Annotated in this window: 53 protein-coding genes (2 of these 53 running past the window's edge); 32 read left to right on the top strand and 21 right to left on the bottom strand. The window is 66.9% G+C overall.

Annotation, left to right across the window (positions count from 1 at the left end):
- Nucleotides 1–295: the start of a DNA mismatch repair endonuclease MutL gene (gene mutL / locus FOB47_RS22045; protein ID WP_174782128.1), read on the bottom strand. 1,703 nt of this gene lie to the left of the window's left edge; only the first 295 of its 1,998 coding nucleotides appear in the window; the start codon lies at nt 293–295; the stop codon falls past the left edge of the window.
- Nucleotides 296–468: 173 nt separating this feature from the next.
- Here mutL and FOB47_RS22040 point away from each other — a divergent pair, with 173 nt between their 5' ends.
- The gene (locus FOB47_RS22040) at nt 469–1,116 is read left to right on the top strand and encodes a VTT domain-containing protein (protein ID WP_170265880.1); all 648 of its coding nucleotides are present in this window, start codon (nt 469–471) and stop codon (nt 1,114–1,116) included.
- A gap of 93 nt (nt 1,117–1,209) precedes the next feature.
- Here the strand turns inward: FOB47_RS22040 and FOB47_RS22035 are convergent, their stop codons facing one another.
- Entirely contained in the window at nt 1,210–2,058 is an 849-nt protein-coding gene (locus FOB47_RS22035) for a SirB1 family protein (RefSeq protein ID WP_023263957.1), read from the bottom strand.
- Nucleotides 2,059–2,091: 33 nt separating this feature from the next.
- Nucleotides 2,092–3,642 (bottom strand): murein biosynthesis integral membrane protein MurJ, encoded by a 1,551-nt coding sequence (gene murJ / locus FOB47_RS22030; protein ID WP_053822458.1) that lies wholly within the window; start codon nt 3,640–3,642, stop codon nt 2,092–2,094.
- Between the two features lie 330 nt (nt 3,643–3,972).
- On the opposite strand from murJ, the gene rpsT reads away from it, so the two are divergent.
- Nucleotides 3,973–4,239, top strand: coding sequence for a 30S ribosomal protein S20 (gene rpsT / locus FOB47_RS22025; protein WP_006579059.1), 267 nt, complete (start codon nt 3,973–3,975; stop codon nt 4,237–4,239).
- Between the two features lie 106 nt (nt 4,240–4,345).
- Here the strand turns inward: rpsT and FOB47_RS22020 are convergent, their stop codons facing one another.
- Entirely contained in the window at nt 4,346–4,645 is a 300-nt protein-coding gene (locus tag FOB47_RS22020; RefSeq protein WP_006579060.1) for a DUF3579 domain-containing protein, read from the bottom strand.
- Between the two features lie 404 nt (nt 4,646–5,049).
- Here FOB47_RS22020 and argF point away from each other — a divergent pair, with 404 nt between their 5' ends.
- From argF to FOB47_RS22000, 4 genes are all read left to right on the top strand, one after another.
- Nucleotides 5,050–5,973: an ornithine carbamoyltransferase gene (gene argF / locus FOB47_RS22015; RefSeq protein ID WP_053822457.1), complete on the top strand. Its 924-nt coding sequence runs from the start codon at nt 5,050–5,052 to the stop codon at nt 5,971–5,973.
- Between the two features lie 163 nt (nt 5,974–6,136).
- Nucleotides 6,137–7,366 (top strand): argininosuccinate synthase, encoded by a 1,230-nt coding sequence (locus FOB47_RS22010; protein WP_174782127.1) that lies wholly within the window; start codon nt 6,137–6,139, stop codon nt 7,364–7,366.
- A gap of 156 nt (nt 7,367–7,522) precedes the next feature.
- Entirely contained in the window at nt 7,523–7,834 is a 312-nt protein-coding gene (ppnP, locus tag FOB47_RS22005) for a pyrimidine/purine nucleoside phosphorylase (protein WP_053822455.1), read from the top strand.
- A 76-nt stretch (nt 7,835–7,910) separates the two neighbouring features.
- Complete coding sequence (locus tag FOB47_RS22000; protein ID WP_174782126.1) at nt 7,911–8,951, top strand: patatin-like phospholipase family protein; 1,041 nt, start codon at nt 7,911–7,913, stop codon at nt 8,949–8,951.
- Nucleotides 8,952–9,000: 49 nt separating this feature from the next.
- Here FOB47_RS22000 and murB read toward each other — a convergent pair whose 3' ends face one another.
- Nucleotides 9,001–10,011, bottom strand: a complete 1,011-nt coding sequence (murB, locus tag FOB47_RS21995; protein ID WP_174782125.1) for a UDP-N-acetylmuramate dehydrogenase — start codon at nt 10,009–10,011, stop codon at nt 9,001–9,003.
- A gap of 169 nt (nt 10,012–10,180) precedes the next feature.
- Between murB and FOB47_RS21990 the strand changes: the two genes are divergently transcribed.
- Nucleotides 10,181–10,666: a YajQ family cyclic di-GMP-binding protein gene (locus tag FOB47_RS21990; RefSeq protein ID WP_053822452.1), complete on the top strand. Its 486-nt coding sequence runs from the start codon at nt 10,181–10,183 to the stop codon at nt 10,664–10,666.
- An 83-nt stretch (nt 10,667–10,749) separates the two neighbouring features.
- Here the strand turns inward: FOB47_RS21990 and FOB47_RS21985 are convergent, their stop codons facing one another.
- The gene (locus FOB47_RS21985; protein ID WP_174782539.1) at nt 10,750–11,247 is read right to left on the bottom strand and encodes a DUF192 domain-containing protein; all 498 of its coding nucleotides are present in this window, start codon (nt 11,245–11,247) and stop codon (nt 10,750–10,752) included.
- A gap of 132 nt (nt 11,248–11,379) precedes the next feature.
- Entirely contained in the window at nt 11,380–12,072 is a 693-nt protein-coding gene (locus FOB47_RS21980) for a pseudouridine synthase (protein WP_174782124.1), read from the bottom strand.
- Between the two features lie 264 nt (nt 12,073–12,336).
- Between FOB47_RS21980 and icd the strand changes: the two genes are divergently transcribed.
- Nucleotides 12,337–13,587: an NADP-dependent isocitrate dehydrogenase gene (icd, locus tag FOB47_RS21975; protein ID WP_023263378.1), complete on the top strand. Its 1,251-nt coding sequence runs from the start codon at nt 12,337–12,339 to the stop codon at nt 13,585–13,587.
- A 281-nt stretch (nt 13,588–13,868) separates the two neighbouring features.
- On the opposite strand, the gene FOB47_RS21970 is transcribed toward icd, so the two are convergent.
- Complete coding sequence (locus FOB47_RS21970) at nt 13,869–14,075, bottom strand: cold-shock protein (protein ID WP_006578050.1); 207 nt, start codon at nt 14,073–14,075, stop codon at nt 13,869–13,871.
- Between the two features lie 469 nt (nt 14,076–14,544).
- On the opposite strand from FOB47_RS21970, the gene clpS reads away from it, so the two are divergent.
- The 4 genes from clpS (at nt 14,545) to FOB47_RS21950 (ending at nt 19,249) form a co-directional block, all read left to right on the top strand.
- On the top strand, nt 14,545–14,871 hold the full coding sequence (gene clpS / locus FOB47_RS21965) for an ATP-dependent Clp protease adapter ClpS (protein ID WP_006578051.1): 327 nt from the start codon (nt 14,545–14,547) through the stop codon (nt 14,869–14,871).
- Nucleotides 14,868–17,165, top strand: a complete 2,298-nt coding sequence (clpA, locus tag FOB47_RS21960) for an ATP-dependent Clp protease ATP-binding subunit ClpA (protein WP_053822451.1) — start codon at nt 14,868–14,870, stop codon at nt 17,163–17,165. The genes clpS and clpA overlap by 4 nt, the downstream gene beginning before the upstream one ends.
- Nucleotides 17,166–17,337: 172 nt before the next feature.
- Complete coding sequence (locus FOB47_RS21955; RefSeq protein WP_232962917.1) at nt 17,338–18,330, top strand: tripartite tricarboxylate transporter substrate-binding protein; 993 nt, start codon at nt 17,338–17,340, stop codon at nt 18,328–18,330.
- Nucleotides 18,331–18,394: 64 nt separating this feature from the next.
- Nucleotides 18,395–19,249 (top strand): VOC family protein, encoded by an 855-nt coding sequence (locus FOB47_RS21950; protein WP_174782122.1) that lies wholly within the window; start codon nt 18,395–18,397, stop codon nt 19,247–19,249.
- 57 nt (nt 19,250–19,306) lie between these two features.
- Here the strand turns inward: FOB47_RS21950 and dut are convergent, their stop codons facing one another.
- The 5 genes from dut to FOB47_RS21925 all read right to left on the bottom strand — a co-directional run bounded on the left by dut (nt 19,307) and on the right by FOB47_RS21925 (nt 25,781).
- Nucleotides 19,307–19,807 (bottom strand): dUTP diphosphatase, encoded by a 501-nt coding sequence (gene dut / locus FOB47_RS21945; protein ID WP_053822449.1) that lies wholly within the window; start codon nt 19,805–19,807, stop codon nt 19,307–19,309.
- Nucleotides 19,808–19,911: 104 nt separating this feature from the next.
- Nucleotides 19,912–21,111, bottom strand: a complete 1,200-nt coding sequence (coaBC, locus tag FOB47_RS21940) for a bifunctional phosphopantothenoylcysteine decarboxylase/phosphopantothenate--cysteine ligase CoaBC (RefSeq protein ID WP_053822448.1) — start codon at nt 21,109–21,111, stop codon at nt 19,912–19,914.
- A gap of 93 nt (nt 21,112–21,204) precedes the next feature.
- Nucleotides 21,205–21,729 carry a signal peptidase II gene (gene lspA / locus FOB47_RS21935; RefSeq protein WP_053822447.1) on the bottom strand — a complete coding sequence of 175 codons (525 nt, stop codon included), beginning with the start codon at nt 21,727–21,729 and terminating at the stop codon, nt 21,205–21,207.
- Entirely contained in the window at nt 21,729–24,647 is a 2,919-nt protein-coding gene (ileS, locus tag FOB47_RS21930; RefSeq protein WP_174782121.1) for an isoleucine--tRNA ligase, read from the bottom strand. The genes lspA and ileS overlap by 1 nt, the downstream gene beginning before the upstream one ends.
- A gap of 117 nt (nt 24,648–24,764) precedes the next feature.
- Nucleotides 24,765–25,781, bottom strand: coding sequence for a bifunctional riboflavin kinase/FAD synthetase (locus FOB47_RS21925; protein ID WP_174782120.1), 1,017 nt, complete (start codon nt 25,779–25,781; stop codon nt 24,765–24,767).
- A gap of 246 nt (nt 25,782–26,027) precedes the next feature.
- Between FOB47_RS21925 and FOB47_RS21920 the strand changes: the two genes are divergently transcribed.
- The gene (locus FOB47_RS21920) at nt 26,028–27,875 is read left to right on the top strand and encodes a hybrid sensor histidine kinase/response regulator (protein WP_390884846.1); all 1,848 of its coding nucleotides are present in this window, start codon (nt 26,028–26,030) and stop codon (nt 27,873–27,875) included.
- A 48-nt stretch (nt 27,876–27,923) separates the two neighbouring features.
- On the opposite strand, the gene FOB47_RS21915 is transcribed toward FOB47_RS21920, so the two are convergent.
- Nucleotides 27,924–28,583, bottom strand: coding sequence for a response regulator (locus FOB47_RS21915; RefSeq protein ID WP_053822445.1), 660 nt, complete (start codon nt 28,581–28,583; stop codon nt 27,924–27,926).
- Nucleotides 28,584–28,780: 197 nt separating this feature from the next.
- Between FOB47_RS21915 and purN the strand changes: the two genes are divergently transcribed.
- From purN to nadC, 6 genes are all read left to right on the top strand, one after another.
- Entirely contained in the window at nt 28,781–29,485 is a 705-nt protein-coding gene (gene purN, locus FOB47_RS21910; RefSeq protein ID WP_174782119.1) for a phosphoribosylglycinamide formyltransferase, read from the top strand.
- Nucleotides 29,482–30,885 carry an RsmB/NOP family class I SAM-dependent RNA methyltransferase gene (locus FOB47_RS21905; protein ID WP_053822443.1) on the top strand — a complete coding sequence of 468 codons (1,404 nt, stop codon included), beginning with the start codon at nt 29,482–29,484 and terminating at the stop codon, nt 30,883–30,885. Before purN ends, FOB47_RS21905 begins: the two co-directional genes overlap by 4 nt.
- A 109-nt stretch (nt 30,886–30,994) precedes the next feature.
- On the top strand, nt 30,995–32,368 hold the full coding sequence (locus tag FOB47_RS21900) for a mechanosensitive ion channel family protein (protein ID WP_053822442.1): 1,374 nt from the start codon (nt 30,995–30,997) through the stop codon (nt 32,366–32,368).
- 353 nt (nt 32,369–32,721) lie between these two features.
- Nucleotides 32,722–33,912, top strand: coding sequence for a DesA family fatty acid desaturase (locus FOB47_RS21895; RefSeq protein WP_151022250.1), 1,191 nt, complete (start codon nt 32,722–32,724; stop codon nt 33,910–33,912).
- Nucleotides 33,913–34,090: 178 nt separating this feature from the next.
- Entirely contained in the window at nt 34,091–35,239 is a 1,149-nt protein-coding gene (gene nadA, locus FOB47_RS21890) for a quinolinate synthase NadA (RefSeq protein WP_174782118.1), read from the top strand.
- Nucleotides 35,236–36,120 (top strand): carboxylating nicotinate-nucleotide diphosphorylase, encoded by an 885-nt coding sequence (gene nadC, locus FOB47_RS21885; protein WP_244959362.1) that lies wholly within the window; start codon nt 35,236–35,238, stop codon nt 36,118–36,120. Before nadA ends, nadC begins: the two co-directional genes overlap by 4 nt.
- Nucleotides 36,121–36,167: 47 nt before the next feature.
- Here nadC and nadB read toward each other — a convergent pair whose 3' ends face one another.
- The 4 genes from nadB to radC form a co-directional block, all read right to left on the bottom strand.
- Nucleotides 36,168–37,766 carry an L-aspartate oxidase gene (nadB, locus tag FOB47_RS21880; RefSeq protein ID WP_053822439.1) on the bottom strand — a complete coding sequence of 533 codons (1,599 nt, stop codon included), beginning with the start codon at nt 37,764–37,766 and terminating at the stop codon, nt 36,168–36,170.
- 218 nt (nt 37,767–37,984) lie between these two features.
- Complete coding sequence (gene rpmG / locus FOB47_RS21875) at nt 37,985–38,155, bottom strand: 50S ribosomal protein L33 (protein WP_006575662.1); 171 nt, start codon at nt 38,153–38,155, stop codon at nt 37,985–37,987.
- Between the two features lie 13 nt (nt 38,156–38,168).
- Complete coding sequence (rpmB, locus tag FOB47_RS21870; protein WP_006575661.1) at nt 38,169–38,402, bottom strand: 50S ribosomal protein L28; 234 nt, start codon at nt 38,400–38,402, stop codon at nt 38,169–38,171.
- A 178-nt stretch (nt 38,403–38,580) separates the two neighbouring features.
- The gene (radC, locus tag FOB47_RS21865) at nt 38,581–39,255 is read right to left on the bottom strand and encodes a RadC family protein (protein WP_174782117.1); all 675 of its coding nucleotides are present in this window, start codon (nt 39,253–39,255) and stop codon (nt 38,581–38,583) included.
- Nucleotides 39,256–39,365: 110 nt separating this feature from the next.
- Here radC and FOB47_RS21860 point away from each other — a divergent pair, with 110 nt between their 5' ends.
- The 7 genes from FOB47_RS21860 to FOB47_RS21830 all read left to right on the top strand — a co-directional run bounded on the left by FOB47_RS21860 (nt 39,366) and on the right by FOB47_RS21830 (nt 46,507).
- Nucleotides 39,366–39,851, top strand: coding sequence for an FKBP-type peptidyl-prolyl cis-trans isomerase (locus FOB47_RS21860; protein ID WP_006575659.1), 486 nt, complete (start codon nt 39,366–39,368; stop codon nt 39,849–39,851).
- A gap of 49 nt (nt 39,852–39,900) precedes the next feature.
- On the top strand, nt 39,901–40,860 hold the full coding sequence (ispH, locus tag FOB47_RS21855; RefSeq protein ID WP_174782116.1) for a 4-hydroxy-3-methylbut-2-enyl diphosphate reductase: 960 nt from the start codon (nt 39,901–39,903) through the stop codon (nt 40,858–40,860).
- 599 nt (nt 40,861–41,459) lie between these two features.
- Entirely contained in the window at nt 41,460–42,656 is a 1,197-nt protein-coding gene (locus tag FOB47_RS21850) for a branched-chain amino acid ABC transporter substrate-binding protein (RefSeq protein ID WP_053822436.1), read from the top strand.
- A gap of 219 nt (nt 42,657–42,875) precedes the next feature.
- Nucleotides 42,876–43,811, top strand: coding sequence for a branched-chain amino acid ABC transporter permease (locus FOB47_RS21845; protein WP_006575657.1), 936 nt, complete (start codon nt 42,876–42,878; stop codon nt 43,809–43,811).
- Nucleotides 43,812–43,824: 13 nt separating this feature from the next.
- The gene (locus tag FOB47_RS21840; RefSeq protein ID WP_064576501.1) at nt 43,825–44,985 is read left to right on the top strand and encodes an ABC transporter permease subunit; all 1,161 of its coding nucleotides are present in this window, start codon (nt 43,825–43,827) and stop codon (nt 44,983–44,985) included.
- A 14-nt stretch (nt 44,986–44,999) separates the two neighbouring features.
- Nucleotides 45,000–45,776, top strand: coding sequence for an ABC transporter ATP-binding protein (locus FOB47_RS21835; protein ID WP_006575655.1), 777 nt, complete (start codon nt 45,000–45,002; stop codon nt 45,774–45,776).
- Nucleotides 45,777–45,790: 14 nt separating this feature from the next.
- Nucleotides 45,791–46,507 (top strand): ABC transporter ATP-binding protein, encoded by a 717-nt coding sequence (locus tag FOB47_RS21830; RefSeq protein WP_006575654.1) that lies wholly within the window; start codon nt 45,791–45,793, stop codon nt 46,505–46,507.
- Nucleotides 46,508–46,721: 214 nt separating this feature from the next.
- On the opposite strand, the gene FOB47_RS21825 is transcribed toward FOB47_RS21830, so the two are convergent.
- The 3 genes from FOB47_RS21825 to FOB47_RS21815 all read right to left on the bottom strand — a co-directional run bounded on the left by FOB47_RS21825 (nt 46,722) and on the right by FOB47_RS21815 (nt 49,963).
- Complete coding sequence (locus FOB47_RS21825; protein WP_174782115.1) at nt 46,722–47,201, bottom strand: nuclear transport factor 2 family protein; 480 nt, start codon at nt 47,199–47,201, stop codon at nt 46,722–46,724.
- Between the two features lie 185 nt (nt 47,202–47,386).
- On the bottom strand, nt 47,387–48,574 hold the full coding sequence (locus tag FOB47_RS21820; RefSeq protein WP_064576500.1) for an acetylornithine transaminase: 1,188 nt from the start codon (nt 48,572–48,574) through the stop codon (nt 47,387–47,389).
- Between the two features lie 333 nt (nt 48,575–48,907).
- Entirely contained in the window at nt 48,908–49,963 is a 1,056-nt protein-coding gene (locus tag FOB47_RS21815) for a CDP-6-deoxy-delta-3,4-glucoseen reductase (RefSeq protein WP_064576499.1), read from the bottom strand.
- 9 nt (nt 49,964–49,972) lie between these two features.
- On the opposite strand from FOB47_RS21815, the gene FOB47_RS21810 reads away from it, so the two are divergent.
- From FOB47_RS21810 to hutH, 6 genes are all read left to right on the top strand, one after another.
- Nucleotides 49,973–50,938, top strand: coding sequence for an NAD-dependent epimerase/dehydratase family protein (locus FOB47_RS21810; protein WP_174782114.1), 966 nt, complete (start codon nt 49,973–49,975; stop codon nt 50,936–50,938).
- A 433-nt stretch (nt 50,939–51,371) separates the two neighbouring features.
- Nucleotides 51,372–52,352 carry an ABC transporter substrate-binding protein gene (locus FOB47_RS21805; RefSeq protein WP_244959361.1) on the top strand — a complete coding sequence of 327 codons (981 nt, stop codon included), beginning with the start codon at nt 51,372–51,374 and terminating at the stop codon, nt 52,350–52,352.
- A gap of 15 nt (nt 52,353–52,367) precedes the next feature.
- A complete protein-coding gene (locus FOB47_RS21800) occupies nt 52,368–53,252 on the top strand; it encodes an ABC transporter permease (RefSeq protein ID WP_390884845.1) in 885 nt (294 codons plus the stop codon).
- Nucleotides 53,249–54,028, top strand: coding sequence for an ABC transporter ATP-binding protein (locus tag FOB47_RS21795; RefSeq protein ID WP_174782113.1), 780 nt, complete (start codon nt 53,249–53,251; stop codon nt 54,026–54,028). Before FOB47_RS21800 ends, FOB47_RS21795 begins: the two co-directional genes overlap by 4 nt.
- An 88-nt stretch (nt 54,029–54,116) precedes the next feature.
- A complete protein-coding gene (hutC, locus tag FOB47_RS21790; protein WP_244959360.1) occupies nt 54,117–54,914 on the top strand; it encodes a histidine utilization repressor in 798 nt (265 codons plus the stop codon).
- A gap of 116 nt (nt 54,915–55,030) precedes the next feature.
- Nucleotides 55,031–55,807, top strand: the 5' end (the start) of a protein-coding gene (gene hutH / locus FOB47_RS21785; RefSeq protein ID WP_064576496.1) for a histidine ammonia-lyase. The gene runs 813 nt beyond the window's last position; the window shows 777 of its 1,590 coding nt (coding positions 1–777); its start codon is at nt 55,031–55,033; the stop codon falls past the right edge of the window.

Here is a 55,807-nt window from a genome sequence, read left to right as displayed (position 1 = left end):
CGACCGCCAGTTCGTCGGCGGGGATGCCGCAGCCGTTGTCGGTGATCACGATGCGGCGTACGCCCCCTTCCTCGAGCCGGATCGACAGCTGTGTCGCGCCGGCATCGAGCGCGTTCTCCAGCAGCTCCTTGACCACCGAGGCCGGGCGCTCGACCACCTCGCCGGCCGCGATCTGGCTGACCAGCTGGTCGGGCAGCGGACGGATCGGCCGGGCCGGCGCCAGGCGGCGCCGGGGGCGTTCGGCCGAAGCGGCGTCGGAGGCTGGAGAGGCGGAGGAGGAGTGCGGCGCGGACATGGCAGCGATTATACGTGCCGGCTTCATTGCGGCCTTCTCATGGTTTCGTGGCTGCCTTGCGTGCGCGAGGTCGCACTCACGGTCCGCAGGCGGCCGTTTCGTCGCCGGTGCGGGCACGTTCGTCTTGTATGATGTCGGGCTGGAAAAAGTTGGGGAACGTCTTGGATATCGTATTGCAGGTGATTGACATGCTGCTGCATGTCGACAAGTACCTCGGCACCGTGATTCAGCAATATGGCGCCTGGGTCTACGCCATTCTGTTCGCGATCGTCTTTGCCGAGACCGGCCTGGTGGTGGCGCCTTTCCTGCCGGGCGATTCGCTGCTCTTCATCGCCGGCGCCTTCTGCGCGACGGGGGCGATGAACGAGTGGGTGCTGATCGGCCTGCTGCTGGTCGCCGCGATCGGCGGCAATACCGTCAACTACTGGGTCGGCAGCTGGATCGGACCCAAGGTGTTCGACCATCAATGGCGCTTCCTGGACCAGCAGGCACTGCGCAAGACCCACGACTTCTACGAGCGCCACGGCGGCAAGACGCTGGTGATCGCCCGTTTCGTGCCCATCGTGCGGACCTTTGCCCCATTCGTGGCCGGCGTGTCGCAGATGACCTTCGCGCGCTTCCAGCTGTTCAATGTGGTCGGCGCCGTCACCTGGGTGGTGGGCCTGGTGTTTGCGGGCTACTTCTTCGGCAACCTGCCGTTCATCAAGCAATACCTGAACCTGATCGTGCTGGTCGGCATCAGCGCGGCGATCGTACCGCTGATCCTCGGCGGGCTGTGGCGCCTGGTGCGGCGAGGCGACAAGCGCCGCCGCGTGTCGTAAGGCGCAGCTTGATGCCAGGCCGGCACCGTTGCGATGCCGGCCTGTCGCTTCCTTCTTCCTTCGTTTCTCGGTGACTTCGTTCCCTGCGGGCGCTCAATTCAGCGACCGGCTCATCATCCGCAGCGCCGGCATGCGGTCGCGGATCTGGGTCGAATCGGCCGCGTCGGGCCGGGCGCTGACATAGGCCTCCAGATCTTCCAGCGCGGGCCGGAAGCATTCCAGATTCGCGTAGGCCAGGCCCCGGTCGCGCACTTCCTCGATCGAATCGGGCAGCAGGATCACCAGCCGGTTCTGCACCGCCAGCAGCCGCTGCCAGCGCGACTCCTGCAGATAGATCGCCTTCAGATTGCGCAGCATCCGCGCGATGATCTCGCGGTGGCTGGCCGTCTGCAGGAACAGGCCCAGCGGCACCGCGTTTGGATCGGCGATGCCCTCGCGCTCGAGGTACGGGTCCAGCATGTCCTGCAGCTGCTCCTTGGACAGCGTCTCGCCGGTCAGCGGATCGAGCACGACCTCGCCCGCCGGAATCGACATCCGCAGCAGGAAGTGGTTGGGGAAGGAGACTCCCTTGAGCGGCAGGCCGATCTGCTGGCCCAGCTCCATGTACAGCACCGCGAGCGAGATCGGAATGCCGCGCCGCTGCCGCAGCACCACGTTCAGATACGAGTTGTCGGGGTCGTAGTAGTCGTTCGCGTTGGGCCCGAAGCCCAGGTCGCGATAGAAGAAATGGTTCAGCAGTCGCAGGCGCTGAATGGCGGGGGTGCCGTCGGCGATCCGGCGTTTGAGCCGCAGCGCCAGCACATCGATGGCGGCCAGTTCGGCCTGCAGGTCCAGGTCAGGGTAGGCGTCCTGTGCGATCGACAGGGCCGTTTCGGTCAGCGGGATGCCGCTGTCGTCCGCCACCAGCGCGGCAAAATAGTCCAGGACTTTGGTCGAGGTCATAGCGGTTCCTGGTTGCGGCCGGCGCCATGGTCTTCAGACAGCTTTGCGCTTGAAGGCGGCATAGCGCAGGCCCGTGAGCCACAGTGTACCGAAGTAGACGACCGCCGCAAGCACCAGGCACGAGGCCATCAGCGCGATCCGCAGCAGCGGCGTGGTACCGAGGGCGACCCAGTCGAAGGTGCGCGCGAACCACAGCAGCACGCCGGCCAGCAGCGTCGCCGCCGCCGACAGCTGCGCGAAGAACAGCCACCAGCCGGGCGCGGGCCGGTAGACGCCGACGCGGCGCAGGCCGATGAACAGCAGCACGGCGTTCAGCGTCGCGCTGACGCTGATCGACAGCGCCAGGCCCGCGTGGCCGATCCACGGCACGAAGGCGAGGTTGGCGAGCTGGGTCATCACCAGCATCGCGATGGCGATCTTGACCGGGGTGCGGATGTCCTGGCGGGCGTAAAAACCCGGCGCAAGAATCTTGACCAGGATCTGGCCCAGCAGGCCGACGCCGTAGGCCATCACCGCCAGCTTTGTCATCTCGACCGCATGGCCGTCGAACTTGCCGTAGTGGAACAGCACCGCGGTCAGCGGCCCGCCGAACACATAGAGGCCGATCGCGCTCGGGATCGCCAGCAGGAAGGTCAGCCGCAGGCCCCAGTCGAGCAGCGCCGAGTATTCGGCGCCGTCCTCGCGCGCGCTGGCCTTGGACAGGCTGGGCAGCAGGATCGTGCCGATCGCCACGCCGAGCAGCGCGGTCGGGAATTCCATCAGGCGGTCGGCATAGGTCAGGAACGACACGCTGCCGGTGGCCAGCCGCGACGCGATATTGGTATTGATGATCAGGCTGATCTGCGCGACCGATACGCCCAGCAGCGCCGGGCCCATCTGCCGCAGGATCCGGCGCACGCCGGGGTCGCGCCAGGCGGCGCGCAGGTTCACGCCGATGCGCGGCAGCATGCCGATGCGCTTGAGCGCCGGGATCTGGATCGCCAGCTGCAGCACGCCGCCGACCAGTACGCCCCAGGCCTGGGCGTAGATCGGCTGCTGCAGATGCGGCGCGACGAACAGCGCCGCGCCGATCAGCGACAGGTTCAGCAGCACCGGCGTGAAGGCCGGCACCGCGAAGTTGCGCCAGGTGTTCAGCACGCCCGAGGCCAGCGCGACCATCGAAATCAGCCCGATGTACGGAAACATTACGCGGGTCATGAAGACGGCCGCGTCGTAGGTCTGGTGGTCGCCGCGAAAACCGGTTGCGACGATCGTCATGATCACCGGGGCCGCCAGCACGCCGATCAGCGACACCGCAGCCAGGGCCCACGCCATCACGGTGGCCACCGCGTCGACCAGCAGCCGGGTCGGCTCGTCGCCGCGCTTGCCGTGGTATTCGCCGAGGATCGGCACGAAGGCCTGCTGGAAGGCGCCCTCGCCGAAGATCCGGCGCAGCATGTTCGGGATGCGGAAGGCGACATTGAACGCGTCGGTCATGTCCGAGGCGCCGAACGCGCGGGCGATCAGGATCTCGCGGATCAGGCCGGTGATGCGCGACAGCATCGTCAGGCCGCTGATGGTGGCGAGCGATTTGAGCAGGTTCAAGGTCGGGGGAGACTGGAAACGGTTGGAGCGCCGCCTCGGGGCGCGTCGCCGGGCGGCAGACCGCAGTCAGACGGCATCCGGACGCCGAAAGTTGCAATCGCACCACACCGGGCGAGCCGGGGCCCGCCAATTGTGGCGCCAATTATACGGATTGGAGTGCGCGGCCCGCCGCCTTCGCCGAGGGGCAGGATCTTCCTTGCGGCGGCTTCGATCTTGTGTGTATAATCGCCGATTCGAGAAGATAGTTGCGTTCCGGATTCGTGTGTCAGTGCATCCCGGGTCGCTCTTGTGCAATCCACGCACGCATCTGAATTCAGGATATTTAACGAAATGGCAAATTCCGCACAAGCTCGCAAGCGCGCGCGTCAAGCCGTCGCCCAGAACGCGCACAACTCCAGCCTGCGCTCGCGTCTGCGCACCGCCGTCAAGGCTGTCCGCAAGGCGATCGATGCTGGCGACAAGGCAGCTGCTGCCGAGATCTTCAAGAACTCGCAAGCCGTGATCGACAGCATCGCCGACAAGAAGATCGTTCACAAGAACAAGGCAGCGCGCCACAAGTCGCGCCTGTCGGCTGCGATCAAGGCCATGGCCGCCTGATTGCCGCGTTCACCGGCCGCGCCTGGCGCGCGGTCGGCGCAGTAAAAAAGCCCGTCCGATGACGGGCTTTTTGCATTTCGGCTTTCCGCTCGGTGCGGCCTTCCGCTCAATCGAGCGAGCAGGCCTCGACCAGCTGCAGATGATTGTCGCGCGCGAAGTTCAGCACGAAGTCCAGCGCCTTGGGCTCGATCTCGCGCAGCCTTGCATCGACCACCACGCACTTGACGCCGCCCGACATCACCGGGCGCACGTAAGGGGAGTAGGTCAGGCGGGGATCGCCGGTATCGCCGGGCGGGCGGAATTGCGCCATCACGCCGCACAGCCGTTCAGCCCAATCGCTCGGACGGAAGGTCTTGCCTTCCTTGGTGATGCCCTGGATGAAGTACTGGCGAACGGTGGAATTCATGGACTGCGGTGAGGCTGGTGACTCGACGGGAAACCCGCAACGGGCGCCCGTTTGACGCGGCGAGCGGCGATGGGTTCGCGCGAATCTGGCCGGAAGGCGGGGCGTCGGGAGTGGCGGGGGCACTTTTGATGCCGGCGGCGGGCGGCGGCAAGGGTATGCCGGGCCCCGCGTGAATCAGCGAGTATTATATCTTATATAAGACTGCCGCATAAGCCGCCGCATGGCCGGGCACAGGGCTTTGCCGGCATGGCCGGGTGCCCGCCCAGGCTCGCCAAAGCAGGAATAATCCCTTATGATTCCTGAACTCACATTGCGCAAGCGACGCGAAAGGCGGCTCCGCGACAGCGTGGTTCCATGACCGTTCATGGCCTCGCGTGTCCCCATCGAGCCGCCTTCTTTGTTTTATGAGCCCAACGCCGATCAAGCACTACCTCCAGTTCAGCGACCTCGATGCGAAGGAGTACGAGTACCTGCTCGACCGCGCCCGGATTCTGAAGACCAAGTTCAAGAACTACGAGACCTGGCATCCGCTGCACGACCGTACGCTGGCGATGATCTTCGAGAAGAACTCGACCCGCACGCGGCTGTCGTTCGAGGCCGGCATCCACCAGCTCGGCGGTCACGCGGTGTTCCTGAACACGCGCGACTCGCAGCTGGGCCGCGGCGAGCCGATCGAGGACGCCGCGCAGGTGATCTCCCGCATGGTGGACATCATCATGATCCGCACGTTCGGCCAGGAGATCATCGACCGTTTCGCGGCCCATTCGCGCGTGCCGGTGATCAATGGGCTGACCAACGAATACCATCCTTGCCAGGTGCTGGCCGACGTCTTCACCTATATCGAGCATCGCGGCAGCATCCGCGGCAAGGTCGTGGCGTGGATCGGCGATGCCAACAACATGGCCTACACGTGGATCCAGGCCGCCGAGCGGCTGGGCTTCACCTTCCATTTCTCGGCGCCGCCGGGGTATCAGCTCGATCCGGCGATGGTGCCGGCCAGCGCCGCGAGCCTGGTCAAGGTCTTCGACGATCCGCTGGCCGCGTGCCAGGGCGCCGATCTGGTGACCACCGACGTCTGGACCAGCATGGGCTTCGAGGCCGAGAACGAGGTCCGCAAGCGCGCCTTCCAGGACTGGATGGTGACCACCGCGATGATGGACCGCGCCAATCCCGACGCGCTGTTCATGCACTGCCTGCCGGCGCACCGCGGCGAGGAAGTCGAGGCGGCCGTGATCGACGGACCGAAGAGCGTGGTCTGGGACGAGGCCGAGAACCGGCTGCACGTGCAGAAGGCGCTGATGGAGTACCTGCTGTGCGGGCGCTATTGAACGGTTGATCCGATCGATCGTCTGGCGCCCGAGCCGCGCCGTCCGGCGATGTGGCGCCCAAGCCCGGGCGGTCATGTCAAAATAGCGGCTTTCCGTTTTCCTTATCCGATGCGCGGGCTGTCTTACCTGCCGGTCCGCGCCTCCTTTGCGCATCGAGTCGAACATGAGCGATATCAAGAAAGTCGTGCTCGCCTACTCCGGCGGGCTGGACACTTCGGTGATCCTGAAGTGGCTGCAAGACACCTACCAATGCGAGGTGGTCACCTTCACGGCCGACATCGGCCAGGGTGAGGAGCTGGAGCCGGCTCGCCAGAAGGCGCTCAAGTTCGGCATCAAGCCCGAGAACATCTTCATCGACGACCTGCGCGAAGAATTCGTGCGCGACTTCGTCTTCCCGATGTTCCGCGCCAATGCCGTCTACGAAGGCGAGTACCTGCTGGGCACGTCGATCGCCCGTCCGCTGATCGCCAAGCGCCAGATCGAGATCCTGCGCAGCACCGGCGCCGACGCCGTGTCGCACGGCGCCACCGGCAAGGGCAACGACCAGGTTCGCTTCGAGCTCGGCTATTACGGCCTGGAGCCGGGCGTCAAGGTCATCGCCCCGTGGCGCGAATGGGACCTGCTGTCGCGCGAGAAGCTGCTGGCCTACGCCGAGAAGGCGGGCATCGAGATCGACATGAAGCACAAGAAGGGCGGCGCCCCGTACTCGATGGACGCCAACCTGCTGCACATCTCGTTCGAAGGCCGCCATCTGGAAGACCCGAAGGCAGAGGCCGAGGAAGACATGTGGCGCTGGACGGTGTCGCCGGAGCAGGCGCCGGACGCGCCCGAGTTCCTCGACATCGAGTTCGAGCGGGGCGACATCGTCGCGCTGAACGGCAAGCGCATGTCGCCCGCCGAAGTGCTGACCGAACTGAACCGCCTGGGCGGCAAGCATGGCATCGGCCGTCTGGACCTGGTCGAGAACCGCTACGTCGGCATGAAGAGCCGCGGCTGCTATGAAACGCCGGGAGGCACGATCCTGCTGCGGGCCCACCGCGCGATCGAATCGATCACGCTGGACCGCGAAGTCGCGCACCTGAAGGACGACCTGATGCCGCGCTACGCCAGCCTGATCTACAACGGCTACTGGTGGAGCCCGGAGCGCCGCGCGCTGCAGGTGCTGATCGACCATACGCAGCAGAACGTCAACGGCTGGGTCCGCGTCAAGCTGTACAAGGGCAACGTCATCGTGCTGGCCCGCGATTCGAAGGACACGCTGTTCGACAAGAACATCGCCACTTTCGACGACGACTTCGGCGCCTACAACCAGGCCGACGCCGGCGGCTTCATCAAGCTGAACGCGCTGCGCATGCGCATCGCCGAGAACGCCCGCCGCCAGCGCGGCAAGTAAGTCGCCAGCGAGCGGCTGTCACGCGCATCGGCAAGGAAGGAGAGGGGCCCTGGCGGCCCCTCTTTTCATGTCCGCGCAGGTCCGCGCATGTCGGCATGTCCGTGCAAGTCGGCGCAGGTCTGCACACCAATTCCATCGTTTGTCAGGAGAGTCACCATGAGCCAGTTCGACAATGTTTCCGTGGTCAAGCAAGCCAATCTGTATTTCGACGGCAAATGCGTCAGCCACACCGTGCTGTTTCCGGATGGCACCCGCAAGACGCTGGGCGTGATCTTCCCCGCCTCGCTGACCTTCAAGACCGGCGCGCCGGAAATCATGGAAATCAATGCCGGCGTCTGCCGCGTGCGGCTGGCCGGCTCGGACGAATGGCAGACCTACGGCGCGGGCCAGCAGTTCAGCATTCCGGGCGACAGCAGCTTCGATATCGAAGTGCAGCAGACGCTCGACTACGTCTGCCACTTCGGCTGACCGCATCTCGCTTGTCCGCGGCGGCGCGCATGCCGCGGCCGTCTCCCTCGATCGTCACGCTTCACGGAGTTCCGGCATGGCAAATCGACACAAGCCGATCAATCTGGCGCTGCAAGGCGGCGGCGCGCACGGCGCCTTCGGCTGGGGCGTACTGGACGCGCTGCTGGAAGATGGCCGCCTGCGTTTCGACGGCATCAGCGGCACCAGCGCCGGCTCGATGAACGCGGTGGTGATGATCGATGGGCTGCTCGAGGGCGGCCCCGAGCGTGCAAGAGAGAAGCTGCACGACTTCTGGTTCGGCGTGTCGCGTGCCGGCTCGCCGTTCTCGACGATCGGCCAGCAGACCGTGGACTGGCTGTCGGGCCAACCGGGCAACAGCTGGCCGCTGCAGGACTGGATGCGGATGTGGTCCGGCTGGTGGAGCGCGACCGCGCAGGGCAGCACGTTCAACCCCTTGCGCGCGCTGCTCGAGGACCAGGTCGACTTCGAGCGCGTGCGGGCCTGCCCGGAGACGAAGCTGTTCATCGCCGCCACCGACGTCAACAGCGGCAATGTGCGCGTGTTCCAGACCGCCGATCTGTCCGTCGACGCGGTGCTCGCGTCGGCCTGCCTGCCCTATCTGTATCCGGCGATCGAGATCGGCGAGCGGTACTACTGGGACGGCGGCTATATGGGCAATCCGGTGCTGTTCCCGTTCTTCTACCAGACCGCGTCCCGCGACATCCTGGTCGTCCATATCAATCCGATTTCGCGCCCGGACGTGCCCACGCAGCCGCAGGAAGTGATGGAGCGGCTCAACGAGATCACCTTCAACGCGTCGCTGCTGCGCGAGATGCGCGCGATCGCCTTCGTGCAGAAGCTGCTTGACGAGGAGTGGCTCAAGCCCGAATACCGCGACAAGCTCAAGTACATCCTGCTGCATTCGATCCGGGCCGACGAGGCGCTGGCGGACCTGTCGTCGTCGACCAAGCTGGTGACCGACTGGAATTTCCTGCTGATGCTGCGCGAGCGCGGACGCGTGGCCGCGCAGGGCTGGCTCGAGCAGCACTACGACGCCGTCGGCAAGCGCGGCACCGTCGATATCCGCAAGGAATTCCTGCAGGACATGCCGTTGTAGGTGTCGACGAACGGCGCGACCGCGAAAGGGGTTCGCGATACCGCTGGCGCTACAGCACCACCGGCTCGGGTTCGATCTCCACGCCGAAGCGCTGCCGCACCGTATCCGCGATGCGTGTTGCCAGCGCCAGCAGTGCGCGGCCATCGCCGCCGCCGTGGTGCACCAGCACCAGCGCCTGCCGCTCGTGCACGCCGACCGGGCCTTCGCGCAGGCCCTTGAACCCGCAGCGGTCGATCAGCCAGCCCGCGGCCAGCTTGTAGCTGCCGTCGGGCTGCGGATGGCTGACCAGGTCCGGGTGCTCGGCCACCAGGGCGTCGCGCCGGGCCGCGCTGACCACCGGATTCTTGAAGAAGCTGCCGGCATTGCCGAGCACAGCGGGGTCGGGTAGCTTGCGCTGGCGGATCGCGATGACCGCATCGCGGATCGCTGCCGCATCGGGTGCCGGATTGTCATGCAACTCACGGGCGAGTTCGGCATAGCCGAGCGCCGGCTGCCAGCGGCGGGGCAATCGCAGCGTGACCGCGGTGATCACGTAGCGATCGCGGCCCGCCTGCTTGAACAGGCTGTCCCGATAGCCGAACGCACAGTCGCTCAGGTTCAGCGTGACGAAGCGGCGGGTTTGCCGGTCCCAGGCGCGCAGGCTGTGGAAGCGCTCGCGCAGTTCGACGCCGTAGGCGCCGATGTTCTGGATCGGGGCGGCGCCCATGCTGCCCGGGATCAGCGCCAGGTTTTCGAGGCCGGGCATGCCGTCGGCGATGGTGCGGTTGACGGTCGCGTGCCAGTTCTCTCCGGCACCGACCGTCACGAGCCAGGCCTCGTCGTCACTGGCGACCGTGTAGCCCGGGATCTGCATCAGCAGCACCACCGCATCGAGATCGCCGGTCAGCACCACGTTGCTGCCGCCGCCCAGCACCACCACCGGCCGCTGCGCGGCGCGAGGGTCGGCCAGCGCCTCGACGAGGTCGCTTTCGCTGCGCACCGCCACCGCGAAGCGCGCGCGTACGTCGAAACCCAATGTGTTGTGCTGGCGCAGCGGATAAAATTCGTGGAAATCTGCCATGCGGAAAGAGTTGCCGGACGAGGATGCCCGGACAGCGGGATGGAAGCGGAACGGCCTGGACTGCAGGGTTGGCTGGATTATACGGAACCACCGGCGCCGGCCGGACAGGTTCAGCAATCGAACAGCGGTACCGAGGACCGAGGTACCGGACATTCAGAAGGAGTAGGCGATGCCGTCGTTTGACGTGGTGTGCGAAGCGAATATGGTCGAGGTCAAGAATGCGGTCGAGCAGGCCAACAAGGAAATCTCGACCCGCTTCGACTTCAAGGGTTCCGATTCCCGTGTCGAGCAGAAGGAAGGCGAACTGACCGCGTTTGCCGATGACGACTTCAAGCTCGGCCAGGTCAAGGACGTGCTGCTCAGCAAGATGGCCAAGCGCAATGTCGACGTGCGCTTCCTCGACTACGGCAAGACCGAGAAGATCAGCGGCGACAAGGTCAAGCAGGTCATCACGATCAAGAAGGGCGTGACCGGCGATCTGGCCAAGAAGATCGTGCGGATGATCAAGGACAGCAAGATCAAGGTACAGGCCAGCATCCAGGGCGATGCGGTGCGCGTGTCGGGCGCCAAGCGCGACGATCTGCAAAGCGTGATCGCGATGCTGCGCAAGGACGTATCCGAGGCGCCGCTGGACTTCAACAACTTCCGTGACTGAAGTCCGGAGCCAGCCACTGGCGATGACGACGCGGCCCGGCAGAGGGCCGCGTATTTCTTTCCGGCTCGTTCTTCCGAAGCCCTTTACTGCGCGGGCAGGCCGCCGATCTTCGCGCCGGCCTTGATGCCCTTCTGCGCGAACCACCCCTGGTTCATCTCCAGCGCATAGCGGATCGCCGCCTTCGGGCAGTGATTGTCCTCGCTGTGCGGCCGCATGTCCTCGATATTGACGATCGTCCCGTCGTCGGCCAGGAAGGCGATCGACAGCGGCAGCTCCGTGTTCTTCATCCAGAAGCAGTGGCCGGCCTTCTGCTCGAACACGAACAGCATGCCGGCGTTGGCGGGCATCGACTTGCGATACATCAGGCCTTGCTGGCGGGACTGCTGGTCGGCGGCGACCTCGGCGCGGATCACGTACATGCCGGCGCTCAGCGAGACGACCGGCAGCCGCTGCTGCGCGTGCGCGAGCGGGGCCAGCAGCGCCGCGCCGCAGGCGAGGGCGGCGAGCCGGCGCGCCAGCGGGCGGCGGGATGAACGAAGCGAAGCGCGATCGAGCGGGGCGGCGAACGGCGGACGGTGCAGTGGCATGGCGGGAAACGAGCGAAGGGCGCGAGTGGCGAAGGTCATCACGGCGGGGTCGGCAATACGCGGCGATACGCGGCTGTACGCGGCTGTACGCGGCGGAACGCAAGCCGCAAGCATAGCGCAGCGCGGCTAGGCCGGCCGGCGGCGGTTGGTACGGCCGGCGGTGCGCGCCGTCTCGGTACGGCCCGGGTTGGCGCGCCGTGCATTCGGGCTGGGCGGATTCGACCGCGGCCGCACGGGCGTCGTACCGCGGGCAGGGCCGGTCATGCCCAGGCTTTGCGGCGCGACTTCCTGCCATTGCCCCGGCGCCAGACCGAGCTGGCGCAGGTCCAGCGCACCGATGCCGACCCGGACCAGCCGCAGCGTCGGGTGGCCGACCGCCGCGGTCATGCGGCGCACCTGCCGGTTCTTGCCCTCGTGGATCACGATCTCGATCCACTGGGTCGGGATCGCCGCGCGATAGCGGATCGGCGGCGTGCGCGGCCACAGGAAAGCGGGCTCGTCGATCAATGTGGCCTGTGCCGGCAGCGTGTGGAAGTCGCCCAGATCGAGGCCGGCGCGCAGCCGGGCCAGCGCGGCCTCGTCCGGCACGCCTTCGACCTGCGCCAGATAGGTCTTGGCCAGCTTCTGGCGCGGGTCGGCGATGCGTGCCTGCAGCACGCCGTCGTCGGTCAGCAGCAGCAGCCCTTCGCTGTCGGCGTCGAGCCGGCCGGCGGGATAGACGTCCGGCATCGCGATCCAGTCGGCGAGCGTCTGCCGGCTCGGATGCGGCGAGAACTGGCTCATGGTGCCGAACGGCTTGTTCAGGGCGATCAGGGTCATGGGGGAACCGGTGCGGGAAAGGCGCCAGTATGCCGCAGCGGCGCGACGCCAGCGCCTGTCCGGGATGGCGGATGATGAAAAATTGCTGCATAATACGAAACCGGTCTTGTGTCTTATATAAGACTCAATTAGGACGCAGTCTCGCGATGCAGCAATGCCGGTGTCGCGAGGGCCGTTACAATGCCTCCCGCTAGGCCCGCATTTCGCCGTCTGGTCACGAACCCGCCGGCCGTTCGAAAACCCCCGTTCCGTACTGGAGACGTCATGTACCAACACATCAAGGTCCCGGCCGGTGAGAAGATCACGGTCAACCAGGATCTCTCGCTGAATGTTCCGGACAATCCGATCATCCCTTATATCGAAGGCGACGGTACCGGCTTCGATATCACCCCGGTGATGATCAAGGTGGTGGACGCGGCCGTGGCGAAGGCCTACGCCGGCAAGCGCAAGATCTCGTGGATGGAGATCTACGCCGGCGAGAAGTCGACCAAGGTCTATGGCCCGGATGTGTGGCTGCCCGACGAAACCCTGGACGTGCTGCGCGAATACGTGGTCTCGATCAAGGGCCCGCTGACTACGCCGGTCGGCGGCGGCATCCGCTCGCTGAACGTCGCGCTGCGCCAGCAGCTGGACCTGTATGTCTGCCTGCGTCCGGTGCGCTATTTCAAGGGCGTGCCCTCGCCGGTGCGCGAGCCCGAGAAGACCGACATGGTGATCTTCCGTGAGAACTCGGAAGACATCTACGCCGGTATCGAATGGGAAGCCGAAAGCGAGCAGGCCAAGAAGGTCATCGCCTTCCTGCAGAACGAAATGGGCGTCAAGAAGATCCGCTTCCCGGAAACCTCGGGTATCGGCGTCAAGCCCGTGTCGAAGCAGGGCACCCAGCGCCTGGTCCGCAAGGCCATCCAGTACGCGATCGACAACGACAAGCCCTCGGTGACCCTGGTCCACAAGGGCAACATCATGAAGTTCACCGAAGGCGGCTTCCGCGACTGGGGCTACGAGCTCGCGCAGAAGGAATTCGGTGCGGAGCTGATCGACGGCGGCCCGTGGTGCAAGTTCAAGAACCCGAAGACCGGCAAGGACATCATCGTCAAGGACGCGATCGCTGACGCGTTCCTGCAGCAGATCCTGCTGCGTCCGGCCGAATACTCGGTGATCGCGACGCTGAACCTGAACGGCGACTACGTTTCCGACGCGCTGGCCGCGCAGGTCGGCGGCATCGGCATCGCGCCGGGCGCCAACCTGTCGGACTCGGTGGCGATGTTCGAAGCCACCCACGGTACCGCGCCGAAGTACGCCGGCAAGGACTACGTGAATCCGGGTTCGGAAATCCTGTCGGCCGAAATGATGCTGCGCCATATGGGCTGGACCGAGGCCGCGGACCTGATCATCTCGTCGATGGAGAAGTCGATCCTGTCGAAGAAGGTCACGTACGACTTCGCCCGTCTGCTCGAAGGCGCGACGCAGGTTTCGTGCTCGGGCTTCGGTCAGGTGATGATCGACAATATGTAATCGCCCGCTTCGCTGGCGTCGCGCTGCCTCGCGGCCGCGCGGCGCACCGCGTTGGCGAAAAACCCCCGTTGCCGTCAGGCAGCGGGGGTTTGTTTTTCTTGCCAGCTTTCAGGCGGCGGAAATGCAATGGAAAAGGCCCGGCATTGCCGGGCCTTTTCCCCAGGATTCAACGACCTGCGCCTCGGCAATCGACGATTCGATTGCCCCCGCCGGACGCCTGCCGTCGAAGCCTGTAGCGACCGCCGCGCGCTCTGTCGGCCGGTGCGGTCGCGATGTCGCGCTCAGGCGGCGCTCTGGATGTTCGTGGCTTGCTTGCCCTTCGGACCTTGCACGATTTCGAACGAAACGCGCTGGCCCTCTTTCAGGGTCTTGAAGCCATTCATCTGGATAGCCGAAAAGTGCGCAAACAGTTCTTCGTTACCGTCGTCCGGGGTGATAAACCCGAAGCCCTTGGCATCATTGAACCATTTGACCGTACCGCTTGCCATAAACTCCCCCAACGAAAAAACAGATTTCAAACAGGGGGGCGCTCAGGCCAGCGGCAGATGCAACGAGGGGTTGCACCAAACACTGCAGCGCCTCTGTCGAGGCGCCGCTGCCGGCTCCGTAGGCCTCCCTGCTCACGGAGCACTCGAGGTCCGGTCTGTTGCTTTGGCTCGCGGGACCGGACCTGAATGTCCGAACGATTCTTCTGGCAAACAATCAGACTGTCAAGACGGCACATTCCCCACCCTGATGCCAATGTGGCAGGAATGGGACGGCTCGCAACCGTGCTACTGTGACGGCTCGCGCAGCGTATTGGAACGCTCTGGCGCACGCCTTCGGGCACGCCGTTCGCTGCTGCGCCGGGCGGCGTGGTTCGAGGGTCGAGGAATGGTCCTGAATTGGAAGCTTGCCCTTGAAACCGACAGCATTTGCCCAAATTGCAGACTTGAGCGGAGGGGTTAGAATAAAGCCATGGCTACACGGCTGGCGAATGTCCCACAACGCGATGCAGGCACCGTACTGGAGCGGAAAGAGCAGGCGCTCAAACCGCCGGCCATGTACAAGGTCGTCCTGCTGAACGACGACTACACTCCGATGGAGTTTGTCGTCATGATCCTGCAACAGTATTTCAGCAGGGACCGAGAAACGGCGACGCAAATCATGCTGACCGTGCATCGGGAAGGCAAGGGAGTCTGCGGTATCTATACCAGGGATATCGCCGCGACGAAGGTCGAGCTGGTGTCAACGCACGCACGGCAGGCAGGGCATCCACTGCAGTGCGTGATGGAGGAAGCATGATTGCGCAAGAACTGGAAGTCAGCCTGCATATGGCCTTCGTCGAGGCCAGGCAGGCACGCCACGAATTCATCACCGTGGAGCACCTGCTGCTGGCGTTGCTGGACAACCCGACCGCAGCGGAAGTTCTGCGCGCCTGCGCGGCCAATATCGAGGACCTGCGCACCAGCCTGAAGAATTTCATCGTCGACAACACCCCCGTCGTGCCTGGTACCGACGAGGTGGACACGCAGCCGACCCTCGGCTTCCAGCGCGTGATTCAGCGCGCGATCATGCATGTCCAGTCGACCTCCAACGGCAAGAAGGAAGTCACCGGCGCCAACGTGCTGGTGGCCATCTTCGGCGAGAAGGATTCGCACGCGGTCTACTACCTGCAGCAGCAGGGCGTGACGCGGCTCGACGTCGTCAACTTCATCAGCCACGGCATCCGCAAAGATCAATCCGAGCCCGCCAAGCATGGCGACGGCACGGCCGAGGGCGAGGGCGGCGACGGCAAGGAAAGCCCGCTGGAGCAGTACACCCAGAACATGAACGCGCTCGCCAAGGCCGGCAAGATCGATCCGCTGATCGGCCGCGAGAGCGAGGTCGAGCGCGTGGTGCAGGTCCTGTGCCGCCGGCGCAAAAACAATCCGCTGCTGGTCGGCGAGGCCGGCGTCGGCAAGACCGCGATCGCCGAAGGCCTGGCCTGGCGAATCACCAAGAACGAGGTGCCCGACATCCTCGAGAAGGCGGTCGTCTACTCGCTGGACATGGGCGCATTGCTGGCCGGCACGAAGTACCGCGGCGACTTCGAGCAGCGGCTCAAGGGCGTGCTCAAATCGCTGAAGGACAACCCGAACGCGATCCTGTTCATCGACGAGATCCACACGCTGATCGGCGCGGGCGCCGCGTCGGGCGGCACGCTGGACGCCAGCAACCTGCTGAAGCCGGCGCTGTCGTCGGGCCAGCTCAAGTGCATCGGCGCCACGACGTTCACCGAATATCGCGGCATCTTCGAGAAAGATGCGGCGCTTTCGCGGCGCTTCCAGAAGATCGACGTGGTCGAACCTTCGGTCGACCAGACCGTGCAGATCCTGCGCGGCCTGAAGTCGCGCTTCGAGGAGCACCACGGCGTCAAGTACGCATCGGCGGCCTTGACCGCGGCGGCCGAGCTGTCGGCGCGGTTCATCACCGACCGTCATCTGCCGGACAAGGCTATCGATGTGATCGATGAGGCTGGCGCCGCGCAGCGGATTCTGCCGAAGTCCAAGCAGAAGAAGACCATCGGCAAGAGCGAGATCGAAGACATCGTCTCGCGCATCGCCCGGATCCCGCCGCAGAGCGTCAACCAGGACGACCGCAGCAAGCTGCAGACGCTGGACCGCGATCTGAAGTCGGTGGTGTTCGGCCAGGATCCGGCGATCGAGGCGCTGGCTTCGGCGATCAAGATGTCGCGCGCCGGCCTGGGCAAGACCGACAAGCCGATCGGCTCGTTCCTGTTCTCGGGCCCGACGGGCGTCGGCAAGACGGAAGTGGCGAAGCAGCTGGCCTTCATCATGGGCATCGAGCTGATCCGCTTCGACATGTCCGAGTACATGGAGCGCCATGCCGTCAGCCGTCTGATCGGCGCGCCCCCGGGCTATGTCGGCTTCGACCAGGGCGGTCTGCTGACCGAGGCGGTGACGAAGAAGCCGCATTGTGTGCTGCTGCTCGATGAGATCGAGAAGGCGCATCCGGATATCTTCAACATCCTGCTGCAGGTGATGGACCACGGCTCGCTGACCGACAACAACGGCCGGCGCGCGGACTTCCGCAACGTGATCATCATCATGACGACCAACGCCGGCGCCGAGACGATGAACCGCGCGACGATCGGCTTCACGTCGTCGCGCGAGCAGGGCGACGAGATGGCCGACATCAAGCGGATGTTCACGCCCGAGTTCCGCAACCGGCTCGACGCGATCATCAGCTTCCGCTCGCTGGACGAGGAAATCATCCTGCGCGTGGTCGACAAGTTCCTGATGCAGCTGGAAGAGCAACTGCACGAGAAGAAGGTCGAGGCCAGCTTCACCGAGAAGCTGCGCAAGTTCCTGGCGCGCAAGGGCTTCGATCCGCTGATGGGCGCGCGTCCGATGCAACGGCTGATCCAGGACATGATCCGCAAGGCGCTGGCCGACGAACTGCTGTTCGGCCAGCTGGCGTCGGGCGGCAAGGTCGTGGTCGATCTGGACGACAAGGACCAGATCAAGCTGGAGTTCGCCGAGATCGATACCGAGCCGCCGGAGGCGCCGGAAAGCGAGCAACGCGCGGAGGCCTGATCCCAGGCGGGGACGGGTGGCGGGCCGGACGGGCCCGTCACGCGAGTTCCATGCTATCCTTCGGCAAAATAGTACGGGGCGGCAGCGATGCCGCCCCTATTCATTTGGCCGCGTACGGCGCGGACCGCCATGGGCGGCGCCGATGCCTGCCGGCAAGCTGAACGAGCCACCGATGTTTCGCCTGCGTCGTCTGATGCTGAAGTCGCTGCCGCTGGCCGCGACATCCCCGATCCCGTTGATCGCCCACGCTTTGCCGGGCGAGTCGGCGAGCACCTACGGCGGCCACGTGGCGATGGTGCTGCCGATTCCGCCGGGCGGCAGCGGCGACGTGGTCGCGCGCCAGTTGCAGCCGGGGCTGAAGCAGGCGCTCGGCCAGCCGGTGGTAGTCGATCACCGTCCCGGCGCCGCGGGCCTGCAGGCCGCGGCCACGGTGGCCCGGGCCAGGCCCGACGGACAGACGCTGCTGATGGCCTTCGACAGCCTCGCGCTGCAGCCGATCGCCTACAAGCAACTGCCGTACGACACCTTCCGCGACTTCACGCCAATCTCCCAGCTGGCGCGCCATCCGCTGGTGGTGGCGGTTCATCCTTCGTTGCCGGTCGACAATGTTCGTGCGCTGATCGGCCTCGGGCGGCAGCGCGACGAACCGATCCGGGTGGCGTCGCCGGGCCCCGGCAGCCTCAATCAGCTGGCCGCGCAGGCACTGGCGAGCGAAGGTGGGGCGTCGTGGCGGCACGTCGCGTTCAAGGGCACCGGACCGGCGGTGCAAGCGGTGTTGTCGGACCAGGCGGACCTGGTGCTGGCCAGCTACGCGGCCGTGCAGGCCCACCTGCAGACGCGCACGCTGAAGGCGCTGGCCGTGACCGGCGAGCGCAGGCTGGCGCAGTTGCCGCAGGTGCCGACGGTCGCGGAACAGGGCCTGGCGGGCTTCGAGGCCTACGGCTGGATCGGCGTGTTCGGCCCGGCCGGCCTGCCGCCGGCCGTGGTTGGCCGTCTGCATGGTGCCTTGTCGAACGCGATCCGCGCGCCGCGGGTCGCCTCGGCGCTGGCCGCTCATGGGCTCGAGCCCGTGGCCGGCACACCGGAAGCGCTGGGCCAGCTGGTCCGGCGCGAGTACGACAGGTGGCAGGCGGTGGCCCGCCATGCCAATCTCCAGTTCGAATGATCGATCCGCGATCGATCAGAGTTCGATCCGACAATCGACCCAACGTGACGCAAGGACAGTGGCAATGACAGCGACCCTCGCAGCGCAGCGCCATTTCGACCATGCCGTCGTGATCTGCCCCGACCTCGACGCCGCCGCACAGACCTGGCAGCGGCTCGGCTTCACGCTGACGCCGCGGGGCTTTCATACGCTGGGCTCGCGGAACCATTGCGTGATGCTGGCTCGGGACTATCTCGAGCTGATGCATGTCGACGGCCCCAGCGAGGCGCTGCAGTACTACTGGCACAGCCAGCAGCATGGCGGGGGCTGCGCCGCGCTGTCGTGCCGCAGCGACGATGCGGTGGCCGATGCCGCGGCGTTGCGCGGCGGCGGCTGGCATACCGCAGAGCCGGTGGAGTTCTCGCGTCCGGTGCGCCTGAACGATGGCTCCGAACACCCGGCGATCTTCCGCGTCACCGCGATGGACGACGCGCCGGGCGCGCGCTTCTTCCTGTGCGAGCACCGCACGCCGGAGCTGCTGTGGCGGCCGGAATGGATGACGCACCCCAATGGCGCGCAGGCGATCGGGACGATGTTCCTGGTGGTGGCGCCCTCGCTGGTCGATGCCGCCGCGCGCGCCTATGCGGAGTTGATGGGCGCCGAGCTGACCCAGCTGAGCGAACACGTCTGCAGCCTGGCCGTCGGCGACGCGACGCTTGTGCTGTCCACCCCGCAGGCCCTTGCCGCGGCGACCGGCACCGGCCATATCCGCCAGGCGGTGCCCGGCTATGCCGCCATCCGGCTGCGCACGGCGTCGCTGGACCAGGCGCGCGCGCTGTGGCGCGAGGCCGGCGTTCCCAGCCTCGACCTGAGCGCGACCGAGACGCTGATTCCGGCCCACGCCGCCGCGGGCGTCGCGCTGCTGTTCGAGCAGCGCTGAGACGCGGCCGCTGCGGCGGCGACGGTCAGAGACCGTCAGGCGATGGTCAGGCGACCGTCAGGCGGCGGCCCCGCCGTGATGGACGCCGGTCGAGCCGAAGCCGCCGGCGCCACGCGCCGATTCGCTCGAGAACGCTTCCACCGTGGTGAAGACCGGGCGCAGCACCGGCACGAACATCATCTGTGCGATGCGCTCGCCCGGCTGGATCACGATCGGCTCGGTGCCGGGCGCATTGCGGTTCCAGACGCTGACCATGATCGGACCCTGGTAATCGGCATCGATCACGCCGATCGAGTTGCCCAGCACCAGGCCTTTCTTGTGTCCCAGCCCCGAGCGCGGCGCGATCGTCGCGGCCATATACGGGTTGCCCATATGCACCGCGATGCCGGCCGGCACCAGCTGCGCCGGCGTGCCGGGCTCGATCGTCAGCGGCGCGTCCAGGCAGGCGTGCAGATCGATCGCGGCGGCCATGTCGCTCTGGTAATTGGGCAAGCCCCACTCGTGCAGGCGCGCGTCCAGGATCTTGATTTCGACGGTGGGATTGGGGGAAGGGGTCATCGGAGTCGGGTCGGATGGGAGATTGTGTTCTCCCTCTCCCCTCAGGAGGAGAGGGTCGGGAAGAGGGAAGCAATGCAGAGGGCCGGCGAAATACGCGACGCCCGTCAAGGCCGTTCCACCGGCAGCCGGTCGGCGATCGCCGCCACCAGATGCCGCGCCAGCGACAGCTTGTCCGCACGCGGCAGACGCGTCGCGCCACGCTCGTCGAACAGCACGATCTCGTTCTCGTCCAGGCCGAAGGTATGGTGGCCGATATTGCCGACCAGCAGCGGTACGCCCTTGCGGCGGCGCTTCTGCTCGCCGTACTGCTCCAGGTTTTCGCTCTCGGCGGCAAAGCCCACGCAGTAGGGCGCATCGGCCCGCGCGGCCACGGTGGCCAGGATGTCGGGGTTCTGCACGAAGCGCAGCGTCGGCGTGTCGGTGTCGTTGGCCTTCTTCAGCTTCTGCTCCGACACCTCGGCCGGGCGCCAGTCGGCCACCGCGGCCACCGCGACGAACACGTCGGTGCCGCGCAGTTGCGACAGCACCGCGTCGTGCATCTGCTGCGCGCTCTGCACGTCGATGCGGGCGACGCCGCGCGGGGTCGGCAGCCCGGTGGGACCGGCCACCAGCAGCACGTCGGCGCCGGCCTCGCGCGCCGCGCGAGCCAGTGCGAAGCCCATCTTGCCGGACGAGCGGTTGGTGATGCCGCGCACCGGGTCGATCGCCTCGAAGGTCGGCCCGGCGGTGATCAGCATCCGGCGGCCGGCCAGCACCTTCGGCTGGAAGTGCGCGACGATATCGTCCAGCAGCTCCTCGGGCTCGAGCATGCGGCCATCGCCGACCTCTCCGCAGGCCTGGTCGCCGCTGCCCGGGCCGAGCACGGCGACGCCATCGGCGCGCAGCTGCGCGATATTGCGCTGGGTCGCGGGCGCCATCCACATCTGCCGGTTCATCGCCGGCGCGACCAGCAGCGGACAATCGCGCGCGATGCACAGCGTCGACAGCAGGTCGTCGCACAGGCCGTTGGCCAGCCGCGCGAGGAAGTCCGTCGACGCCGGTGCGATCACGATCGCATCGGCCTCGCGCGACAGGTCGATATGGGCCATGTTGTTGGCGATGCGGCCGTCCCACTGCGAGGTGTACACCGGCCGCCCCGACAGCGCCTGCATCGTGACCGGCGTGATGAACTGCGTCGCCGCGTCCGTCATCACCACCTGGACGGTGGCGCCGGCCTTGGTCAGCAGCCGGACCAGCTCGGCCGACTTGTAGCAGGCGATGCCGCCGGTCAGCCCGAGTACGAGATGTTTGCCGCGCAGATCCATGGAAGGGCCTTCGATGCGAGGGGGGAGGGAGTCGATGATACCGGCGCGCCGAAGGACGCGCCGGCTCGTCGCGCGGCGCGCCTCGGCGCAGGCTCAGTGCCGGCGCACTCGCCGGAATTCGTCGACGATCAGCAGCACCGCGCCGACCGTGATCGCGCAGTCGGCGACGTTGAACGCCGGCCAGTGGTAGCCGCGCAGATGGAAGTCGAGGAAGTCGACCACATGGCCGTAGACGATGCGGTCGATCACGTTGCCGATCGCGCCGCCGAGCACCAGCGACACCGCCAGGCTGAACAGCCGCTGGCCGGCATGGCGGAACAGCAGCCAGACGATGAAGGTGCCAACCGCGAGCCCCAGCCCGGTGAAGAACCAGCGCTGCCAGCCGCCGGCGTCGGCCAGGAAGCTGAACGCGGCGCCCTTGTTGTAGACCAGCACCAGGTTGAAGAAGCCTGTGACGGGGCGCGATTCTCCATAGTCGAAGCTGCGCACGATCACGATCTTGAAGAACTGGTCGAGCACCACGACCAGCGCGGCGAAGGCCAGCCACAGCAGCGGCGTGCCGCTGCGGCTCTTGTTGCTGGCGGCGCGGGCGCGGGCGGTACGGGTAGTCGCGGCCATCAGGCGTGGCTCCTCGGTTCGCCGGCGCCGAACAGATTGCTGGTGCAGCGGCCGCACAGGGTCGGATGCGCGGCGTCGTGGCCGACGTCCTCGCGGTAGTGCCAGCAGCGCTCGCACTTGGCGTGGCCGGACGGATGCACGGTCACCAGCAGATCGCCGCCCTCGGGCGCCGGCGACACCGTCGCGGCCGAGGTCAGCAGCACGAAGCGCAGGTCGTCGCCGAGGCTGGCCAGCGCCTCCAGCGCCGGACCGCCGGCCTGGATCGAGACCTCGGCCTGCAGCGACGAGCCGATGCTTCCCTCGGTCCGCACCGCCTCCAGCTGCCGGGTGACCTCGGCGCGCACCGCGCGCACCGTATGCCATTTCTGCAGCAGATCGTCGGCCTGGTCGATCTCGGGCACCGTGTAATAGGTGCTGGTGAAGATCGTGTCGGCGTGTTCGGTGCCGTGCGCGAACACCTGCCAGGCTTCCTCGGCGGTGAACGACAGGAACGGCGCCATCCAGTGCAGCATCGCCTGCGTGATATGGAACAGCGCGTTCTGCGCGGCGCGGCGCGCCTTCGAGTCCGGCGCGGTGGTATAGAGCCGGTCCTTCAGCACGTCCAGGTAGAAGCCGCCCAGGTCCTCCGAGCAGAAGGTCTGCAGCTTCGCCACCACCGGGTGGAACTCGTAGACGTCGTAGTGCGACAGCACTTCCTTCTGCAGCTGCGCGGTCAGCGCGACCGCGTAGCGGTCGATCTCCAGCCATTCCGACGGCGGCAGCGCGTCGCGCGCGTGGTCATAGTCGGTCAGGTTGGCCAGCAGGAAGCGCAGCGTATTGCGGATGCGGCGGTAGCCTTCGACCACGCGCTTCAGGATCTCGTCGGAGATCGACAGCTCGCCCGAGTAGTCGGTCGACGCCACCCACAGCCGGATGATCTCGGCGCCCATCTTGTTGGCGACGTCCTGCGGCGACACGGTGTTGCCGATCGACTTCGACATCTTGCGGCCCTCGCCGTCGACGGTGAAGCCGTGCGTCAGCAGCGCCTTGTAGGGCGGCTTGCCGTACAGCATCGACGCCGTCAGCAGCGACGAATGGAACCAGCCGCGGTGCTGGTCCGAGCCTTCCAGATAGAGGTCGGCCAGGCGCCCGTCCGGCGTATCGGCGGCCGCATCGTACAGGTCCTCGCGGTGCGAGCCGCGGATCACGGTCCAGTGCGTGATGCCCGAGTCGAACCAGACGTCCAGCGTGTCGCGGTTTTTCTCGTACATCTCGGCGTCGGTCTCGCCCAGTTCCTTCAGGAACGCGGCGGCGTCCAGCGTCTGCCACGCTTCGATGCCGTGCTGCTCGACCCGCTTGGCCACGGCCTCCAGCAGCTGCGGCGTGCGCGGATGCAGCGCGCCGGTTTCCTTGTGGACGAAGAAGGCCATCGGCACGCCCCACTGGCGCTGACGCGACAGCGTCCAGTCGGGCCGGTTGGCGATCATGTTGTGCAGGCGCTGCTTGCCCCAGGACGGGTAGAAGGCGGTCGCCTCGATGCCTGCCAGCGCGGTCTCGCGCAAGGTCGGACCGTTGTCGGCCGGCACCACGTCCATGCCGGCGAACCATTGCGAGGTCGCGCGGTAGATGATCGGCGTCTTGTGCCGCCAGCAGTGCATGTAGCTGTGCTCGTAGCGGTGCGAGTTGAACAGGTTGCCCGAGGCCTTCAGCGTCTCGACGATGCGCGGGTTGGCGTCCCAGATCGACAGCCCGCCGAACAGCGGCAGCCAGCTGGCATAGACCCCGTCGCCCATCACCGGGCTCAGGATGTCCTCGTCGCGCATGCCGTGCGCCTTGCAGGACTGGAAGTCCTCGATGCCGTAGGCGGGCGCCGAATGGACGATGCCGGTGCCGGTATCGGTGGTCACATAGTCGCCGAGGTAGACCGGCGAGGTGCGCTCGTAGCCCGGGTCCATCTTGGCGAGCGGATGGTGGAAGCGGACCTCGGTCAGCGCCGCGCCGGTGCAGGTCGCGACGACCTTGCCTTCGAGCTCATAAGTCTTGAGCTGTTCCTCGACGCGCTCGGTGGCCAGGATCAGGAAGCCGCGCGGCGTGTCGACCAGCGCGTATTCGACTTCGGGATGCAGGTTCAGCGCCTGGTTCGACGGGATCGTCCACGGCGTGGTGGTCCAGATCACGATCCAGCCGGGTTTGGACGACAGCGTTTCCAGCGGCACGTGGAAGGCGCGCGCGACCTTGTCGGTCTCCGCGAACGGGAAGCCGACATCGATCGACAGGTCGGTCTTGTCCTTGTACTCGACCTCGGCCTCGGCCAGCGCCGAACCGCAGTCGAAGCACCAGTTGACCGGCTTCAGGCCGCGGAAGACGTAGCCCTTCTCCAGGATCTTGCCCAGCGCCCGGATCTCGTCGGCCTCGTTGCTGAAGTTCATCGTCAGGTAGGGGTCGTCCCAGTCGCCCAGCACGCCCAGCCGTTCGAAGTCCTTGCGCTGGCGGGCGATCTGCTCGGTCGCGTAGGCGCGTGCCTTGGCCTGGACCTCCTGCACCGGCAGGCCCTTGCCGTACTGCTTCTCGATCTGGATCTCGATCGGCATGCCGTGGCAGTCCCAGCCCGGCACGTAGACCGCGTCGAGCCCGCTCAGGCCGCGGGCCTTGATGATCATGTCCTTCAGGACCTTGTTGACGGCGTGCCCGATGTGGATGTCGCCGTTGGCGTACGGGGGGCCGTCGTGCAGCACGAATTTCTTCGCGCCGCGGCGCGCCGCGCGGATCGCCTGGTAGATCTTCTTTTCCTGCCACTGCTTGACCCACAGCGGCTCGCGCTTGGGCAGGTCGCCCCGCATCGGGAACGGGGTGTCGAGCAGGTTGACCGGGTATTTGCTCTTCTCGGCGTTCTTGTTCTCCGGCTTGGCGCCGGCCTTGGCTTGCTTGGTGTCGGACATGACGATTCTCAGGGCGATTCGGTGAGCGCCCGGCCCGGACGGAGCGGGGCCGGCGCGAAAATTGGGCTGGGTCGGCGGTGACCCGGCTGCGCGCGCATGCGCGGCGAAAGCCGGCCGCTAGCTAATTCGGTCCGTGGCGGAGGTGGTGCGCACCGCCGGCGCGCCGGCATTGCCGGCAGCGTCCGCCGCGGTCTGCGCGTCGGGCTCGGTCAGGCCGAAAAAGGCGCGCGCGTCGGCGCAGTCCTTGGCGATCGCCGCGGTCAGCGCTTCCAGCGAGTCGAAACGCGCTTCGTCGCGCAGCTTCTTGATGAACTCGACCCGCACCAGCTTGCCGTAGACGCTGCGGTCGAAATCGAACAGATGCACTTCCAGCAATACCCGTCCGGCGTCCTCGACAGTCGGCCGCACGCCGATGCTGGCCACGCCCGGCAGCGGGGTGTCGGCGATGCCGTGCACCTGCACCACGAAGATCCCGTTGACCGCCGGGCGCTTGTGCGCAATGCGCAGGTTCAGCGTCGGGAAGCCGAGGTCGCGGCCCAGCTTGCGCCCATGGACCACGTGTCCGCTGATCGCATAGCCATGGCCGAGCAGCCGGCGCGCATGGTCCAGGTCCCCGTCGGCCAGCGCCTGGCGGACCGCCGAGCTGGAGATCCGCACGCCGCCCTCGGAGACCGAGCCCATCTGCTCGACGTCGAAGCCGTAGCGCTTGCCGGCCTGCTGCAGATAGGCGAAGTCGCCGGCGCGCCTGGCGCCGAAGCGGAAGTCGTCGCCGACCAGCACCCAGCGCGCATGCAGCCCGTGCCACAGCACGTTCTCGACGAAGGCTTCGGGGGACTGGGCGGCGAAATGCGCGTTGAAGTGCTCGACCACCACGCGGTCGACGCCGTTGCGGCGCAGGCTTTCGAGCTTGTCGCGCAGCAGCGCGATGCGGGTCGGCGCGCGGTCCGGCGTGAAGAATTCGCGCGGGTGCGGCTCGAAGGTCATCACGCACAGCGGCAGCCCGCGCGCGTCGGCCGCCGCGCGCGCGCGCGCGAGCAGGGACTGGTGGCCCCGGTGCACTCCGTCGAAATTGCCGATGGTGAGTGCGCAGGGTGCCCGGCTCTCGGCATTGGGCAGGCCGCGGAAGACTTTCACGAGGACGGCGACAAACGGTTAGGAATAAAGGCTGGATTATAAAGGGAACGGGCGCTTTGCCCCGCCTTGCGGCACAAGGGCGGCACAAGGGCGGCACAAGGGCGGCACAAGGGCGGCACAAGGGCGGCCACGCGCGGCACAAGCGCGGCACAAGCGCGCGGCCGGCGCGGGGGGGACGGCCGGCGCGTGGGCCCGCCCGCCGGCCGATCCGGCCCGGTGGCGCGCCGCGGCGAAAGTCGGCATGATATGCCGCGTCCACATTCTTGCCGTCACGCACGCCGACCTCCGGTGCCGCCCGCCAACCTGATCGCGCAGCTCAAGCGCATCCTTCCGCCGCCCGCGCCGCCGCTGGACGCCGATACCGAGGCCAAGCTGCTGGCGGCGGTCCATCGGGTCGTGCCCAGCGGCATCGTGGCGGCGCTGCTGCTGCCGGGGCTGACCACCGCCGCCTTCTGGCACGAGGCAAGCCGCGGCGCGCTGCTGGCCTGGTGCGCGGCGATGCTGCTGCAGGCGGCCGGCTGCACGTGGTTCTACCTGGGCTACCTGCGCGATATCCCGCACCTGAGCCGCTCGGCCCATACGCGCAAGTGGCGCGACCCGATGCGCGGCGTCGCGGTGCTGGTCGGCCTGAGCTGGGGCAGCGCCGCGCTGCTGCATCTGGTGTCGTCGTCCGCCGTGTTTTCCGGCGTGCTGCTGGTGCTGACGCTCGGCGCGCTGGCCGGCGGCGCGAGCTCGCAGGCACCGGCGCCGGTCAACCTGCTCTATGTCGGCATTCCGATCCTGGTGCCCAATCTGTTGCTGGCCGGCTACGCGTTTCCCGGCCACGGCGGCTATATCCGGCTGCTGCTGCTGATCTATGCGCTGATGCTGGCGCGCCACGCGCTGAACCTGCACGGCTCGCTGGTGCGCGCGATCCGGCTGGAGGGCGAAAGCCGGCGGCTGGCGCGGCAGTTCCAGCAGGAGAAGGAGCGCGCACTGCATGCCAGCGAGGAGAAATCCCGCTTCCTGGCCGCCGCCAGCCACGATCTGCGCCAGCCGGTGCATGCGCTGGTGATGCTGGTCGAGGCGCTGCGCGCGCGCAACGATTCGCCGGCGCTGCGGCCGCTGGTCGAGCAGGTGGCGGCCGGCACGCAGACCATCGATCTGCTGTTCCGCTCGCTGCTGGACCTGTCCAAGCTCGAAGGCCGCAAGGTCCTGCCGACGCTCGAGCCCTGCGATGTCGGCCAGCTGGTGCGCGAAGTCTGCAACCAGTTCGCCGGCGACGCGCAGGCGTCCGGGCTGCGGCTGTCGCCGCGCGTCGCCGGCGAGCTGCATGCGATGGCCGAGCCGGTGCTGCTGCGCCGCGCGCTGTTCAATCTGGTCCAGAACGCGCTGCGCTACACGCGCCAGGGCCGGGTGCTGGTCGCCGCGCGCATGCGCGGTACGCAGGTTCGCATCGAGGTCTGGGACACCGGCGCGGGCATCCCGGCCGAGCACCTGCCGGAGATCTTCGGCCCGTACTTCCAGGTCCACAATCCGCAGCGCGACCGCTCGCACGGCCTCGGCCTGGGTCTGGCGATCTTCAAGGAATGCGTGCGGCTGATGCGCGGCACCTACGGCGTGCGTTCGGTGCCGGGCAAGGGCTCGATGTTCTGGTTCACGCTGAATCCGGCCCCGGCCGAGTCGGTCGCGACGATCCGCGCGATGCGCAGCGACGCGGTGGCGCAGCGCACGATGCCGGATCGGCTGCATGGCGAGGTGCTGGTGGTCGACGACGACAGCCACGTGCGCAACGCCTGGATCGCGCTGATGGAGGCCTGGGGCGTGCGGGTGTCGTGCGCCGCCGATGGCGCCGAGGCCGAGCGGATGTTTGCGGACGGCCTGCGGCCCGACATCATCTTCTGCGACCTGCGCCTGCCGGGAAAGGAAAACGGCCTGGCGCTGCTCGAACGCTGGCAGCAGACGCAGCCGCAGGCGCGCAGCGCGCTGCTGACCGGCGACCTGAAGTCGGCGGCGCTGGCCGAGGCCGAGGAGGCGGGCTACTTCGTGCTGCCCAAGCCGGTCGATCCGGGCGCGCTGCGGATGCTGCTGCGGCGCTGGCTGCGGACGGTCTGACAGCGCCGGCCGAGCGGCCGAGCGGCCGGAGCGGCCAGGCGCCGGCCCCTACTGCCGCAGCCGGAACCGCTCCATCCGCGACATCACCTGCATCCGCGTGCGCACGCCCAGCCGCTGCAGGATCGCCGACACGTGCTCCTTGACGGTGTTTTCCGTCAGCCCGAGCTCGCGCGCGATCACCTTGTTCGGCAGGCCTTCGAGCACCAGCGCCAGCACCGAGCCCTGGCGCGGCGTCAGGCCGAGCTCGGCCGGCGTGACCGGAATGCTGTGCGTCGGGCCGAAGGCGCGCGGCTGGCCGTTCAACGCCTCGTCGGACGGAAAGGCGGTGTCGCCGGCCAGCACGCGGCGCACCACCGCGGCGAAGGCGGGCGCGTCCAGATGCTTGCCGACGAAGCCGAAGGCCGACAGCGCGCGGGCACGCTCGACGATTTCGGGCGTGGCCTCGGCCGACATGAAGATGAAGCGCGCGGCCGGCACGATCGACTTGAGCGTCTGCATGGCGTCGAAGCCGGTGCCGTCGTTCAGCCAGATATCGAGCAGCACGATATCGGGCCGCAGCCCGCGCTGGAGAGTACTCAGCGCCTCGGAGGCGCTCCCGGCGGCATGGACTGCAACATCGGGCATGACCTGCGCCAGGAACAGGGTAGTGCCGGACAGCGCCATGGGGTGGTCGTCGACCACCAGCAAGGTCGGTGCAACATTCGACATGCGATTTCCCGTCTAAAACAGCTTCGCCCTTGTTGTATGGTCCCGTCCCGTCGAGCAGGCGGATTGGCGATAGGGCGACTCTAGCAGAGCGAGCGGGGCGTCACAATCCGCAATCGGTGGAAGCAACGGCCGGCGAGTTTGCGCCGCCGGGGTCTCCAGCGCGCTGTGGCGGGGCGCCGCCTTGGTAGAATTGCGCGATGAAAAATATCGTCATCCTTATCTCGGGACGCGGTTCCAACATGGAAGCGATCGTCCGGGCCTGCAGCGAGCAGGCCTGGCCGGCACGGATCGCCGCCGTGCTGTCCAGCCGTCCCGACGCGCCCGGCCTCAAGTTCGCCGCGGCGCAAGGCATTCCGGTCGGCGTGGTCGATCATCGCCACTATCCCGACCGGGCCAGCTTCGACAAGGCGCTGGCCAACGCGATCGACGCCCACGTGCCCGATCTGGTGGTGCTGGCTGGCTTCATGCGGATCCTGACGCCCGAATTCGTCGAGCACTATGCCGGCCGGATGATGAACATCCATCCGTCGCTGCTGCCCAGCTTCCCCGGCCTGCATACCCACCAGCAGGCGCTGGAAGCCGGCGTCAAGGTGCACGGCGCCAGCGTGCATTTCGTCACCGCGGCGCTGGACCACGGTCCCATCGTGCTGCAGGCGGCCATCGAGATCGGGCCCGAGGACACGCCCGAAACGCTGGCGGCGCGGCTGCTGCCTTGCGAACACCAGATCTATCCGCGCGCGGTGCGCTGGTTCGTCGAAGGACGGCTGCGCGTCAAGGACGGCGTGGTCCATGTCGATCCGCCGGAGCCGCAATTGCTGGTCGCGCTGGCGGCCTCGGACTCCCCCTCGGACTCCCCCTCGGACTCCGCCAACCCTGTCGATACCACCGGAGCCCGTCAATGACCCGTCCCGCCCAGGCACCGCGCGGCGGCGCGCGTCCGTCCCCGCGCAGCAAGCGCAAGCCCACCCCGCTGCGCAAGGCCGGCGCGCCGCGAGAGAGCGCCAGCGATGGCCAGGTTCGTCCGCATGGCGCCCTGCATGCCACGCATATCCAGCATATCGACCGGCTGCTCGGCAAGGTGATGCTGTTCGCGCGGCCCGCCGACGCCGTGGTCAGCTACTACTTCCGCGAAAACCCCAAACTGGGCCATCGCGAGCGCGGCATCATCGCCGAGGCGGTGTTCGCCGTGCTGCGCCGGCGCGTGGAATTCGCCCAGTTTGCCGAGTCGGGCTCGGGCGCCGCCCCGCGCCGGCTGGCGCTGCTGGGCCTGGCGGCGACGCTGGGCCGCGACGCGCTGACGCCGTTCCTGTACCCCGACGAGGCGCAGTGGCTGGACCGGCTGATGACGATCGAGCGCGCCAGCCTGGCACCGCGCGTGCGCGCCAACCTGCCCGAATGGCTGTACGAGCAGCTGGTCGCCCGGCATGGCGAGGCCTTTACCGCGGCGCTCGGCGATGCCTGGCTGCGTCCGGCACCGCTGGATCTGCGCGCCAATCTGATCAAGACCTCGCGCGAGGCCGTGCTGGCGCAGCTGGAGGAGGCCGAACTCGCGGCCGAGCCGACGCCGATCGCGCCGACCGGCATCCGGCTGGCCGGCAAGCCGGCGCTGAACCAGCTGCCGATCTTCGTCAACGGACTAGTCGAGGTGCAGGACGAGGGCAGTCAGCTGCTGTGCCATCTGGTGGCGCCGCGGCGCGGCGAGATGGTGGTCGATTTCTGCGCCGGCGCGGGCGGCAAGACGCTGGCGCTCGGCGCGCTGATGCGCTCGACCGGACGGCTCTATGCCTTCGACGTGTCCGACAAGCGCCTGGCGAACCTGAAGCCGCGGCTGGCGCGCAGCGGCCTGTCGAACGTCCATCCGGTGCTGATCGACTCGGAACAGGATGCCAAGGTCAAGCGCCTGGCCGGCAAGATCGACCGCGTGCTGGTCGACGCGCCGTGCAGCGGCCTCGGTACGCTGCGGCGCAATCCGGACCTCAAATGGCGCCAGACCCCGCAGACGGTGCTGGAGTTGACCGCCAAGCAGACCGCGATCCTCGAATCGGCGGCGCGGCTGGTCAAGCCGGGCGGCCGCGTGGTCTACGCGACCTGCAGCGTGCTGGAGGCCGAGAACGAGGCGATCGTGCGCGACTTCCTGAGCCGCCATGCCGACTTCCAGCTGGTGCCGGTCGCGCAGGTGCTGGCCGAGCAGAAAATTGCGATCGCCGACCTGCCGGATGACGCGCAGACGCTGGCGCTCTATCCTCATCTGCACCAGACCGATGGCTTCTTCGCGGCGGTGCTGGAGCGGACGCGTCCATGAGCATGGGGGCTCCGGCCCCTGTCGTTTCACGGATACCGGGCACCGATGGCCCGGTATTTTTTTGTTCTTCGCTGTTTCCATTGTCTCCACTGGTTGAACTCGTCGATCGATGGCCTCCAATTCCCTGACCGATCTGTCGCAATCCCACGCCGTGTTCGGCAAGATGCTGGGCGACCTGATGCAAGACGCCGGCGACCCGGGCTTTCTTTGGCAACTGGCCGTGCTGGCCGGCTGCGTGCTGCTGGCCTGGCCGTTGGCGCGCCATGTCGCGGCCCGGCTCGAGGCGCGCTACGCGGGGTCGAGCTTCGCGCTGCGCTTTGCCGCCGCGAGCCTGGAGCGCGCGATGTTTCCGCTGTTCGGCTGGCTGCTGGTGCTGGCGGCACGCTTCGCGCTGGCGCCGCTGATTCCAGTCAGCATGCTGCGGCTGGCGCTGGTGCCGCTGTTCGGCATCACCTTCCTCTATTTCGCCTTCTACGTGCTGCGCCGGGTGCTGTCCGGCAACGGCCAGCTGCACGGCATGCTGACGCTGGTGGAGAAGGTGCTGACCACGCTGGTCTGGGCCGGCATGGCGCTGTACGTGCTCGGCATGCTGTCCGAGGCGGTGCAGTGGCTCGACTCGATCCAGTTCGCGCTGGGGCAGCAGCGCATCAGCGTGGCCGATCTGCTGATGGCCTGCGTGTGGATCCTGCTGACGGTGCTGGCCGCGCTGTGGTTCGGCTCGTGGCTGGAGGAGCGGCTGATGCGTTCGGCGACGATCGACACCAGCCTGCGCGTGGTGCTGACGCGGCTGTCCAAGGCACTGCTGCTGCTGGTGTCGCTGCTGTTCAGCCTGTCGCTGGTCGGCATCGACCTGACCGTGCTGTCGGTGTTCGGCGGCGCGCTGGGCGTCGGCCTGGGTTTGGGCCTGCAGAAGATCGCCAGCAACTACGTGTCCGGCTTCATCATCCTGCTGGACCGCTCGGTCAAGCTCGGCGACCAGATCACGGTCGACAAGTACACCGGCATCGTCGCGCAGATCCGCACCCGCTACACCGTGGTGCGCAATGGCGACGGCGAGACGCTGGTGCCCAACGAGCAGCTGGTCGCGCAATCGGTGCAGAACCATTCGTTCTCGAACACCAACGTGCGGGTGGCGACGCGGGTGCAGGCCGACTACGACGCCGATCCCGAGATGGTGCTGACGCTGCTGACCGAGGCGGTGCGCGGCGTGCCGCGGCTGCTGGCCGACCCGGCGCCGTCGGCCTTCCTGGTGGCGTTTGCCGACAGCGGCGTCGAATACGAGGTGGCCGGCTTTATCGCCGATCCCCAGAACGGCAAGCTCGGCGTGCAATCCGAAATGAACCGGGCGATCTGGAAGGCGTTCCGCGCCAACGGCATTTCGATTCCCTATCCGCAGCGCGAGTTGCGGGTGCTGCCCCAGAGCGGCGCGCTGACCACGACGCCGGTGTCGACGGTCGCCGCCAATGCGGCGGAATCGGCATAAGTGGTGTGAGACTCAACACCGATGTGACGCCTTTGCCATTGCAGGAACGAAGTATCGTTTTCGGCGTCCAACACCGCAAACGAAAAGCACACGCACGGGTAAAAGCGGATGCCGGGACGCTGGCGTTCCGGTAAAATCGCGGGTCGTCCCGGGGATTCTCCCGGCCGGACTACCGATCCGTGCCCGAGGGCCAGCCGCCAGATTGCAGCGGCGCGTGCCGGGGTCCCGCGAAGGCGCAAGGCGCCTTGGCTGACGCCATAAGACGCAATCACTGGATTTGCAGTCATTTTTCTGCGCGTTGCTGCGACACCCTGACGCGTCGCAGCCAGCCTCTATCTAGCACGGAGAACAGTTTGTTCGACACAATTCTTCAGTGGGCCGCCAACGGCCTTCTCGACTGGTCCTGGTGGAAGATCGTGATCTTCACCCTGGTCATGACCCACATCACCATCGCCGGCGTCACGATCTTCCTGCACCGGTGCATGGCGCACCGCTCGCTCGATCTGCACCCGATCGCCGCGCACTTCTTCCGGTTCTGGCTGTGGCTGACCACAGGCATGGTCACCAAGGAGTGGACCGCGATCCACCGCAAGCACCACGCCAAGTGCGAAACCGAAGACGATCCGCATAGCCCGCAGACGCGCGGCATCCGCAAGGTGCTGCTCGAAGGCGCCGAGCTGTACCGGGCCGAAGCGAAGAACAAGGAAACGCTGGCCAAGTTCGGCCACGGCACGCCCAACGACTGGATCGAGCGCAACCTGTATTCGCGCTTCACCTGGCAGGGCGTCGGCCTGATGCTGATCATCGACCTGGCGCTGTTCGGCGTGGTCGGCCTGTCGGTCTGGGGCGTGCAGATGCTGTGGATCCCGATCCATGCCGCCGGCATCATCAACGGCCTGGGCCACTGGTGGGGCTATCGCAACTACGATTGCGAGGACGCGTCGACCAATGTGTCGCCGTGGGGCATCATCATCGGCGGCGAGGAACTGCACAACAACCACCATACCTACCCGACGTCGGCCAAGTTCTCGATCAAGTGGTACGAGTTCGATATCGGCTGGTGGTATATCCGCGCGATGCAGGCGGTCGGCCTGGCCAAGGTCAAGAAGACCCCGCCGAAGGCGCGTCTGGTCGAGGCCCGTCCGGTCGATCACAACACGCTGGAGGCGATCATCGCCAACCGCTATGACGTGATGGCCCGCTATGCCAAGGCCGTCAAGAACGCGTACCGCGAGGAACTGGCTCAACTGAAGGCCAAGCGCGTTGCCGACTATCGGCGCTTCAAGCTGGCTCGCAAGTGGTTCCACCGTGACGAGACCAAGCTGGCCGAGCCGCAGCGCCAGCAACTGGCCAGCATCGTCGAGCACAACAAGGCGCTGCAGACCTTCGTCGAAATGCGCCGCGAACTGGCCGCGATCTGGGGCCGTTCGAACCTGACGCGCGAACAGTTGCTGCAGCAGCTGCAGGCCTGGTGCCACCGCGCCGAAGCCAGCGGCATTCAGGCGCTGCAGGAGTTCTCGCTGCGCCTGCGCCGCTACGCGTAACGCCTGATAAGAAGGACAGCGCCTGCTACAATGCCAGGCGCGCCCGAAGCCCCGCCATGCTGTCGCTGGCGGGGCTTTTCTTTTGGCGACGCCGCCCCATCTAGAGGCCGGTCCCGGCCGCCATGAAGACGCGTTGCGATGCGGCGGCGAGCGCAGGGTGCCCCGAGGAGTACAGGAGATGACCCCCCAAACGATCAAGACCGTCGAGTTCGAGAAACCGACGCAGATGCAGGCCGAAGGTGGCGCGAGCTGTGTGGCCCACGCCTGGGCCAAGGTGCCGCCCGCGCTGACCCCGGACGAGCGCGCCGCGTTGAAGGATCGCATCCGCGCCTTGCTGAAGGCGCGCAATGCGGTGCTCGTCGCGCACTACTATGTCGATGCCGACCTGCAGGACCTGGCCGAGGAAACCGGCGGCTGCGTGTCCGATTCGCTGGAGATGGCCCGCTTCGGGCGCGACCATCCGGCGCAGACGCTGGTGGTGGCGGGCGTGCGCTTCATGGGCGAGACCGCCAAGATCCTGAGCCCCGAAAAGACCATCCTGATGCCCGACCTGGACGCGACCTGCTCGCTGGACCTGGGTTGCCCGGCCGACGAGTTCGCGGCGTTCTGCGACGCGCATCCGGATCGCACCGTGGTGGTCTATGCGAACACCAGCGCCGCGGTCAAGGCGCGTGCCGACTGGATGGTGACCTCCAGCATCGGGCTGAAGATCGTCGAGCATCTGCACGCGCGCGGCGAGAAGATCCTGTGGGCGCCGGACAAGCATCTGGGCAGCTATATCCAGCGCCAGACCGGTGCCGACATGCTGCTGTGGCAGGGCTCGTGCCTGGTGCACGACGAGTTCAAGGGCATCGAGCTTGATCTGCTGCGCAAGGAACATCCGAAGGCCAAGATCCTGGTGCATCCGGAATCGCCGGCCAACGTGGTCGCGCAGGCCGACGTGGTCGGCTCGACCTCGCAACTAATCGCCGCCGCCCAGCAGCTCGACGCCAGCGAGTTCATCGTCGCCACCGACAACGGCATCCTGCACAAGATGCGGATGGCCGCGCCGGGCAAGCATTTCATCGAGGCGCCGACCGCCGGCAACAGCGCGACCTGCAAGAGCTGCGCGCATTGCCCGTGGATGGCGATGAATGCGCTGACCAATCTGGCCGAGGTGCTGGAGACCGGCCGCAACGAGATCCACGTCGATCCTCGGATCGGCCGCCGCGCCTATACCTGCATCGATCGCATGCTGGGCTTTGCCGCCCAGCAGAAGGCCAACGTACGGCCCGCTGCCGACCTGGCCAAGGAACAGGCGCTGTTCCAGGGGATCGGACCGGCATGAGCGATTCCTCGATGAACGATGCGGTGAATCCGGTCTTCGACCAATACGGGCCCGCGCTGGCCGAGGCGCTGCGCGACAACGTCCGCGCGGCGATCGCCGAGGACGTCGGCTCCGGCGACTGGACCGGCCAGCTGGTACCGGGCGACAAGCAGGCGCGTGCCCGCGTGATCGTGCGCGAGGATGCGGTGCTGTGCGGGCAGCCGTGGTTCGATGCCTGCATGCGGGCCGTCGATCCGCGTTTGCAGGTTAGCTGGCTGCAACAGGAAGGCGCGCGCATGGCGGCCGATTCGGTGGTCTGCGAAATCGACGGCCCGGCCCGTTCGCTGCTGACCGCCGAGCGTCCGTCGCTGAATTTCCTGCAACTGCTGTCGGGCGTGGCCACGGCGACGCGGCGCTACGCCGATCTGGTCGCCGGTACGCGCGCCCGCGTGCTGGACACGCGCAAGACCTTGCCGGGGCTGCGCCTCGCGCAGAAGTATGCGGTCAAGATTGGCGGCGGCGACAATCAGCGGCTGGCGCTCTATGACGGCATCCTGATCAAGGAAAACCATATCGCCGCGGCCGGCGGCATCACCGCGGCGTTGCGCGCGGCGGCCGCGCTGAACGCGGGCGTGCCGGTGCAGGTCGAGGTCGAATCGCTGGTCGAACTGGAAGAGGCGCTGGCCGCCGGTGCCGTTTCGATCCTGCTGGACAACTTCACCGAGCCGATGATGCGGGAAGCGGTGCGGGTCAATGGCGGCCGCGCGGTGCTCGAAGTGTCCGGCGGCGTCAACGCGGATACGATCCGCCGTTTCGCCGAGACTGGTGTCGACCGGATTTCGGTCGGTGCGCTGACCAAGGACGTGCGCGCAACCGACTACTCGTTGCGCATCATCGGCTGAGCTCGCCGGGGTTCCGATCGGGCCGCGGCGCGATCGCCGGTGGCGGGTCAGTTGCCGCGACGGCGCCCGTTGGGCGGCTGCAGCACGGTCGGCAGCGCCTTCGGCAGCGTGCCCGGATAGTCGCGGCTGAAATGCAGGCCACGGCTTTCGTGACGCGCATAGGCGCTGTCGACGATCATCGCTGCCACTTCGACCAGATTGCGCAGTTCCAGCAGATCGCGCGTGACGCGGAAGTTCGCGTAGTACTCGGTGATTTCCTCGCGCAGCAGCGCGATCCGATGCTGGGCGCGTTCGAGCCGCTTGCTGGTGCGCACGATGCCGACGTAGTTCCACATCATCCTGCGCAGCTCGTCCCAGTTGTGCGAGACCACGACCTCCTCGTCCGCGTCCGACACGCGGCTCTCGTCCCACGGCGGCAGCGTCAGGTCCGGTTCGCGGGCCTTGGCCCGCGACGCGATGTCGTTGGCCGCGGCACGGCCGATCACCATGCATTCAAGCAGCGAGTTCGATGCCAGCCGGTTGGCGCCATGCAGGCCGGTGTAGGCGGTCTCGCCGACCGCGTACAGATTGTCGAGATCGGTGCGTCCCGCCGTGTCGGTGACCACGCCGCCGCAGGTATAGTGCGCGGCCGGCACCACCGGGATCGGCTGGCGCGTGATGTCGATGCCCAGCTCCAGGCAGCGCGCATGGATCGTGGGGAAGTGCTCGCGCAGAAAGGGCGCGGGCTGATGCGTGATGTCCAGATACACGCAGTCCAGGCCGCGCTTCTTCATCTCGAAGTCGATCGCGCGGGCCACCACGTCGCGCGGCGCCAGCTCGGCGCGCGCGTCGTGCTCGGGCATGAAGCGGGTACCGTCGGGCAGCACCAGCCGGCCGCCTTCGCCGCGCACCGCCTCGGAGATCAGGAAGGACTTGGCGTACGGGTGGTACAGGCAGGTCGGATGGAACTGGATGAACTCCATGTTCGCGACCCGGCAGCCGGCGCGCCAGGCCATCGCGATGCCGTCGCCGGTCGCGGTATCCGGGTTGGTCGTATAGAGATAGACCTTGCCGGCGCCGCCTGTGGCCAGCACCGTGTGGCTGGCGGTCAGTGTATGCACCTGGCCGTTGGCGTCGTCGAGCACGTACAACCCGAGGCAGCGGTTGCCGCCCAGTCCCATCTTGCGCGAGGTGATCAGGTCGATCGCGAAATGGTCCTCGAGGATCGTGATGTTGGGATGGCGGCGCACCTGCTCGGTCAGCGTCGTCACCACGGCATGGCCGGTGGCGTCGGCCGCGTGGATGATGCGCCGATGGCTGTGGCCGCCTTCGCGCGTCAGGTGGTAGCCAAGCTCGGCCTGTTCGTCGCGCGTGAACGGCACGCCGCGGTCGATCAGCCACTGGATCGCTTCGCGTCCGTGCTCGACGATGAAGCGGGTCGCGCCTTCATCGCACAGCCCGGCGCCGGCGATCAGCGTGTCCTGCGTGTGTTCGTCGTGACTGTCGCCGGAGTCGAGCACCGCCGCGATGCCGCCCTGGGCCCAGTCGCTGGCGCCTTGCGTCATGGCGCGCTTGCTCACGATGACAACCCGGTGGCTGTCGGCCAGTTGCAGCGCGACCGTGAGGCCGGCCAGGCCGCTGCCGACGATGGCGACGTCGAAGTTCATGATGCGTGGTGGCGCGCCGAGGGCGCCGGTGGTGCGGGAAAGCTCGAAAGTGTACACCGCGGACGACGCGGCGGCGCCTTGCCCCTGCTGGTGGCACGGCGTGCCGCGGCCGCTGCTGTGCGACGATGGCCAGGGGGCGGCGAGCCGGCATTGGCAGGCACGCGCGGGCAACAAAAAACCCCGCCATGGCGGGGTTCTTCGCTGGAACGCAGGATCAATTACTTGATCTTGGTTTCCTTGTACTCGACGTGCTTGCGCGCGACCGGATCAAATTTCTTGATCGACATCTTTTCCGGCATGGTGCGCTTGTTCTTGTCGGTGGTGTAGAAGTGACCGGTACCCGCGGTGGATTCCAGTTTGATCTTGTCGCGTCCGCCTTTGCTGGCCATGATGAACTCCTAATTAGACTTCGCCGCGTGCGCGCAGGTCGGCGAGCACGGAGTCGATGCCTTTCTTGTCGATCAGGCGCAGACCGGCGTTCGAGACGCGCAGGCTCACCCAGCGGTTTTCCGATTCAACAAAGAAACGACGGTTCTGCAGGTTGGGCAGAAAACGGCGCTTGGTCTTGTTGTTTGCGTGGGAAACGTTGTTGCCGACCATCGGCGCTTTCCCGGTCACTTGACAGACGCGTGCCATGAAGCACTCCTAAATCTTCTATTCGTGGACAATGTTCGCAACAGATCAACAAAAGGCGCGCGGGCCCGGACTGCAGCGGTTAAGACTTCAGCAAAACGGGCATTATAGACCGAAATCCCTCGCTCGATCAATGCCTTCTGTGCGTTGACGCCACGGCGATGCGCCAGTGCCTCGGGCGTCACAGTTGGCGATGCTCCGCCAGCGAATAGGTCGTATTGCCTGCGACGATGAAGTGGTCCAGCACGTGGACATCGATCAGTGCCAGCGAATGCGCCAGCGTCTTGGTCATCGCCAGGTCGGCCGCGCTCGGCGCCGGATTGCCCGACGGATGGTTGTGGGCGACGATCACCGAGGCCGCATTATGCGCCAATGCCTGCCTGACGACCTCGCGCGGGTGGACGCTGGTTTGCGTCAGCGTGCCGCGGAACAGTTCCTCGGCGGCCAGCAGCCGGTTGCGCGCGTCGAGGAACAGGCACAGGAACACCTCGTAAGGCCGCTGCGCCAACGAAAGGCGCAGGTAGTCGCGTACCGCCTGCGGCGATTCGAGGCCCGGCGCCAGCGCCAACTGCTCGGCCAGCGCCCGGCGCGTCAGCTCGACCACCGCCTGCAGCTGCGCGTATTTGGCGCTGCCGACCCCGCGCACGCGGCTCAGTTCGGCCTGGCTGGCCGCCAGCAGTCCGGTCAGCGAGCCGAACGCCGCGATCAGTTCGCGCGCGACGTCGACCGCGCTCTTGCCCGGCACGCCGACGCGCAGGAATACCGCCAGCAACTCGGCGTCGGACAACGCCGCGGCACCGGCTTGCAGCAGCTTTTCGCGAGGACGTTCGCTGGCGGGCCAATCTGGGATGGGCATGGCGGTCTCGGTCTGGGAGCGGGGTGGCGGGGGAGGAAGCGGCGGCGGCGGGGTTCGGCGGCGCCCGGTTCAGTCGCTTACAATACGGGTTCTCGACTGGTTGAGCATTCATGAATTCGCAAACTTTTGCGTCGGACTCCGGCGGCGCCACCGCGCGCAAGACCGTGCAGGCCGATTCCTTCCTGACCTTGCATTACCGCATCTCGCTGGAGAACGGTACCGAGGTCGTCAGCACCTTCGACGACAAGCCCGCCACGCTGCTGCTGGGGCAGGGCCAGTTCGCGCCCACGCTGGAACAGGCGCTGCTCGGCATGGCCGAGGGCGAGCGCACCAGCTACCGTCTGGCGCCGGAACACGCCTTCGGCCCGCGCAATCCCGAGCTGCTGCAGCGCGTGTCGCTTGCCACGCTGCGCGAGAACAGCTCGTTCGAAGAGGACTACAGCCCGGGCGACCTGGTCGAGTTCAACGCGCCCGGCGGCGGCAAATATGCCGGCGTGCTGAAGGAGATTGGCGAGACCTCGGCGCTGTTCGACTTCAATCATCCGCTGGCCGGACAGACCATCCTGTTCGACGTCCAGCTGATCGGCATTCTCTGACGACCTTGCTCGGGCCGCCTGGCCGGCCGGAGCGCAGCTACCTTCCCGCATGCCCGAACTGACTCCCGCCCCCGACGCCGAGATCCTGCTGGCCCAGCCGCGCGGCTTCTGCGCCGGGGTCGATCGCGCGATCGAGATCGTGGAGCGCGCGCTCCAGCGCTTTGGCGCGCCGATCTATGTGCGCCATGAAATCGTGCACAACGCCTATGTCGTGGCCGACCTGCGCCGCAAGGGCGCCGTCTTCGTGCAGGACCTCGACGAGGTGCCGGCCGGCGCGACCGTGATCTTCAGCGCGCACGGCGTTTCGCGCAGCGTCCGCGCCGAGGCACAGGCGCGCGGCCTGAACGTGTTCGACGCGACCTGTCCGCTGGTGACGAAGGTCCATGTCGAGGTCGGCAAGATGCGGGCCGAAGGCTGCGAGATCGTGATGATCGGCCATCGTGGCCACCCCGAAGTCGAGGGCACGATGGGCCAGGCTGACGGCGGCATGCTGCTGGTCGAGTCGCCCGCCGACGTGCAGACCCTGCAGGTAGCCGATCCCACGCGGCTCGCCTATGTCACGCAGACCACGCTGTCGGTCGACGAGACCGAGGAGATCGTCGCCGCGCTGAAGGCGCGGTTCCCGGCGATCCGCGAGCCGAAGAAGCAGGACATCTGCTACGCCACGCAGAACCGCCAGGACGCGGTCAAGTTCATGGCGCCGCAGGTCGACGTGGTGATCGTGGTCGGCAGCCCCAACAGCTCGAACTCGAACCGCCTGCGCGAACTGGCCGAGCGGCTCGGCGTGCCTTCCTATATGGTCGATGCGCCGGAACAGGTTCGCCCCGAGTGGATCGCCGGCAAGCGCCGCATCGGCCTGACCGCGGGCGCCTCGGCGCCGGAGGCGCTGGCCCAGTCGATCGTCGACCGGCTGCGCGCGCTCGGTGCGCGGCAGGTGCGACCGCTGGAAGGCATCGAGGAGAACATGTCGTTTCCGCTTCCCAAGGGCCTGCAGGCGAACGCCGCCTGAGTCCCGCCGTATCTTCTTCGGTCTTCGTCAGCGCCCCGCCTTGAGCAGGGCGTTGTCGTTTTGGGCGCGTGCCTCGACCCGCCATCGTTCTCCCCTGTCAATACGGTGCAGCGCGTCAAAGAAACTTAATCGTCACAACGATATATTGACTCGAACCTTGCTTGCCTTTTGCGACGGACTTTAGGGTAATTCCCCTAAATGCGGGTTTTCCCTTGATTGGTGCGAACGCGGATTGCCGATATTCAAAGTTGGTGCATATTTCTTTTATGAAATGCCTAATTAATTTCTATAAATGGAGGTGCCGTGCCAGCCACGCCCTGACGCCCCGCAGTGCGCTCCGGTGACGCGGCGGGCACGGATCTTGTTAGGTATCGCAAAGGGCCCTTGTTGTGAATGGGAATTGCCCCAATGAGGGCATTGGGGAAATTACCTAGCTCAATAGAAGGGTAAAAGGCTCAGGTTGTTGCGTCGCGTATTGCATCCGCAAAAAAAGGGGATACAATGCGCGCGTTTCAAATTGAAACTAAACCAAGGCGGTGCAGGGAAACGGACGGGAGGCGTTGCGTAACCCTGATCTTGTGAATCCTAGGAGATCACTCATGCAAATCACGTTTGCCAAGATTCTGCCGATCGCAGCGGCAGTGGCACTGGTTTCTGCCTGCGGCAAGAAGGAAGAGGCGGCGCCCGGTGCGACGGCCTCGGCACCTGCCGCGGCAGCACCGGCCGGCGGCGAGGTGGTGGTAAAGATCGGCCACGCGGCGCCGCTGACCGGTGGGATTGCCCACCTTGGCAAGGACAACGAGAACGGCGCGCGCCTGGCCGTCGAAGAGGTCAACAAGGCCGGTCTGGAACTGGGCGGCAAGAAGGTTCGCCTGGAACTGGTCGGCGAAGACGATGCCGCCGATCCGAAGACCGGCACCTCGGTGGCCCAGAAGCTGGTCGACGAGAAGGTTGTCGCCGTGGTCGGCCACCTGAACTCGGGCGTGTCGATTCCCGCCTCCAAGATCTATAGCGATGCGGGCATCGTGCAGATCTCGCCGTCCTCGACCAACCCCGACTACACCAAGCAGGGCTTCAAGACGACCTTCCGCGTAGTGGCCACCGATGCCCAGCAGGGCCCGGCCCTGGCGAACTACGCCGCCAAGAGCCTGAACGCCAAGAGCGTGGCGATCGTCGACGACGCCACCGCCTACGGCAAAGGTCTGGCCGACGAGTTCGAAAAGACCGCCAAGGCGGCCGGCGTCAACATCGTGGCGCGCGAGGCCACCAACGACAAGGCCACCGACTTCAAGGCCATCCTGACCAAGATCAAGGGCAAGAAGCCGGACGTCATCATGTACGGCGGCATGGACGCCACCGGCGGTCCGTTCGCCAAGCAGGCCAAGGAGCTGGGCATCCCGGCCAAGATCGTCGGCGGCGACGGCGTCTGCACCGACAAGGTGGCGGAACTGGCGGGCGACGCGGTCAGCAACATCATCTGCTCCGAAGCCGGCCTGGCGCTGTCCAAGATGGAGAAGGGCGCCGAGTTCCAGAAGCGTTATCAGGAACGTTTCAACGCACCGGTGCAGATCTACGCGCCGTTCACCTACGACGCCGTGATGGTGATCGTCGATGCGATGAAGCGCGCCGGCTCGACCGAGCCCGCGGCGATCCTGGCGGAGATGCCCAAGACCAACTACCAGGGCGTGATCGGCAACATTGCCTTCGACGAGAAGGGCGACATGAAGGAAGGCACCATTACGCTGTACGACTACAAGGACAAGAAGAAGTCCGTGCTTGACGTCGTGAAGATGTAATTCGGACCTACCCGGTCCACCGAACGGCACCGTGAGTACTTTGCGGTGCCGTTCTTTTTAGCCTCGCCTTTTGTGACAGCGCCCTTACCATGGGTGGAACGCGGCAGGCCGTTGCTTTACCCGCTTACCAGCACATAACCCTTACCAAACCACTCACACCAAGCTGCCCGGTCGGCATCCATCCATGCCGGAAGTGCGGGCGGCAAGCCAGGAGTATTCATGGATATCCTTATCCAGCAGATCGTGAATGGTCTGGTGCTCGGCAGCATCTATGCGCTGATTGCACTCGGCTACACCATGGTCTACGGCATTCTCGGGATCATCAACTTCGCCCATGGCGATGTGCTGATGATCGGCGCGCTGACCGCACTGTCGGCGATTCTCGCACTTCAGCAATTCGCCCCCGGCCTGCCGGAATGGCTGACCCTCGTGATCGCCACGCTGATCGCGATGCCGGTCTGCGCGATGCTGTCCTATTCGATCGAACGGATTGCCTACCGGCCGCTGCGCAACGCGCCCCGGCTGGCGCCGCTGATCACCGCGATCGGCGTGTCGATCATGCTGCAGACCATTGCGATGATGATCTGGTCGCGCAATCCGCTGACGTTCCCGCAACTGCTGCCCTCCGAGCCGATCGATATCGGCACCACGGGCGCGACCATCACCGGCAAGGAGATGGTGATCATCGGCATGGCCGTGATGGTGATGGCCGGGCTGCTGGCGCTGGTCAACCGCACCAAGCTCGGCCGCGCGATGCGCGCCACCGCGGAGAACCAGCGCGTGGCGGGCCTGATGGGCGTGAACCCGAACTTCGTGATCTCGGCTACCTTCATGATCGGCGCGACCCTGGCGGCGCTGGCCGGCGTGATGATGGCGACCAACTATGGCAACGCCCACTTCTACATGGGCTTCATCCCCGGCCTGAAGGCGTTCACCGCGGCCGTGCTCGGCGGCATCGGCAACCTCGCCGGCGCGATGGTCGGCGGCATGCTGCTGGGCCTGATCGAGGCGCTGGGCGCCGGCTATATCGGCGACCTGACCAACGGCGTGTTCGGTTCGAACTACCAGGACGTGTTTGCCTTCATCGTGCTGATCACCGTGCTGGTGTTCCGTCCGTCCGGCATCATGGGCGAACGTGTGGCCGACCGGGCGTAAGGGGATCGCAATCATGAACACTCCGATTTCCACCGCGGCGTCGCAGGCCGCGCCACTGACCAAGACGCCGGCCAAGACCATGTTCGCGCTGGCGGCCTTCCTCGTGATCGGCCTGTGCGCGCCGTTCGCCGTGCAGTTCCTGGGCGGCAACTACTGGGTACGGGTGCTCGACTTCGCACTGCTGTACATCATGCTGGCGCTGGGGCTGAACATCGTGGTCGGCTTCGCCGGCCTGCTGGACCTGGGCTACATCGCCTTCTATGCGGTGGGCGCCTACCTGATGGCGCTGCTGGGCTCGCCGCACCTGGCCAACCAGTTCGAGACCATCGCCCAGCTGTTCCCGAACGGCTTCCATGTCAGCGTCTGGTGGGTGCTGCCATTGGCGGCGCTGGTCGCGGGCATCTTCGGCGTGCTGCTTGGCGCGCCGACGCTGAAGCTGCGCGGCGACTATCTGGCGATCGTCACGCTCGGCTTCGGCGAGATCATCCGCATCTTCATGAACAACCTGGACCGGCCGGTCAATATCACCAACGGCCCCAAGGGCATCACCGCGGTCGATCCAATCACGATCTTCGGCTTCAACTTCTCGAAGACGCACGAGTTCTTCGGCCTGAAGTTCACGCCGGTGTTCATGTACTACTACCTGCTGATCCTGCTGGTGGTGGCGATCGTGTTCGTGTCGCTGCGGCTGCAGAACTCGCGCATCGGCCGCGCCTGGGTGGCGATCCGCGAGGACGAGATCGCGGCCAAGGCGATGGGCATCAACACCCGCAACATCAAGCTGCTGGCGTTTGCCATGGGCGCGTCGTTCGGCGGCGTGTCGGGCGCGGTGTTCGGCGCCTTCCAGGGCTTCGTCTCGCCGGAATCGTTCACGCTGTGGGAATCGATCTACGTGCTGGCGATCGTGGTGCTTGGCGGCATGGGCCATATCCCGGGCGTGATCCTGGGCGGCATCCTGCTGATCGGCTTCCAGGAACTGCTGCGCGTGGTCGCCGAGCCGGTCCAGCGGATGATGTTCGGCGAGGTGATCGTCGACGCCGAGGTGCTGCGCCAGCTGCTGTTCGGCCTGGCGCTGGTCGGCGTGATGCTGTATCGCCCGGCGGGCCTGTGGCCATCGCCGCGCAAGGAAGACCGGCCGGTGGTTCGCCGCCCGGGTAGCGTTGGACGTCTGTGAAGCGGGAGGACCTGATGAGCAACGAAAACATCCTCCTGTCCGTCAAGGGAGTGAACAAGCGCTTCGGCGGGCTGCAGGCGCTGTCCGATGTGGGCCTGGAAATCCGGGCCGGCGAGATCTACGGCCTGATCGGCCCGAACGGCGCCGGCAAGACCACCTTCTTCAACGTGATCACCGGGCTCTACACGCCCGATTCCGGCGAATTCGTGCTGGACGGCAAGCCCTACCAGCCGACCGCGGTGCATGAAGTGGCAAAGGCCGGCATCGCCCGGACGTTCCAGAACATCCGCCTGTTCGGCGACATGACCGCGCTCGAGAACGTGATGGTCGGCCGCCACGTGCGGACCAAGGCCGGCGTAATCGGCGCGATCTTCCGCCCGCCGGCGGTGCGCCAGGAAGAGGAGGGCGTCGAGGACATGGCCCACGACCTGCTCGATTACGTCGGCATCGGCAAGTACGCCAACTTCACCTCGCGCAATCTGTCGTACGGCCACCAGCGCCGCCTCGAGATTGCCCGCGCACTGGCGACCGAGCCAAAGCTGTTGGCGCTCGACGAGCCCGCTGCCGGCATGAACGCGACCGAGAAGATCGAACTGCGCGGCCTGCTCGACAAGATCCGCAGCGACGGCCGCACGATCCTGCTGATCGAGCACGACGTGAAGCTGGTGATGGGACTGTGCGACCGCATGACCGTGCTGGACTACGGCAAGGTCATCGCACAGGGCCTGCCGCACGATGTCCAGAACAACCCGGCGGTGATCGAGGCCTACCTCGGCACTTCGGCCCACTGACGGGGGAGCAGCCAATGAAAGAAACACTACTGAAGATCGCCGGACTGAAGGTCGCGTACGGCGGCATCCAGGCCGTCAAGGGCATCGACCTGGAAATCCGCGACGGCGAGCTCGTCACGCTGATCGGCGCCAATGGCGCCGGCAAGACCACCACGATGAAGGCCATCACCGGCCTGCAGCCGTGGGCCGGCGGCGACGTCGAATACCTGGGCCGTTCGATCAAGGGCGTGCCCAGCTACGACTTGCTGAAGCAGGGCCTGGCGATGGTGCCGGAAGGCCGCGGCGTGTTCGCGCGCATGACCATCACCGAGAACCTGCTGATGGGCGCCTTCACGCGCAAGGACGAGGCCGGCATCAAGGACGATATTGACCGCATGTTCGGCATCTTTCCGCGCCTGAAGGAACGCGCGAATCAGCTGGCCGGCACCATGTCGGGTGGCGAGCAGCAGATGCTGGCGATGGCTCGCGCGCTGATGAGCCAGCCGCGCCTGCTGCTGCTGGACGAACCGTCGATGGGCCTGTCGCCGATCATGGTCGAGAAGATCTTCGAGGTCGTGCGCGATATCTCGAGCCAGGGCGTCACGGTGCTGCTGGTCGAGCAGAACGCTCGCCTGGCCCTGCAGGCCGCCGACCGCGGCTATGTGATGGAGTCCGGCCTGATCACGATGAACGGCAACGCCGCCGACATGCTCGACGACCCGAAGGTGCGCGCCGCCTACCTCGGCGAATGAGTCCGTCGCGATAGGAACGGCGGCCGCATGCCGCCGCGCCGTACCAAGCCCCGCCATGCCTGCATGCGCGGGGCTTTTTTACTCGGTCCAGCGTTTCCTTTTCGTGTCTTGCAAGGAGTTGTAATGATGAGGTGTCCGATCTGTGCCGCAGGAGGTTCGCGCCGCATGATCGTCTCGTCGAACACGCTTGATGCGGCGCTACCGCAGTAGGTAATTACCGCTCCGCCGGCGCCGGCCGGATCGAATTGTGCGACGACACCACCTGCCAACCCTGCGGAGTGCGGACGAACACATCGGTGAAGACGACGTCGGTCGGCCTGGCCTTCGCGTTGGGCCGATAACGGTTGACGCCGGTGACGACCGCGCTGTCGCGGAACGTGCGTACCTTCAGTTCGGTCAGCGTCTGGCTGGAGCCGGGCGGCGGGGGGCCTGCCGATAGCGATTCGGCGCGGTTGCGCATGCCGCCCAGCGGAGAGATGTTGACGAAGGTGGGATGGAGCAGCCGCTCCAGCGCGGCGCGGTCGCCCGACTCGGTGGCGGCCAGCCAGTCGTGCTCGGCCTTCAGGATGGCGGCGTGGTCCGCGGCCTCGTCGGCCATGGCCGGTTCGGCGGCCAGGGTGCCGAGCAGCGCCAGGGCCGCCACGGCAAACGTAGTAGCCAGCCCGCGCCTGTGCGAATGGAGGCGACCGCCCATTGTTGTTCTCCTGGACCTGGATGGCATCAGTATAGGCAAGCGAATATCACCGTCGTCCCCACGCGCGGCGGGTGGCGGTCGAACACAGGCGAGCCAATGAAAAAGCCGCCCTGCCATCGCAGCAGGGCGGCCGTGTTCCGATCTATCGCTGTTGCCGGCCGCAGTCGACGGCCGGTGCAGCAAGATCAGGCCAGCGCCTTCAGCAGCGTCCGCAGCATGCCGATCATCTGATCGATTTCCTCGCGGGTCACGTTCAGCGCCGGCATGAAGCGCAGCAGGTTCGGGCGCGGCGAATTGAGCAGCAGGCCGTCGGGCTGCATCTCGCGCGCCTGTTCGACCAGTTGCGGGCCGATGTCCTTGCCCAGCATCAGCGCGCGCAGCAGGCCTTCGCCCCGTTCGCCGGCCAGGCCGAATTCGCTGGACAGCGCCAGCAGCTGCTCGCGCAGATACGCGCCTTTCTCCTGCACTTGCTGCAGGAAGCCCGGCGCCAGCAACTGCTCGAACACCGCGCTGCCGACCGCGCACATCAGCGGATTGCCGTTGTAGGTACCGCCCTGGTCGCCGGCCTCGAAGCTCGCCACCTCGGCCTTGCACAGCAGGGCCGACAGCGGCACGCCGCCACCGATGCCCTTGCCCAGCGTCATGATGTCCGGCTCGACGTTCGACAGTTCGTACGCGAACAGCGTGCCGCAGCGGCCGCAGCCCGCCTGCACCTCGTCGACGATGAACAGCAGCTTGTGCTTGTCGGCCAGCGCGCGCAGCCCTTGCATGAACTCGCGCGTGGCCGGCACCACGCCGCTCTCGCCCTGCACCGGTTCGAGCATGATGCCGACCGTCTTGTCGTTGATCAGCGCCTCGACCGAAGCCAGGTCATTGAGCTGGGCCTTCGGGAAGCCCGGCACCTGCGGCGCGAAGATCGTGTCCCAGCCGGCCTTGCCGGACGCGCTCATGGTCGCCAGCGTGCGGCCATGGAAGCTGTGGTCCATCGTGATGATCTCGTAGGCGCCGTTCTTGTGCTTGCGCCCCCATTTGCGCGCCAGCTTGATCGCGCCCTCGTTGGCCTCCGCGCCGCTGTTGGCGAAGAACACCTTGTCGAAGCAGCTGTGGTCGGTCAGCGTCTTGGCCAGCCGCAGCATCGGTTCGTTGTAGAAGGCCGGGCTCGGGTTGATCAGCTTGCGGGACTGCTCGTTCAGCGCCGCGATCATGCCCTCGTTGGAGTGGCCCAGGCAGTTGACGGCCCAGCCCTGCACGAAGTCCAGATAGCGCTTGCCCTGATGGTCCGTCAGCCACGAGCCCTTGCCCTCGGTGAAGACGAGCTCGGGCCGGTTGGTGATGTACATCAGCGATTGGACGGGATACTCAGCAAATGCCATGGCGGACTCCAGAGATCGGCAAACAAGGAAAAGGGAAGGGCGGCAAAACAAAAAAGCCACGGGGGTGACCCGTGGCTTGATGACCTGAACAGACGCTGTCGACGGTCAGCCGCGTGGCACCCTGGCGGGATGCGACGTACGGAAGCTGCGTCGGATGTTGGCGTGGTTCATGCGGCCAACTATAAGACGCAGTCGCCCCAGTGTCAAAGACGACGGTGGCGGTCCGGGGCGTCATTGTTGTTCTCGCGAAACGGTGGCGCGGTGCTGGGGGGGCGGGCGCAGGTTCGGGCCGGGTGCGATCCTGGCCGGCCGGGCCGCGCCGCAAGCCGTGGTTCAGGCCGCGCCGGCCGGATGCAGGTCAGCCTCGGAGGTGAACGAGTCGGCGAAGAACGCATCCTCGTGCAGCGCGCACTGGGCGGTGAAGTCGCGCCGCGCCGAATCGACCATCACCGGTGCGCCGCACGCATAGACCTCGTGGTCCGACAGATCGGGGTAGTCGGCCATCACGGCCTGGTGGACGAAGCCGGTGCGGCCGTCCCAGTCGTCCTCGGGCAGCGCGTCCGAGACCACCGGCACATAGCGGAAGTTCGGCAGGTCGCGCGCCCACTGCTCGCACAGCGCATGCATGTACAGGTCGCGCGGGCGGCGGCCGCCCCAGTACAGCGTCATCGGCCGCGTGATGCCGGTGTAGGCCGCGTGCTCGACGATCGCCTTGATCGGCGCGAAGCCGGTGCCCGAGGCCAGCAGGATGATCGGCTTGTCCGAGTCCTCGCGCAGGAAGAAGCTGCCCAGCGGACCTTCGAAGCGCAGGATGTCGCGCTCCTTCATCGCCGGCTGTCCTTCGCGCGCGCCGAACACGTAGTCGGTGAAGGCGCCGCCCGGCATATGGCGGAAATGCAGTTCGATCGGGCCTTCCTCGTGCGGCGGCGTGGCGATCGAATAGCTGCGGCGCTTGCCGTCGCGCAGCAGGAATTCGACGTACTGGCCGGCCAGGTATTGCAGGCGCTCGGTGGCCGGCAGCTGCAGCTTCGCGACGATGACGTCTTCGGCCACGCGCTCCAGCGACTGCACGCGGCACGGCACCTTCTTGATCGGGATATCGCCGGCACCATGGACCTCGCGGCATTCGATGGTCACGTCCGACGCCGCGTTGGCGCAGCAGAACAGCGCGCGGCCCTCGGTCTTTTCCTGCGCGGTCAGCGCGGAGGCGGCATGGTCGCCCTGGACGATGTCGCCGGCGGTGACGCGGCCCTTGCACGAACCGCAGGCGCCGTTCTTGCACCCGTAGGGCAGGCCGATGCCTTGACGCAGCGCCGCCGACAGGATGGTTTCGTTCGCTTCCGCCTCGAACTGGCGGCCGCTCGGCAGCACGGTTACTTGATAAGCCATAATCTCTCGATGAGCAAAGATCTGTCGCCACCCCGTCTGGCCCGCCCGCGATTGCTGATCGTGGGTTGCGGGGACGTAGGCATGCGTTGCCTGCAAATGCTTGCCCCGCGCTGGCGCGTGTTCGCCGTGACCTCGCAGCCCGGCCGCGTGGCGGCCTTGCGGGCGGCGGGCGCGGTGCCGCTGGTGGCGAACCTCGACGAGCCGGCCACGCTGAAACGCCTGCATGGCCTGGCCGATCGCGTGTTGCACCTGGCGCCGCCGCCGGCGCGCGGCGATGACGATCCGCGTACCGTCGCACTGTTGCGGGCGCTGCGGCGCAGCGCATGGCGCCGCCCCGCGCGGGAACCCCGCATTCTACCCGAGCGGCCAGGGCGCCGGACCGGCGCGGCCGGCACCGGCCGCGCACCGGCGCTGGTCTATGCCAGCACCAGCGGCGTCTACGGCGACCGCGGCGGCGCGCGCATCGGCGAGGCACAGCCGGTACGGCCGCAGACCGCGCGGGCACGCCGCCGCGTCGCTGCCGAGCGGGCGGTGCGGGCCTTCGGCCGAGCCAGTGGCTGGCGCGCCGGCATCGTGCGGATTCCCGGCATCTACGCCGCAGACCGCCTGCCAGTGGCGCGCCTGCTCAAGGGCACGCCGGCGCTGGTGCCCGAGGACGACGTCTACACCAACCACATCCACGCCGACGACCTGGCGCGCGCGATGATCGCCGCGCTGCTGCGCGGCAGGCCGCAGCGCGTCGTCCATGCCAGCGACGACAGCGAACTGCGGATGGCCGACTATTTCGATCTGGTGGCCGACCGCCGCGGGCTGCCGCGGCCGCCCCGGCTGTCGCGCCAGCAGATCCGCGAGGCCGTGGAGCCGGCGCTGCTGAGCTTCATGAGCGAATCGCGCCGGCTCGACAACGCGCGGCTCAAGCGCGAGCTGCGGCTGCGGCTGCGCTATCCGACGGTTCACCACTTCTTCGAAACCTGATCCGCTCCGGGTGCCTGGAGCCCTTTGAAGCCATCGCGCCGCCGCGATGGCATGGCGATTGCGTCATTCCGCTTCGCTAACCTGTCTATACAGCATATTGGGGCACGATGCCCGCAGGCCGTGCCGGAACGTCACCACGATGGTGCGAAACAACCGTTGCCAAGGCCTCGGCCGATGCCGCCGCTCCATCCACCTGCCCGTTATCGCTTTCCCTATCAGGGTTTGCGAGGAGCGTCCGGAATTCGGCACGGTCATTGGCGGCGTCTTTCCGGAAGGGCGAAGCCGGGATCTTTCGTCTCCTTGACTTGTATATACAGGATTGCTACATTGCCCGGAAACCGACCGGCGCCCCGACCGAGGACGCCGGCACGACCCGGGCGGGCCCGCCAGCCGGCGGCGCCGTTCGCGACACCAAAGGAGCCAGACAGTGCAGATGCAGAAGCGGAAGTTGGGGAATCAAGGGGGCGCCGGCCGTGCGCTCGGTTGGCTGGCCACGCTGGCGCTCGCCGCCGGGGCCGGCGCGGCGCAGGCCCAGACCACCAAGGTGGCGCTGGGCATGAGCGGCTGGACCGGCTTCGCGCCGCTGACGCTGGCCGCCAAGGCCGGCATCTTCGAGAAGCACGGCGTCGAGGTCGACATCAAGATGATTCCGCAGAAGGACCGCCATCTGGCGCTGGCCTCGGGCGCGATCCAGTGCGCGGCGACCACGGTGGAAACGCATGTGGCCTGGAACGCCAACGGCGTGCCGATCACGCAGATCGTGCAGCTCGACAAGTCCTACGGCGCCGACGGATTGGCGGTGCGCAGCGACGTCAAGTCCTTCGCCGACCTGAAGGGCAAGACCATCGGCGTCGATGCGCCGGGCACCGCGCCGTATTTCGGGCTGGCGTGGATGCTGAAGAAGAACGGCATGACCATCAAGGACGTCAAGACCACCACGCTGTCGCCGCAGGCGGCCGCGCAGGCCTTCGTCTCGGGCCAGAACGATGCGGCGATGACCTACGAGCCGTACCTGTCGACGGTGCGGCAGAACCCGGAGAAGGGCAAGATCCTCGCGACCACGCTCGACTATCCGATGGTGATGGACACGCTCGGCTGCACCCCGAAATGGTTGAAGGACAACCCGAAGGCCGCGCAGGCGCTGGTCGACGGCTACTTCGAAGCATTGGAGATGATTCGCAAGGACCCGGCCAAGTCCAACGAGATCATGGGCGCCGCGGTCAAGCAGACCGCCGAGCAGTTCGCCAAGTCCGCCTCGTATCTGCGCTGGCAGGACCGCGAGGCCAATCGCAAGTTCTTCGCCGGCGAGCTGGCGGAGTTCAGCAAGGAAGCCGCCGCGGTGCTGCTCGACGTCGGCGTGATCCGCAAGGTGCCGGACGTGACCGCCCTGTATGACCCGCGGTTCATCCGCTAAGCGCCGGGAGCCGCGATGACACAACCGTTGCACGCCGATTCGCTGCGGGCCGTCGCGCCCGACAGCCCGGCGCCCGTCAGGACGATGCCGGCCGCGCCGCGTGCGCGCCGGACCCATCCGTGGCTGACGCCGCTGACCCCGGTCTCGCCGCCCACCCGCTGGGTGCTGGGCCTGGGCTTCTTCGTGCTGTTCTTCGCCGTCTGGGGCGCGGTGACGCTGGGCGGCCTGGTGCCGCCGACCTTCCTCGCCGATCCGATGACGATGGCGCGCGAGGCGTGGCTGCTGTTTACCGAGTATGGCTTTCTCGGCGACATCGGCATGACCGTCTGGCGCGTGCTGGGCGGCTTCGTGCTGGCCGCCGTGCTGGCGGTGCCGCTGGGCATCCTGATGGGCGCCTACAAGGCGGCCGAAGCCTTCTTCGAGCCCTTCGTCTCGTTCTGCCGCTACCTGCCGGCCTCGGCCTTCATTCCGCTGCTGATCCTGTGGGCTGGCATTGGCGAGACGCAGAAGCTGCTGGTGATCTTCATCGGCTCGTTCTTCCAGATCGTGCTGATGGTGGCCGTCACCGTGGGCGGCGCGCGCCGCGACCTGGTCGAGGCGGCCTATACGCTTGGCGCCAACAGCGCCGGCATCGTCAAGCGCGTGCTGATTCCCGGCGCCGCGCCCGGCATCGCCGAAATCCTGCGGCTGGTGCTCGGCTGGGCCTGGACCTATGTGATCGTCGCCGAGCTGATCGGCTCGTCGTCCGGCATCGGCCACATGATCACCGACAGCCAGGCGCTGCTCAATACCGGGCAGATCATCTTCGGCATCATCGTGATCGGCTGCATCGGCCTCGTCTCTGACCTGCTGTTCAAGCTCGCCAACCAGCGGCTGTTTCCGTGGAGCACCATTCAATGAGCGCGCTGTCGATCCAGCAGGTGTCGCGCACCTTCGTCAATCCGCGCGGCGGCCAGACCCAGGCCTTGCTGCCGGTGGACTTCGAGGTCCGCGAGAACGACTTCGTCACCATCCTCGGGCCTTCGGGTTGCGGCAAATCGACGTTGCTGCGCATCGTCGCCGGCCTGGACTCGCCCACCTCGGGCCGCGTGCTGCTCGACGGCGAGCCGGTCACCGGACCCGGCGCCGACCGCGGCATGGTGTTCCAGTCCTATACGCTGTTCCCGTGGCTGACGATCGAGCAGAACGTCCGCTTCGGCCTGCGCGAGCGTGGCATGAGCGTGGCGGAGCAGCGCGTGCGCAGCGATTTCTTCATCGCCCGCGTGGGCCTGCGCGGCTTCGAGCATCACTATCCGAAGCAGCTGTCGGGCGGCATGCAGCAGCGCACCGCGATTGCGCGGGCGCTGGCCAACGATCCGAAGATCCTGCTGCTCGACGAACCATTTGGCGCGCTCGACAACCAGACCCGCGTGCTGATGCAGGAACTGCTGCTCGGCATCTGGGAAAGCGCGCGCAAGACGGTGTTGTTTGTCACGCACGATATCGACGAGGCGATCTTCATGGCCAACCGGGTTGCGGTATTCTCTGCGCGGCCCGGACGGATCAAGACCGAAATCGCCGTCGACTTCGCCCATCCGCGGCACTACACGATCAAGACCTCGCCGGAGTTCTCGGCGTTGAAGGCGCGGCTGACCGAAGAGATCCGTGCCGAGGCGATGGCCTCGGCCGAGCATTGAGCCGGCCCATGATGTCCACCCGCCCGCGCACCGACACGCCCACCGACACGCCCGCCGACGCGCGCGTCGACCCACGCAACCTCTGACCATGACCGTAGAAGCCGGCACCCGCCACCCCGCCAACCGCCCCGACGCCAACGGCCACCGCCCGTCGCCCGATGCCACGCCGACCGCGCTGTACCAGCAGGTCAAGGAGTACATCGCGCGCCAGATCCAGAGCGGCGCCTGGCAGCCGGGCGATCGTGTGCCGTCGGAGCAGGAGCTGGTCAACCGCTTCGCCGTGTCGCGGATGACGGTCAACCGCGCGCTGCGCGAGCTCGCCGAGCAGGGCAGGGTGGTGCGGGTCGCGGGCGTCGGTACCTTCGTCGCGGAACACAAGCCGCAGTCGACGCTGCTGTCGGTCGTCAACCTGCAGGACGAGATCCGCATGCGCGGGCACGACTACGCCTGCGACGTGATCCTGGTCGAGCGCGCCTCGGCCTCGATCGAGGTGGCGGCGGCGCTCGACCTGCGCACCGGCGAGTCGGTCTTCCATTCGGTGTGCGTGCATCGCGAGGACGGCGTGCCGGTGCAGCTGGAGGATCGCTACGTGAACCCGCGCGTGGCGCCCGACTTCATCAACCAGGACTTCAGCGGCGTCAAGCCGGGCGAATACCTGCTGCGGCATGTGCCGTACGACCAGGTCGAGCACGTGGTCGACGCGGTCGCGGCAACGCCCGAGCAGGCCAGCCAGCTGGAGATGCCGGTGACTCAACCCTGCCTGCTGCTGACGCGGCGCACCTGGACCGCCGGCACGCCGGTGACCTTCGTGCGCTGCCTGCATCCGGGCAATCGCTATCGGCTCGGCAGCCGTTTCCGTGCCGATGGCAATCCGGCGTTCGGCTAGCGCCCGGCCTTGCGGCCGGGTGGCGCTTTCCACCGTACGCTGCCGAACCTGACTTCGATCTCGATTCGACCTAATCTGATTTAAGCCGTACCAAGCTGTATAGACAGGACCATACAATGACAACGCCACACTCCGCTTCCCAATCGACCCAGGCGCAATCCACGCTGACCCTGCATCCCGGCGAGGTCTCCCTCGCCGAACTGCGCCGCATCTACCGCGGCGAGGTCCGGCTCGCGATGGCGGATTCCGCCTGGGCCGACGTGCGCGCCGCCCAGGCCACCGTGCAGCAGATCGTCGACACCGACGCGGTCGTCTACGGCATCAACACCGGCTTCGGCAAACTGGCCAACACGCGCATCCCGCACGACAAGCTGGCCGAGCTGCAGCGCAACCTGGTGCTGTCGCACAGCGTCGGTACCGGCCGCGATCTGCCCGCCGATACGGTGCGCCTGATCCTCGCGACCAAGGCGGTCAGCCTGGCGCGCGGCCATTCGGGCGTGCGTCCGGAACTGATCGAGGCGCTGCTGGCGCTGGCCAACCACGGCGTCACGCCGTGCATTCCGGCCAAGGGCTCGGTGGGCGCCTCGGGCGACCTCGCGCCGCTGGCGCATCTGTCGTGCACGCTGATCGGCGTCGGCGAGGCCATCGTCGATGGCCGCCGCCTGCCGGCGGTCGAGGCGCTGGCGCATGCCGGCCTGAAGCCGTTCGAGCTCGGGCCGAAGGAAGGACTGGCGCTGCTGAACGGCACCCAGGTATCGACGGCGCTGGCACTGGCGGGCCTGTTCGCCGCCGAAGACGCGTTCGCTGCGGGCCTGGTGGCGGGCGCGCTGTCGCTCGAGGCGATCAAGGGCTCGGTCAAGCCGTTCGACGCCCGCATCCACGCCGCGCGCGGC

The organism is Cupriavidus gilardii (assembly GCF_013347325.1).
Lineage (GTDB): Bacteria > Pseudomonadota > Gammaproteobacteria > Burkholderiales > Burkholderiaceae > Cupriavidus > Cupriavidus gilardii.
Note: the sequence above shows the minus strand (reverse complement) of the source record. Positions and strands in the feature narration are given on the sequence as shown.

What these genes read in the sequence shown, in the direction of transcription:
- FOB47_RS22035 (WP_023263957.1), bottom strand. Translation starts at nt 2,058, where the DNA reads ATGACCTCGACCAAAGTCCTGGACTATTTTGCCGCGCTGGTGGCGGAC.
- rpsT (WP_006579059.1), top strand. Translation starts at nt 3,973, where the DNA reads ATGGCAAATTCCGCACAAGCTCGCAAGCGCGCGCGTCAAGCCGTCGCC.
- FOB47_RS22020 (WP_006579060.1), bottom strand. Translation starts at nt 4,645, where the DNA reads ATGAATTCCACCGTTCGCCAGTACTTCATCCAGGGCATCACCAAGGAA.
- argF (WP_053822457.1), top strand. Translation starts at nt 5,050, where the DNA reads ATGAGCCCAACGCCGATCAAGCACTACCTCCAGTTCAGCGACCTCGAT.
- FOB47_RS22010 (WP_174782127.1), top strand. Translation starts at nt 6,137, where the DNA reads ATGAGCGATATCAAGAAAGTCGTGCTCGCCTACTCCGGCGGGCTGGAC.
- ppnP (WP_053822455.1), top strand. Translation starts at nt 7,523, where the DNA reads ATGAGCCAGTTCGACAATGTTTCCGTGGTCAAGCAAGCCAATCTGTAT.
- FOB47_RS22000 (WP_174782126.1), top strand. Translation starts at nt 7,911, where the DNA reads ATGGCAAATCGACACAAGCCGATCAATCTGGCGCTGCAAGGCGGCGGC.
- murB (WP_174782125.1), bottom strand. Translation starts at nt 10,011, where the DNA reads ATGGCAGATTTCCACGAATTTTATCCGCTGCGCCAGCACAACACATTG.
- FOB47_RS21990 (WP_053822452.1), top strand. Translation starts at nt 10,181, where the DNA reads ATGCCGTCGTTTGACGTGGTGTGCGAAGCGAATATGGTCGAGGTCAAG.
- FOB47_RS21980 (WP_174782124.1), bottom strand. Translation starts at nt 12,072, where the DNA reads ATGACCCTGATCGCCCTGAACAAGCCGTTCGGCACCATGAGCCAGTTC.
- icd (WP_023263378.1), top strand. Translation starts at nt 12,337, where the DNA reads ATGTACCAACACATCAAGGTCCCGGCCGGTGAGAAGATCACGGTCAAC.
- FOB47_RS21970 (WP_006578050.1), bottom strand. Translation starts at nt 14,075, where the DNA reads ATGGCAAGCGGTACGGTCAAATGGTTCAATGATGCCAAGGGCTTCGGG.
- clpS (WP_006578051.1), top strand. Translation starts at nt 14,545, where the DNA reads ATGGCTACACGGCTGGCGAATGTCCCACAACGCGATGCAGGCACCGTA.
- clpA (WP_053822451.1), top strand. Translation starts at nt 14,868, where the DNA reads ATGATTGCGCAAGAACTGGAAGTCAGCCTGCATATGGCCTTCGTCGAG.
- FOB47_RS21955 (WP_232962917.1), top strand. Translation starts at nt 17,338, where the DNA reads ATGTTTCGCCTGCGTCGTCTGATGCTGAAGTCGCTGCCGCTGGCCGCG.
- FOB47_RS21950 (WP_174782122.1), top strand. Translation starts at nt 18,395, where the DNA reads ATGACAGCGACCCTCGCAGCGCAGCGCCATTTCGACCATGCCGTCGTG.
- dut (WP_053822449.1), bottom strand. Translation starts at nt 19,807, where the DNA reads ATGACCCCTTCCCCCAATCCCACCGTCGAAATCAAGATCCTGGACGCG.
- coaBC (WP_053822448.1), bottom strand. Translation starts at nt 21,111, where the DNA reads ATGGATCTGCGCGGCAAACATCTCGTACTCGGGCTGACCGGCGGCATC.
- lspA (WP_053822447.1), bottom strand. Translation starts at nt 21,729, where the DNA reads ATGGCCGCGACTACCCGTACCGCCCGCGCCCGCGCCGCCAGCAACAAG.
- ileS (WP_174782121.1), bottom strand. Translation starts at nt 24,647, where the DNA reads ATGTCCGACACCAAGCAAGCCAAGGCCGGCGCCAAGCCGGAGAACAAG.
- FOB47_RS21920 (WP_390884846.1), top strand. Translation starts at nt 26,028, where the DNA reads ATGCCGCGTCCACATTCTTGCCGTCACGCACGCCGACCTCCGGTGCCG.
- FOB47_RS21915 (WP_053822445.1), bottom strand. Translation starts at nt 28,583, where the DNA reads ATGTCGAATGTTGCACCGACCTTGCTGGTGGTCGACGACCACCCCATG.
- purN (WP_174782119.1), top strand. Translation starts at nt 28,781, where the DNA reads ATGAAAAATATCGTCATCCTTATCTCGGGACGCGGTTCCAACATGGAA.
- FOB47_RS21905 (WP_053822443.1), top strand. Translation starts at nt 29,482, where the DNA reads ATGACCCGTCCCGCCCAGGCACCGCGCGGCGGCGCGCGTCCGTCCCCG.
- FOB47_RS21900 (WP_053822442.1), top strand. Translation starts at nt 30,995, where the DNA reads ATGGCCTCCAATTCCCTGACCGATCTGTCGCAATCCCACGCCGTGTTC.
- nadA (WP_174782118.1), top strand. Translation starts at nt 34,091, where the DNA reads ATGACCCCCCAAACGATCAAGACCGTCGAGTTCGAGAAACCGACGCAG.
- nadC (WP_244959362.1), top strand. Translation starts at nt 35,236, where the DNA reads ATGAGCGATTCCTCGATGAACGATGCGGTGAATCCGGTCTTCGACCAA.
- nadB (WP_053822439.1), bottom strand. Translation starts at nt 37,766, where the DNA reads ATGAACTTCGACGTCGCCATCGTCGGCAGCGGCCTGGCCGGCCTCACG.
- rpmG (WP_006575662.1), bottom strand. Translation starts at nt 38,155, where the DNA reads ATGGCCAGCAAAGGCGGACGCGACAAGATCAAACTGGAATCCACCGCG.
- rpmB (WP_006575661.1), bottom strand. Translation starts at nt 38,402, where the DNA reads ATGGCACGCGTCTGTCAAGTGACCGGGAAAGCGCCGATGGTCGGCAAC.
- radC (WP_174782117.1), bottom strand. Translation starts at nt 39,255, where the DNA reads ATGCCCATCCCAGATTGGCCCGCCAGCGAACGTCCTCGCGAAAAGCTG.
- FOB47_RS21860 (WP_006575659.1), top strand. Translation starts at nt 39,366, where the DNA reads ATGAATTCGCAAACTTTTGCGTCGGACTCCGGCGGCGCCACCGCGCGC.
- ispH (WP_174782116.1), top strand. Translation starts at nt 39,901, where the DNA reads ATGCCCGAACTGACTCCCGCCCCCGACGCCGAGATCCTGCTGGCCCAG.
- FOB47_RS21850 (WP_053822436.1), top strand. Translation starts at nt 41,460, where the DNA reads ATGCAAATCACGTTTGCCAAGATTCTGCCGATCGCAGCGGCAGTGGCA.
- FOB47_RS21845 (WP_006575657.1), top strand. Translation starts at nt 42,876, where the DNA reads ATGGATATCCTTATCCAGCAGATCGTGAATGGTCTGGTGCTCGGCAGC.
- FOB47_RS21840 (WP_064576501.1), top strand. Translation starts at nt 43,825, where the DNA reads ATGAACACTCCGATTTCCACCGCGGCGTCGCAGGCCGCGCCACTGACC.
- FOB47_RS21835 (WP_006575655.1), top strand. Translation starts at nt 45,000, where the DNA reads ATGAGCAACGAAAACATCCTCCTGTCCGTCAAGGGAGTGAACAAGCGC.
- FOB47_RS21830 (WP_006575654.1), top strand. Translation starts at nt 45,791, where the DNA reads ATGAAAGAAACACTACTGAAGATCGCCGGACTGAAGGTCGCGTACGGC.
- FOB47_RS21825 (WP_174782115.1), bottom strand. Translation starts at nt 47,201, where the DNA reads ATGGGCGGTCGCCTCCATTCGCACAGGCGCGGGCTGGCTACTACGTTT.
- FOB47_RS21820 (WP_064576500.1), bottom strand. Translation starts at nt 48,574, where the DNA reads ATGGCATTTGCTGAGTATCCCGTCCAATCGCTGATGTACATCACCAAC.
- FOB47_RS21815 (WP_064576499.1), bottom strand. Translation starts at nt 49,963, where the DNA reads ATGGCTTATCAAGTAACCGTGCTGCCGAGCGGCCGCCAGTTCGAGGCG.
- FOB47_RS21810 (WP_174782114.1), top strand. Translation starts at nt 49,973, where the DNA reads ATGAGCAAAGATCTGTCGCCACCCCGTCTGGCCCGCCCGCGATTGCTG.
- FOB47_RS21805 (WP_244959361.1), top strand. Translation starts at nt 51,372, where the DNA reads ATGCAGAAGCGGAAGTTGGGGAATCAAGGGGGCGCCGGCCGTGCGCTC.
- FOB47_RS21800 (WP_390884845.1), top strand. Translation starts at nt 52,368, where the DNA reads ATGACACAACCGTTGCACGCCGATTCGCTGCGGGCCGTCGCGCCCGAC.
- FOB47_RS21795 (WP_174782113.1), top strand. Translation starts at nt 53,249, where the DNA reads ATGAGCGCGCTGTCGATCCAGCAGGTGTCGCGCACCTTCGTCAATCCG.
- hutC (WP_244959360.1), top strand. Translation starts at nt 54,117, where the DNA reads ATGACCGTAGAAGCCGGCACCCGCCACCCCGCCAACCGCCCCGACGCC.